Annotated in this window: 50 protein-coding genes; 22 read left to right on the top strand and 28 right to left on the bottom strand. The window is 69.0% G+C overall.

The features are described 5' to 3' along the window. Positions 1–73 precede the first annotated feature (73 nt). From D9598_RS19285 to D9598_RS19250, 8 genes are all read right to left on the bottom strand, one after another. A complete protein-coding gene (locus D9598_RS19285) occupies positions 74–1849 on the bottom strand; it encodes a TniQ family protein (protein ID WP_176559963.1) in 1776 nt (591 codons plus the stop codon). Between the two features lie 31 nt (positions 1850–1880). Continuing rightward, positions 1881–2912, bottom strand: coding sequence for a TniB family NTP-binding protein (locus D9598_RS19280; RefSeq protein WP_176559964.1), 1032 nt, complete (start codon positions 2910–2912; stop codon positions 1881–1883). A 5-nt stretch (positions 2913–2917) separates the two neighbouring features. Next, positions 2918–5170 (bottom strand): hypothetical protein, encoded by a 2253-nt coding sequence (locus tag D9598_RS19275; protein ID WP_176559965.1) that lies wholly within the window; start codon positions 5168–5170, stop codon positions 2918–2920. After that, positions 5158–5922: a hypothetical protein gene (locus D9598_RS19270; RefSeq protein WP_141563269.1), complete on the bottom strand. Its 765-nt coding sequence runs from the start codon at positions 5920–5922 to the stop codon at positions 5158–5160. Before D9598_RS19270 ends, D9598_RS19275 begins: the two co-directional genes overlap by 13 nt. A gap of 373 nt (positions 5923–6295) precedes the next feature. Continuing rightward, positions 6296–8248, bottom strand: a complete 1953-nt coding sequence (locus tag D9598_RS19265; protein WP_198368133.1) for an AAA family ATPase — start codon at positions 8246–8248, stop codon at positions 6296–6298. A 268-nt stretch (positions 8249–8516) separates the two neighbouring features. Next, positions 8517–8888 (bottom strand): DUF6634 family protein, encoded by a 372-nt coding sequence (locus D9598_RS19260; protein WP_099097337.1) that lies wholly within the window; start codon positions 8886–8888, stop codon positions 8517–8519. 698 nt (positions 8889–9586) lie between these two features. Further along, positions 9587–11371 carry a hypothetical protein gene (locus D9598_RS19255; RefSeq protein ID WP_109517857.1) on the bottom strand — a complete coding sequence of 595 codons (1785 nt, stop codon included), beginning with the start codon at positions 11369–11371 and terminating at the stop codon, positions 9587–9589. Continuing rightward, positions 11355–13331 (bottom strand): SIR2 family protein, encoded by a 1977-nt coding sequence (locus D9598_RS19250; RefSeq protein WP_198368132.1) that lies wholly within the window; start codon positions 13329–13331, stop codon positions 11355–11357. Before D9598_RS19250 ends, D9598_RS19255 begins: the two co-directional genes overlap by 17 nt. A gap of 270 nt (positions 13332–13601) precedes the next feature. On the opposite strand from D9598_RS19250, the gene D9598_RS19245 reads away from it, so the two are divergent. Beyond that, positions 13602–15278, top strand: a complete 1677-nt coding sequence (locus tag D9598_RS19245) for a hypothetical protein (protein ID WP_099095870.1) — start codon at positions 13602–13604, stop codon at positions 15276–15278. A gap of 40 nt (positions 15279–15318) precedes the next feature. Here D9598_RS19245 and D9598_RS19240 read toward each other — a convergent pair whose 3' ends face one another. Next, the gene (locus tag D9598_RS19240) at positions 15319–15612 is read right to left on the bottom strand and encodes a hypothetical protein (RefSeq protein WP_099095871.1); all 294 of its coding nucleotides are present in this window, start codon (positions 15610–15612) and stop codon (positions 15319–15321) included. Between the two features lie 249 nt (positions 15613–15861). Between D9598_RS19240 and D9598_RS19235 the strand changes: the two genes are divergently transcribed. After that, positions 15862–17790, top strand: a complete 1929-nt coding sequence (locus tag D9598_RS19235; protein WP_099095872.1) for a competence protein CoiA family protein — start codon at positions 15862–15864, stop codon at positions 17788–17790. A gap of 221 nt (positions 17791–18011) precedes the next feature. On the opposite strand, the gene D9598_RS19230 is transcribed toward D9598_RS19235, so the two are convergent. From D9598_RS19230 to D9598_RS19215, 4 genes are all read right to left on the bottom strand, one after another. Next, a complete protein-coding gene (locus D9598_RS19230) occupies positions 18012–18500 on the bottom strand; it encodes a hypothetical protein (protein WP_099095873.1) in 489 nt (162 codons plus the stop codon). Positions 18501–18627: 127 nt separating this feature from the next. Continuing rightward, complete coding sequence (locus D9598_RS19225) at positions 18628–18921, bottom strand: hypothetical protein (RefSeq protein ID WP_141563145.1); 294 nt, start codon at positions 18919–18921, stop codon at positions 18628–18630. A gap of 168 nt (positions 18922–19089) precedes the next feature. Beyond that, positions 19090–19599: a hypothetical protein gene (locus D9598_RS19220; RefSeq protein ID WP_141563146.1), complete on the bottom strand. Its 510-nt coding sequence runs from the start codon at positions 19597–19599 to the stop codon at positions 19090–19092. Between the two features lie 86 nt (positions 19600–19685). Continuing rightward, the gene (locus D9598_RS19215) at positions 19686–20219 is read right to left on the bottom strand and encodes a hypothetical protein (RefSeq protein ID WP_099095876.1); all 534 of its coding nucleotides are present in this window, start codon (positions 20217–20219) and stop codon (positions 19686–19688) included. A gap of 619 nt (positions 20220–20838) precedes the next feature. Here D9598_RS19215 and D9598_RS19210 point away from each other — a divergent pair. From D9598_RS19210 to D9598_RS19180, 7 genes are all read left to right on the top strand, one after another. After that, the gene (locus D9598_RS19210) at positions 20839–21963 is read left to right on the top strand and encodes a substrate-binding domain-containing protein (protein ID WP_109517859.1); all 1125 of its coding nucleotides are present in this window, start codon (positions 20839–20841) and stop codon (positions 21961–21963) included. 137 nt (positions 21964–22100) lie between these two features. Beyond that, on the top strand, positions 22101–22961 hold the full coding sequence (locus D9598_RS19205; RefSeq protein ID WP_099095878.1) for a metalloregulator ArsR/SmtB family transcription factor: 861 nt from the start codon (positions 22101–22103) through the stop codon (positions 22959–22961). Between the two features lies 1 nt (position 22962). Then, positions 22963–24012 (top strand): ArsJ-associated glyceraldehyde-3-phosphate dehydrogenase, encoded by a 1050-nt coding sequence (locus tag D9598_RS19200; protein ID WP_099095879.1) that lies wholly within the window; start codon positions 22963–22965, stop codon positions 24010–24012. Continuing rightward, complete coding sequence (gene arsJ, locus D9598_RS19195; protein WP_099095880.1) at positions 24012–25238, top strand: organoarsenical effux MFS transporter ArsJ; 1227 nt, start codon at positions 24012–24014, stop codon at positions 25236–25238. The genes D9598_RS19200 and arsJ overlap by 1 nt, the downstream gene beginning before the upstream one ends. Positions 25239–25380: 142 nt before the next feature. Then, positions 25381–26199 carry a PhnD/SsuA/transferrin family substrate-binding protein gene (locus D9598_RS19190; protein ID WP_245906461.1) on the top strand — a complete coding sequence of 273 codons (819 nt, stop codon included), beginning with the start codon at positions 25381–25383 and terminating at the stop codon, positions 26197–26199. Beyond that, positions 26196–27677, top strand: a complete 1482-nt coding sequence (locus tag D9598_RS19185) for an ATP-binding protein (RefSeq protein ID WP_198368130.1) — start codon at positions 26196–26198, stop codon at positions 27675–27677. Before D9598_RS19190 ends, D9598_RS19185 begins: the two co-directional genes overlap by 4 nt. Then, positions 27667–28983, top strand: a complete 1317-nt coding sequence (locus tag D9598_RS19180) for a sigma-54 dependent transcriptional regulator (protein WP_099095883.1) — start codon at positions 27667–27669, stop codon at positions 28981–28983. The genes D9598_RS19185 and D9598_RS19180 overlap by 11 nt, the downstream gene beginning before the upstream one ends. Before the next feature lie 84 nt (positions 28984–29067). On the opposite strand, the gene D9598_RS19175 is transcribed toward D9598_RS19180, so the two are convergent. Further along, positions 29068–29979, bottom strand: coding sequence for a DUF4365 domain-containing protein (locus tag D9598_RS19175; RefSeq protein WP_176559831.1), 912 nt, complete (start codon positions 29977–29979; stop codon positions 29068–29070). A gap of 319 nt (positions 29980–30298) precedes the next feature. On the opposite strand from D9598_RS19175, the gene D9598_RS19170 reads away from it, so the two are divergent. The 4 genes from D9598_RS19170 to D9598_RS19155 all read left to right on the top strand — a co-directional run bounded on the left by D9598_RS19170 (position 30299) and on the right by D9598_RS19155 (position 35068). Continuing rightward, positions 30299–30826, top strand: a complete 528-nt coding sequence (locus tag D9598_RS19170) for an arsenate reductase (azurin) small subunit (protein WP_099095885.1) — start codon at positions 30299–30301, stop codon at positions 30824–30826. 13 nt (positions 30827–30839) lie between these two features. Next, positions 30840–33464: an arsenate reductase (azurin) large subunit gene (locus D9598_RS19165; RefSeq protein ID WP_099095886.1), complete on the top strand. Its 2625-nt coding sequence runs from the start codon at positions 30840–30842 to the stop codon at positions 33462–33464. A 66-nt stretch (positions 33465–33530) separates the two neighbouring features. Next, positions 33531–33908: a cytochrome c family protein gene (locus tag D9598_RS19160; RefSeq protein WP_099095887.1), complete on the top strand. Its 378-nt coding sequence runs from the start codon at positions 33531–33533 to the stop codon at positions 33906–33908. After that, positions 33905–35068: a molybdopterin molybdotransferase MoeA gene (locus tag D9598_RS19155; protein ID WP_198368129.1), complete on the top strand. Its 1164-nt coding sequence runs from the start codon at positions 33905–33907 to the stop codon at positions 35066–35068. The genes D9598_RS19160 and D9598_RS19155 overlap by 4 nt, the downstream gene beginning before the upstream one ends. A gap of 309 nt (positions 35069–35377) precedes the next feature. On the opposite strand, the gene D9598_RS19150 is transcribed toward D9598_RS19155, so the two are convergent. From D9598_RS19150 to D9598_RS19140, 3 genes are all read right to left on the bottom strand, one after another. Then, entirely contained in the window at positions 35378–35863 is a 486-nt protein-coding gene (locus D9598_RS19150; protein ID WP_099095892.1) for a DUF305 domain-containing protein, read from the bottom strand. Between the two features lie 137 nt (positions 35864–36000). Beyond that, complete coding sequence (locus tag D9598_RS19145) at positions 36001–37500, bottom strand: calcium-binding protein (protein ID WP_232477450.1); 1500 nt, start codon at positions 37498–37500, stop codon at positions 36001–36003. Between the two features lie 98 nt (positions 37501–37598). Further along, entirely contained in the window at positions 37599–37931 is a 333-nt protein-coding gene (locus D9598_RS19140; protein ID WP_099095893.1) for a four-helix bundle copper-binding protein, read from the bottom strand. 202 nt (positions 37932–38133) lie between these two features. On the opposite strand from D9598_RS19140, the gene D9598_RS21245 reads away from it, so the two are divergent. After that, positions 38134–38367, top strand: a complete 234-nt coding sequence (locus tag D9598_RS21245) for a hypothetical protein (protein WP_099095894.1) — start codon at positions 38134–38136, stop codon at positions 38365–38367. Between the two features lie 408 nt (positions 38368–38775). Here the strand turns inward: D9598_RS21245 and D9598_RS19135 are convergent, their stop codons facing one another. Further along, positions 38776–41142 (bottom strand): heavy metal translocating P-type ATPase, encoded by a 2367-nt coding sequence (locus tag D9598_RS19135; RefSeq protein WP_099095895.1) that lies wholly within the window; start codon positions 41140–41142, stop codon positions 38776–38778. Between the two features lie 164 nt (positions 41143–41306). On the opposite strand from D9598_RS19135, the gene D9598_RS19130 reads away from it, so the two are divergent. Next, a complete protein-coding gene (locus tag D9598_RS19130; protein ID WP_099095896.1) occupies positions 41307–41510 on the top strand; it encodes a heavy-metal-associated domain-containing protein in 204 nt (67 codons plus the stop codon). Positions 41511–41600: 90 nt separating this feature from the next. Here the strand turns inward: D9598_RS19130 and D9598_RS19125 are convergent, their stop codons facing one another. The 9 genes from D9598_RS19125 to D9598_RS19085 form a co-directional block, all read right to left on the bottom strand. Next, positions 41601–41963 carry a hypothetical protein gene (locus D9598_RS19125; RefSeq protein WP_099095897.1) on the bottom strand — a complete coding sequence of 121 codons (363 nt, stop codon included), beginning with the start codon at positions 41961–41963 and terminating at the stop codon, positions 41601–41603. 166 nt (positions 41964–42129) lie between these two features. After that, complete coding sequence (locus D9598_RS19120; RefSeq protein WP_099095898.1) at positions 42130–42456, bottom strand: hypothetical protein; 327 nt, start codon at positions 42454–42456, stop codon at positions 42130–42132. Between the two features lie 178 nt (positions 42457–42634). Beyond that, on the bottom strand, positions 42635–43108 hold the full coding sequence (locus tag D9598_RS19115) for a DUF411 domain-containing protein (protein ID WP_099095899.1): 474 nt from the start codon (positions 43106–43108) through the stop codon (positions 42635–42637). Positions 43109–43118: 10 nt separating this feature from the next. Further along, positions 43119–44354 (bottom strand): ATP-binding protein, encoded by a 1236-nt coding sequence (locus D9598_RS19110; protein WP_099095900.1) that lies wholly within the window; start codon positions 44352–44354, stop codon positions 43119–43121. Next, on the bottom strand, positions 44351–45118 hold the full coding sequence (locus D9598_RS19105) for a response regulator (protein ID WP_099095901.1): 768 nt from the start codon (positions 45116–45118) through the stop codon (positions 44351–44353). The genes D9598_RS19110 and D9598_RS19105 overlap by 4 nt, the downstream gene beginning before the upstream one ends. Continuing rightward, positions 45099–45554 carry a plastocyanin/azurin family copper-binding protein gene (locus D9598_RS19100; RefSeq protein ID WP_099095902.1) on the bottom strand — a complete coding sequence of 152 codons (456 nt, stop codon included), beginning with the start codon at positions 45552–45554 and terminating at the stop codon, positions 45099–45101. Before D9598_RS19100 ends, D9598_RS19105 begins: the two co-directional genes overlap by 20 nt. 8 nt (positions 45555–45562) lie before the next feature. Beyond that, positions 45563–46318, bottom strand: a complete 756-nt coding sequence (locus tag D9598_RS19095; RefSeq protein ID WP_099095959.1) for a copper resistance protein B — start codon at positions 46316–46318, stop codon at positions 45563–45565. A gap of 5 nt (positions 46319–46323) precedes the next feature. Beyond that, the gene (locus D9598_RS19090) at positions 46324–48279 is read right to left on the bottom strand and encodes a copper resistance system multicopper oxidase (protein ID WP_099095903.1); all 1956 of its coding nucleotides are present in this window, start codon (positions 48277–48279) and stop codon (positions 46324–46326) included. A 45-nt stretch (positions 48280–48324) separates the two neighbouring features. After that, positions 48325–48894: a cupredoxin domain-containing protein gene (locus D9598_RS19085; RefSeq protein WP_099095904.1), complete on the bottom strand. Its 570-nt coding sequence runs from the start codon at positions 48892–48894 to the stop codon at positions 48325–48327. A gap of 1716 nt (positions 48895–50610) precedes the next feature. Here D9598_RS19085 and D9598_RS19080 point away from each other — a divergent pair. The 5 genes from D9598_RS19080 to D9598_RS19060 all read left to right on the top strand — a co-directional run bounded on the left by D9598_RS19080 (position 50611) and on the right by D9598_RS19060 (position 54884). Continuing rightward, on the top strand, positions 50611–50964 hold the full coding sequence (locus tag D9598_RS19080; RefSeq protein WP_099095906.1) for a helix-turn-helix transcriptional regulator: 354 nt from the start codon (positions 50611–50613) through the stop codon (positions 50962–50964). Further along, positions 50961–51386, top strand: a complete 426-nt coding sequence (gene arsC, locus D9598_RS19075; RefSeq protein WP_109517869.1) for an arsenate reductase (glutaredoxin) — start codon at positions 50961–50963, stop codon at positions 51384–51386. Before D9598_RS19080 ends, arsC begins: the two co-directional genes overlap by 4 nt. Before the next feature lie 108 nt (positions 51387–51494). Next, positions 51495–52808, top strand: coding sequence for an arsenic transporter (locus D9598_RS19070; protein ID WP_099095908.1), 1314 nt, complete (start codon positions 51495–51497; stop codon positions 52806–52808). Between the two features lie 52 nt (positions 52809–52860). Further along, positions 52861–53598, top strand: a complete 738-nt coding sequence (gene arsH / locus D9598_RS19065) for an arsenical resistance protein ArsH (protein ID WP_099095909.1) — start codon at positions 52861–52863, stop codon at positions 53596–53598. 188 nt (positions 53599–53786) lie between these two features. Next, complete coding sequence (locus D9598_RS19060; protein WP_007002456.1) at positions 53787–54884, top strand: YncE family protein; 1098 nt, start codon at positions 53787–53789, stop codon at positions 54882–54884. 74 nt (positions 54885–54958) lie between these two features. Here the strand turns inward: D9598_RS19060 and D9598_RS19055 are convergent, their stop codons facing one another. Further along, on the bottom strand, positions 54959–55375 hold the full coding sequence (locus D9598_RS19055; protein WP_007002455.1) for a helix-turn-helix domain-containing protein: 417 nt from the start codon (positions 55373–55375) through the stop codon (positions 54959–54961). A 90-nt stretch (positions 55376–55465) separates the two neighbouring features. On the opposite strand from D9598_RS19055, the gene D9598_RS19050 reads away from it, so the two are divergent. Next, entirely contained in the window at positions 55466–55711 is a 246-nt protein-coding gene (locus tag D9598_RS19050; RefSeq protein ID WP_007002454.1) for a heavy-metal-associated domain-containing protein, read from the top strand. 23 nt (positions 55712–55734) lie between these two features. Continuing rightward, on the top strand, positions 55735–56541 hold an 807-nt coding region (locus D9598_RS19045), incomplete at its 3' end, for a cation transporter (protein ID WP_232477447.1).

The raw sequence follows: 56541 nt of genomic DNA, 5'->3' as shown, positions 1-56541 counted from the left end.
GCCAGGATGCGCAGTCAGGAAGGGCAGCTGCCCCAATTCCTGTCGGGCAGAGCCTGCCTTTCCGGCGACCAAGTCAACGCCTCCTGAAGAACGCCTGCCGCCCGCCGTCCACGCCCGGTCCCGTCACCGGCAGCACGCCCACCGCCCGCAGGTCTGCCGCCAGCTTCCGGGGCGACGTGCCGCGCTCGCGCGCCAGCTCCGCGCCGGACACGTACGCCGTCCGGAAGCGGTCGAGCTCGGTGGCCGTGACGGCGCCGCCCTCGGTCCGGAGCAGGCCGCGCCGGATGAGGTGCGCCACCACCTCACGCTTGACGCCGAGCAACGCGGCGGTGGCGTAGGCGCTGAACGGACCCCGCTCGAGTGGGGACGCCACCCTGCGCACGTCGGCCCGGTCGAACCGCAGGCGTTTGAACCCTATGGCGGCCTGGTCGTAGGCGGCCACCGGAAGGTGCCCCGCGAGCACCATGCCCACGAACTCGGGCAGCTCGACGCCGCGCCGCTTCAACGCACCAGCCGCCTCCTCGAAGCCGAGGAGTCCTGGCTCGAGGCCGGTGTCAGCCGGGGCGCCCTCCGCCATCCTTCCCGGCAGCCCCTCGATGCTGGCGCGCCGGAACGCCCAGCGGCCCCAGCCATCGGCCGCTGCCCGGTGAACCGCCTCAAGAACGTCTGCCTGCGCCAGCCGCCGCACCCGTGCCCTGGACACCCCTAGGGCGGCGGAGGCTTCGTCCAGTGTCAGCGCGTCGCGCAGGTCGGCCGCCAATCCTTCCACCTTCGCTCGGTCAATCACCGCCGGGATGCCGCGCCCCGTGCCGTCAGGCGTCGGCAGCAGGCCAGCCTCCGCGAGCCGCTTGGTCGTGGGCAAGGATCTGCCCACCATGCGCGCGACCTCCTTCAAGGCGACGCCGTCACCCTGGACGCCCAGCAGCAGCGAGCGGTGCATCCGGCGGCCCAGCACTGGGTCGGCGGCAAGGAATTGGCGGGTCGCCTCGGCCAGGGCGTCGCGGAACGGCCCGGCCTCCAGCATCGACAGCCAGCCGTAGTAGGCGCCCATGGTTTTGGTGGCGCCGAAGCATCCGGCACGGGCGGCCTCCACGGCCCGCGTCGCCGCAAGGAATCCGTGAAGGGGAACAGGCCATTCCTCGACCGCGGCAAGGCCAGCGCCGACGACGCGGGCCACGGCGTCCGGCCCGGACGCGACGAGGGTCTCGATGCGTCTTTCCTTGCGCCAAGCGGTCAGGAACATGCCGGTGACCATGACCAGGCGCACGAGGTCGGCCGGTCCGACGGCCAACAGGGCATGGGGCAACCACGGGATCGTCTCGCCCGTGGCCAGCGCCAGCACGCGGGCGCTTGCCTCTGCCTCGTCGGAGGGGACCGGCATTCCGGCGAGCGCCCGAAGGTCGGTTCCGCAGGCGCAGCGGGTGACGTCGGCCACATTCCACCCCAGCCCCCGACAGCGAGGTCTGTGGCACCTGTCCACGAAGCGCAGGGCGTGGTGGGAGCAGGCGGTCACCAGGGCGCAGTCCCAGGCGGCACGCTGGATGGGCGCCGCGACGAGACAGGCTGGGCAGGCGCGCCGCCGTGAGATGTCGATGAACTCGCGGTGGAGCTCACCGCCAAGGAAACGGTGGTGGGCGAGGCGACCTGTGGGGCGGTAGGTGGCGGCTTCGAGAGCGGCGGGATCGGCGCCGGACAGGGTCGCGAGGCCGCGTATGTCATCCCCAGAGGTGGCGGAGCCAGGCTGGCGCAGGCCGACATGGATGGCGAGGCGGTCGGCGCCGGGGAAGCGGGCGCGGCCCGCGAAGCGCATCATGAAACCAGGGATGCTCTCGCCCGGCACGATGCCCATGCCGAGCGAGAGTGGCTGTATGCCCATGTGCTCAGGGCCGGAAGTTATGGTGGCGGTCGCTGCGGCGGGTACGGCCGCGCAGGCGGGTCTTTTCGGGTCCCGTGTCGATGGTAGGCCCGACTGCCTCGGGGAAGGCGGGGCGCTCCGCCGTCCACACTGCCGACTTGCCGTATGCTTTCACCAGGTGGGCGTAGGTCAGCCTGTCCGCCTTCCCGGCCGCGACGTCGTAGACGGCCTCCGCAGCGGCGGTCTCGATGAGGGTCGCCATGTCGCCAAGATATCCCGATGCGGCACGGCACAGCGGATAGGCCATCTTGGCTCCTGCGAGGCCGGACAGCACGCCGAAGACGTTGTCCCGGAGGAACTCATCCCATTCCATCAACACGTCCTGCAGGAATTCGCGGCTTTCGGCGATGTCCCAGTCCAGCGGCAGGAGTTCGTGCCGGATGCTCGCCCGCCTTCGGAATTCCGCGTCGGCCTCCCTGAGCAGTAGGACGGATGCCGTACCGGCGATGATGAGGGACGGTCCGCCCTTGGCGTTCACGATGTACCGGCAGAGACTCGCGATGCGCTTGATGGCAGCGGTGTCCTTGCCTTCGAGGCACTGGCTGAACTCGTCAGCGACGACGAGCCTGTTCCCCACGTCCCGGCCCACCGCAACGATGTCCTCCTGGATGACGAGGCGCTTCCGGCCCCGACCTACGACGTGATCGATGCTCTGGCCGGTCAGCGCGGCGAACCAGACCTCGGCGACGTCCTTCTCGCTTCCGTTCGGCGCTTTGAAGTACAACACGTCTTTGCGGTCAGCGAATGCGCCATCCGGGCCAGCGATGGCTCGGGGTTGGTCGGGGAACTGGCTGGTGTAGTCCAGGACGAGCTTTGACTTACCGCTGCCTGACCCCCCGACAAGGAGAAGGATGCCAGCCTCGCCAGACGACCCATGGTCGCGGTGGTGGAGGCGACGAATATCTCGCTGGATTTCGTCCGACTTGTCAGTCGGCAGGTAGAGCTCGCGGAACCTGCCCGAGAGCCTGACGAGACGGTCGATTTCGTTCTGGTCCATGGTGCTCATTGCCCTTCGTCGCCGCGCATGCGCTTCGCCTGCCGCCGCGGACGTGCCGCGCGGCCCTCGTCGCTTGTGTTCTCCGACTTCTCGGGCGCCGCCTGCGGCTCACTGGCGTCCGGTTGCGGCTGCACGTCGCCGGTGTCGTCGCCGGACGGCTGGTTGCTGTTCATCATCAGGAAGCGGACCAGGGCATTCCGCTTGAGCTTGGACAGCGATTTGCCGCTGGCCAGCAGCCGCGTGGCGTCCTCGAGCAGGGCGGCCTTGAGGGCCCGCAATTCGTCGGTGTCGTAGGTCCGCTCCAGGCGCCTATTGAATTTGAGAGTGATGTCGTGCTGGTGGAGGGTGAGACCGACCATCAGGCGACGATTGAAGGGTTCGACCTTTGCGATCGCACCCGTGAACGGGTTGACGACCCAGGCTTGCGACACATCGTGCTCGTCGAAGAGGACCTGGATTTTCGTGCCTTTGCGGTAGTTCGGGTTGGCGACGATCTGCCGGATGGCCTCGCCGTGCCACGTGAGACCTTGGGTGGTGACCCTTCCGCGCAGCGGCAGGCACATGTGCCGGTGGGTGAGCAGCACAGTCAGGTCGTGCTCGCTGCGGAGTGCCCGGGGCGGGTGCCTGTCCGTGTGCTCCTGCCAGCGGCGAAGGGGCACGTCGTCGATCCCGGTGTGCCACGACTTGGCGTAGACCATGGCGACCCAGGTCCAGAGGCGACGCACGAGGTCGGAGTACCGGATGATGGCATCCGGCTTCTCGGGGTCGTTATCCTCGCGGTGGCTGGGCGGGTTGGGTCCCGCAAGCGGCCGCTCCGCCTGTTCGCGGAAGTTCCGGATGAAGCGCTCGATGCACGCCTTGAGCTGCGGGTTCTCGCCCTCGGCGTAGTCCATGATCATGTCCAGGACCAGGGACGCGTTGCGCACGTGGTCATTATTCGTCGCCGCGGCCTGGTCGAAGAAGAACGACATCGGAACGCCGGTCGGGAACTCGTAGTCGAGGTTCGGTACGAGCTTCTTGAGGAAGCCCTTGGGCGTCATCGTCATCCGCAGGACGCTGAACCCGATGCCGAGGGTCTCGCCCGCGAAATGGACGATCAGCGCGAGCGGCATGCGGGTGAAGTGGTCGTAGGCGATGGAGACCCAGGCGCCGCCCATGTCCAGGCCGCTCCGGTCGTCCAGCACCCTGATCCGCCGCAGGCGGAAGTGATCGACCTCGACACGCTCCAGCGGGAAGGTCGTGACCACACCGTTGCCGATGGTGCGGACCTTGTCGAACTCCTTCTTGCCCTTGCGACGGCGGACGGCGACGTGCTGGTCAACTTCCTCGCGGATATAGCGGGCCACCTGGCTTTCGCTCGGACACCAGAGCTGGTTGTCCGGGTTCGCCGTGTTCCAGTTCGTCACCCGGTCGTTGAGCGCGCTCCAGACCTTCGACTTGCGGTTTTCCTGCCGCGTGAGCCAGACTAGTGTGATGGTCTCGATCAGCCACTGCTCGACCATAGCGGGCATCTTGCGCCCCCGCGGTCCCTGCCTGTCGAAGCGGGGCGCGAGGGCGCGGATGTCCCCGCCTGCCTGCTTCAACGTGTTGAGCCAGCCGTAGAACGTGCTGACGCCCGGGGCTTTCTGCCCGGTCGCCTTCGCGACCTGTTTCAGGAAGGCGAGGAGGGTCGCCTTGGAGACGCGGCCGCTGAGGTCGATGCGCTCGGCGACGGGGAGGTCCGGCATCCTCTCGCGGTAGAAGCGCTCCGGGTCACGGTACGCCTCCACGAAAACGGCGCTCCACTGCACCTTGGCTTTCATCGAGCTCGGCAAGCCGTCGAGCGGGACGCGGAGCACTTCCCGGATGCGCTCCGGCAGGTCCGCGTCAGGTGAATCGACGACCCAGCTCTCGCCGCGCCAGCACTCCTCCTGCCAGGCGATGTTGTTGACGACGGCGGTCTCGTCGGTCTTGACGTTCTCCAGGTGGATCAGGCCGCTCTTGAACAGCTTCACGCGCCAGACGCTGCCCTGGCGGTGGATGTAGGTGCCGCGGACGAGGCGCCGCCGGTCCAGCGGCTCCGGGACGGTCGGCTGGCGCAGGCTGCCGTTCTGCCAGTGCAGGATCCAGGAGGCGAGGCCCCAGGTCAGGACCTCGCCGGTCATCCGGTTGCGCAGGTCGAGGCCGTCGTTGTCGAGGCGCTCCACCATCCACGGGTGGCCGTCCCAACGGACGATCTGGCCCAGTCGGGGCAGGTATCGGTTGCTCATGTGCGCCACCCCTTAGTCCGCCAGGCCAACACGGGGGTGTCCGGTCCGAGCCCGGCCGAGATGTCGGCAACCACGAACCCGTTCGCGACCATGGACAGCAGCTGATGCCAGGTGGCGAGGCCATCCAGCAGCCGGTGCAACTCCCCAAGGGTGGCAGGGGCGTGACGCTCGGCCACGGTCGACACCGAGAAGGGCAGGGAGTCCGGCCACTGCCAGTAGCGGTAATAGAATAGGTCCTTGGCACCGGGCAGCGCGACGTCCTCGGTGACCTCGTCGCGGTTCGAGTGAACGAAGCCAAGACCCTGGCGCTCGCAGGCCGCGCGCATGGCGGCGAGGCGCTTCTTGCGGCGCGTGTCCGGCTTGGCCAGCGGGTGCAGGATTGTCAGCGCGTAGGAGCGCGTCTCCTCATGCACGATGAAGTCGGGGACGAATTTGAAGTCCTTGCCTTCCCAGTGGACTTCGATGGCCTCGGCTGTGGAGGTCCAGCCCAGCACCTCGTGCCGGGCGTCCAAGAGGAACGCGGCGTCGCGATGGTGATAACTCCGCAGGTGCTCGTAACGCCGCTTGCCCTTGGCTGGCGGGTAGTAAGTCGGGACCTGTGTCCGAGCCTTCGGTTGGTCCTGCTCTTCTTCCTCGGGTTCCTCGCCCCCGGCTTCTTTGCTGACAATCTTGCCTTTGGCCTTCCCCTTGGGGGGCTTGGCCGGGAATTTGGGGTTCCAGTTGCCGCGCGTCGGCACTGCCCCCAATGCGAATCGGCGCATCGTGGCTTCCAATCGTTTGAGCGTTCGGGATGCCGCCGGTGGGCGGCGTCAGACGGCGCGAGAACGACGTATCAGGGTGGGGAGCCGGAACTTGGCCCGGAAGCCTGGAAGGAAACCGCGCGCGCCACGCGGCGGCGTGCGCCGCGCCGTCGTCGGCGCAAAGGATTTGTGGTGGTGCATGATGTCCTCAGCGGTGAGGCCAGGAAAGCTGCAGGCGGGCACAGCGACGTGGGTGCCGTGCCGCAAATCCTCAGTCCGTGGCTATTCGCTTCGTGGAGATCATGGCTGCAGAGACGGCTGGCGCCTGGATTGGTTTCGCGCCCCCCTGCCATTTTCATGGACAGCTCTGGCGAGGCGTCCGGGTCGGGGCCGGTCATGGCCGCACCCTCCGGGGGCGGCGACCGGCGCATGGCGGTCGGCAATCCTTCGCGGCCGCCCCGGACGCCGCGACCAGGGCCTCGATCTCGGCGCCCGGCACCGTCTCCTTGGCGACCAGCATGTCCGCCAGACGGCAGATGGCCAGGCCGTGGTGCCGGACCACCGACCGCGTCTCGGCGTAGGCCGCGTCCAGCATCTCGCCGACCCGGCGCGCGACGTCGGGCCGCGCCGCCAGCAGCGCGGGGACACCGGCCGCCTCCGGCAAGCCGCGCCAGACCAGGGCGCCACCGCCCTTGTCGAGGCCGAGCGCGGTCACCGCCGCCGTCGCGAGGCGCGTCGCCGTGGCGAGGTCGCTCTCGGCGCCGCCGCCGCTCCCGGCCGATGCCTCGCCGAGCAGCTCCTCCTCAGCCGCCCGGCCCGCCAGCGCCTCGCGCAGCAATGTTGACAGGGCCGCACGGGTGACCGTGGCCTGGCCATCCGCAGGCTCCGTCCATAGCACCCGGCCCGCGCGGTCGCCCTGCGCCAGCACGGTGGCCGAGATCAGGGCACCGGGCCGCCCAAGCGCCGCCACCACCGCGTGCCCGGCCTCGTGGATGGCCACGCGGCGCAGCACCTCCGGAGCCGGGCGCGACCCCTTGCCGCGCAGCTCCGCCTCCAGGTCGGCCAGGGTCGGCTCGCGCCGGTCGTGCCGCGCCCGCCGTCGCATGCCGCGCACCCAGCGCTCGGCCTCGGCGCCGGTGGACCCGAGGCCCAGCAGCGCGAGACGCGACAGGTCGGCGCCGGGCAGGTCGCCGCCGAGGTGGTGGCGCAGGATGGCGGCCAGTGCCGCCTGGTCCGGCAGCGGCACCCCAATCAGGCGCTCCAGGCGGCCCGGCCGCAGGATGGCCGGGTCGATGCGGCTGGCGTCGTTGCAGCAGCCCAGCACGACCACGCCCTCGCGCCCGGCGGCGCCGTCCAGTTCCTCGAGGAAGGCGTTGACCATCTGGACCGAGTAGTCGCGGTCGTGGTGGCGGAAGGTGGTGCGGTTGCCGAAGCTGTCGATCTCGTCCACGAGCAGGATGCAAGGCGCCGCCTTGCGCGCGGCCTCGAAGGTCCCGCGCATGGCGCCGAGGGTCGTGCCGAGGTGGCCGTCCTTGGCGCCCTGCCACTGGCCCAGCGAGCCGGTCACCAGCGGCACCCCGCATTGCGCCGCCAGCGCCCTGGCGAAGGTCGTCTTGCCGGTGCCGGTGGGACCGACCAGCACGGCGCCGCGGTCCACGTCGCGCCACGGCAACGCGCCGCGGGCGTAGTCGGTGAGATCCCGCGCGACGTCCTTGCCCCACCGCGCGGCCTCGTCCATCCCGTGCAGGCCGTCGAGCGTCAGCGGGCGGACGGAGAGCCGCTGCGACGCCAGCTCCGCCAGCCGCCGGAGGTAGTCGTCGGCATCCTGGTGGGGCAGCCGGGCCAGCCACAGGTCACCGACGGTGACCAGCCGCGCCACCTCCGGCGGTACGGACGCGGTGACCGGCGCGGCGCCCGTCAACATGGTCGCCGCCTCGGCCAGCGCGGCCGGATCCAGCGGGCCGACGGTCACCGTCGCCGTGGCGGCCCGCAGCAGATCGGATGGCAGGCAGCGGGCGGGCGCCGGGCTGAAGCCGTAGACCGGGCGCCCGCTGGCGACCATGGTGCGGACGGCGCCGTTGCCGTCCTCGGGGCGGTGCCAGCGGTCGGAGCCGTCGCGGCGGAACTCGGCCCAGCTCGGCTCAATCTTGCTGATCCGCCGGTATGGCCGGTCCTGGGCGTCGTCGCCGTCGAACGGTACCTCGTCCGTGCCCTGGATCAGCATGCGCCAGGTCTCGGCGACGGGGACGACCCACTCGGCGTCCGGCACCTCGACCACGAGGACCGCGCCCGGCTCCCGCGCCCTGCCGTGCAGGGTCGGATCGGCCTCGAGCAGGCGCCGGAGCATGGCGTGGGCTGCGGCCTCGGCAGGGTCTTCCAGGCGCACGCGCGATGGCTGGTGGACGGGCGGGGGCGTTGGCTTCCGCGCCTGCGGCGGAACGGGACCGAGGTGGAACGGCTCGTGGCCGATCTCCTCCTCGACGGCTTCGGCCAGCCCTTCGATAGCGAGGTCCAGCGCGTCGCCGGTCAGGGCGGCGGCGCCCGCTATGCCGCCGGGCGCCAGTGCTGGTGAGGGGGCGGATGCGGAGGTGTTGGGGATGGGGTTTGGCATGGTGTCACCGCAGGCCCAGGGAGCAGGTCCGGTCGGCGGGCGGCGGCACGACCGGCATGGGCGCGCGCGGGGCGCCGAGGCGATAGAGGCGGTTCAACGTTCGCGCCCAGCCCACGGTCGGCGCGAAGGCCCAAAGGTCTGAGGTCCGGCAGTAGGGGCCGTCCAGCAGCGGATGGCCGGTGACGGCGCCGACAAGGCACATGACCGGGCGCGAGGTCACGGCCCATCCCTCCAGCAGCGGCGCCTCCGACAGCTCCGCCGCCGACGGCATCCCGGCCGCCGCGAGCCGCCGCAGGTCCGCCGCCAGTGCCTCCAGCCTGCTGGCTTCCGCCTCGACGTCGCCGCGCACGGTTCCTCGTTCACCGATGATGAGCATGGTGCCTCCTGTCTCTGATGGGTGGTTGTCGGTGTGTTGATGGCGGCCCGCGGGAGGGGCCGCCGGGCGCCCTATGCGGGCGCGGGGATGACGACCCAGTGCCCGTTTTCGCGCCCGCCGACGTACCCCGCCGGGCCAGGGGGACCCGGTTCAGTCGCCTCAGGGAAGGGAAGGGCGGTCGTCATGCCCAGAACAGAAGCGGAACATCTCGCCCGGCGCAATAGGCATGCGTCGGTGTGATTTGCCAGCAAAGGAGGCATCACCAGCTGCCTTGAGACCGGGTGACAATCCCTCCCGCAAGCCGATCTATCGCCCTGAATCCTTGTGGTTTTCCTTGCAACATTCATGGCGTCGCGGGCCGACACGACGCGTTCGGTGTCGCTGGCTACCGACGGCCATGCCCGAAATCTCGTAGGATCAGATGCCTAGCAGTGGGCGCCGAGTACGCCATTCCAGAGACCGTGCGCCGACCACCGGCCGGGGCGCAGACTCTCAAAACGGCCCCAAAAGGCATGTACCTGGGCGCCCATCGTCATTCGGATGCGGCATGTCGCTCCGCGGATCGTGAACAGCGGCTCATCCAGCGAAAACCGCGGTGCGGCAAAACTCCGATCCGGTGGCGCCCCGCGCCTGTGGGCAGCAAGGTTGCACATGGGCTGCCACATGGCCTTCTCATGGCGTCGCCGCAGGGTGCCGCCTCAACCACCCTGTCGGCGCAGGTTCGCGTCCAGCTGAGTGTACCGGGGATCCGTGCTCAGATCCGGATTGGCGTCCAAGACGCGTCTCAGCAGGCGGCGTAGCCCCAGCCCATCCCAGGAGTTCCCCAAGCCATCTGTAATCGCGTCGAGTAGCTTCAGAACGTCATTTGGGAACCGCTCGGGGAGGTCGTTCTCGGCCAAGTTGTGGACAAGGCGGAAGTGCTGGTTGCACCGGACCACCGTGCCCGCGATCAGGTCCACGGCCAGCGGGAAAGCCTCCCCGCTAGCGGCTGCCGCCAGTGCGAGGTTTTCGGAACTGCCCGCGTCGCGCAGGCCGACATCCTTGGGCCAGGCTTCGTCGATCCAGGGGCCAAGTCGGGCTTCCCAGAAAGCCGCCGCCTTCGCCGCGTCATCCGGCATCATGCGGTACAACTGGAACGCGGCGTGGCGGCGTGCCTCCGGATCTGCCGACCGGAGCAGGGATTGGGCTTCCTTTGCCTCGATGAGACCGGGAACCTCGATGCACGCCATCACCAAAAGCGACCAGAGCTGCTCCTTCGAGCGGTGCACCTCGCTGTCGTGATGGCGCAGCGTATCCAGGAGATCGTCCTTGAGCGCCGACAAGACCTTGGGGTGAATGGAACCCCCGGCGATGAAGCCCTTCCACAGGGCCGCGGCCTCGCGGGGTACCGTCCAGCTGAACTTCGGGACCAAGTGCTGCTGCGCCCAGTCCTGCTGTGTCATGAACAGGGCGGTCAGGTGGCGCGCCAGGATCACGCGTCCAAGCAGAAAGCCGTCCCCGCCGCCGGACGTCACCTGACGCAGGCGTAGTTCCGCCTCCGCCGGAATGCCCTGGCCCACTTTCGGTTGGTAGGCAAAGAAGCGGTGCAGGAGCGCCTCGGTCAGGCGCCCCGGCGGCTCGTTGATCGCGGCGTCCAGGGGGCTGGTATCCGGGCCGAGAGAGACAGGTAGCGCGAAGAAGATCGGAGCCAGCCGGTCCCAGAGCTGCCAGAAAAGGTCGGCCGGATCCGCTGCGGTTACTCGCGTGGCTCCCGGAAGCCAGTACCCGATGGCCCAGGCGACTTCCCGGTTCTGGAGGAACGAGTCCGGCGCCTGGAGCAGGAGGGGAGCCATTCGGCGGAACAGGGCGGCCTTGGCACAACCCCGCTTCATCCCGCTGAAGGCAACCAGCGTGGCCTGCCAGGTGTCACCCGGCCAAATCCCCCGGGCCGCGAGCTGCTCGAGCACCCTCGCAGCCGCCTTTGGCCGTGACGGAACCACCTCGCCCCAGAGCGCCATCAGGGATTCTCGCGTGTCGTCGAAGGCGCGGTGCTGGCGGACGGCGGGCTCTTGCAGGAGCGAGACGAGCTCCTCCAGCTTCAGCGCGCGCATCTCCCTCTCCGACACGCCCGCGCGATCAGGCACGCCCAGGCGTTCGAACTCGAACCCGAGCCTCACCGACGACGGCGCTTCCACGGGGCCGTGCGCCGCCTCGTAGGCCGCAAGGAGAGCGGATGCTTCGGGCGGCAGCGGTCTGTCGCCCGCGTCGCGCATCTCGGCCAGCCTCGAGGCGAGCTGCCACGCCCGCCGGTCGGCATCCTCGACATCTGGTGGACCGGCGACAGCCCTCCCGGCCAGCCGGGCGGCGCTTTCCTCGGGCAGTTCCCGCCAGAGCCGCCCCAGGAGGCGCATGCTTTCCGGTTCGTGACGCCTTGACCACAGGATGTCGCCGGACAGCAGGTAGTCGAGACCTGCCGCCAAGCGCGCTTCAGACTGCGTAGGCATCGAGAGCCATCCTCTGAAACAGGACGTAAGGGAGCGCCCGCCAGCGGAGCAGAAGGGCATCCGCCGCCTGGGCGTTCGTTTCCCTCAACGCCTCCATCGAATCCCGCGTCACGTCGATCAACCGCGTCCAGTCCTCGTAACCACGGGCCTCGGGGCCGGGTCGGACCGGGCGGTACATGACAGGGAGCGGATCGCTGGTTTCGCCCGCCTGCCCCACCAGGGCAAACAGGTCGAGCGCGCGCTTCAGCTGGCTGGTCAGGTCATCCGCCACCGCCGCGAGAAAGGCCGTCCGGCCCCGGACTGCCTCGAGCAGGGATTCGAGCATGTCGCCGCAGGCCAGCTCGATGTCGATGGCGACGTGGTCTCCAGCCGTTGGCAGACGGAAGGAGGCGGTTCCTCCAGGAGGCGACACACTCGGCTCGAAAAACGGATGGGTGCGCTTGATCCGTGGGATAGGGGCCATCATCCGCGTGAAGTCCTGCCGGGTGACATGGTCGTCCGCCCCGCCCTTGAGGCGCGTCCAGCACGCATGAACGTCCGCGAGGTCCGCCATGGGCGCGCGGGCCATAGGATGCGCGACCAGGCGCCAGGCCGCCTCCAACCCGGTGTCGAGATGCGGTTTCTCGTTCGGCTTCGCGACGGCACCCGGCGCGGCGGCGGGTTCATCCAAGCGGTCCAAGATCGCCGTCTGCAGGGCGGGGTGAGGGCTGCCACCTTTCAGCACCCAGTCGAGCAGCTCCGGCTTGTCCAGGTGCCGCGTCAGCCAGACCATCAGCTGGAAGTGGGTTGGCGAGACCCAGCGTGCCGCCACGTCCTGGGGGGTCTGGGACACCGACGCACCCGTCGCGGGGAGGCTTGCGCGCACGCCGAGGAGTTGCCACTCCTCGAGCACCGGCAGCCATTGGATCGGGGCAGGCACCTCGGCCTTGGCGAAGCTGAGAACGGCAGCCGGTTCCTCCAGCGCCCAGCGCACCGCCTCCACCTCGTGATCGACGGAGTAGGGGGGGACCGGGATGATGTCGGAGGCCCGCTCGGCCGCACGGATGCGTGCCGTGAGCCCGAACTTCTTCCGCTGCCCCCACTCGGCGAGGGTGTCGTAGAGCAGCGAGTGGTCGTGATTGGGCGCCGCGTACGGGATGGGCTCGACGCCCTTCGCGCGCCACGCCTCCTCCTCCTGGGCCATGGCCGTCGGATCCTGGTAGGGCGCGAATGCCCAGGCTCGTGGCGACGGTTTGGCTGATGACCCAGCAAGCTGACGCTCGGCGGCGAAGGCGTCCATCAGGTAGCGCATCACCGGGTCGTCGACGCTGTATCCCACGAACAGCACCGGGTACTTGGTGAACAGGTCGGTGACGAACCGACTGGCCCAGCGCTCGGTGAGGTATGCCAGCCCGAAGTCGCCGGTGGTGTAGACCAGTGACTGCACCGACGTGTGCTCGCCCGTGGCGCCGGGTGCGATCTTGCCGTGAAGGTAGGCGACGCTGCGCCAACGGTGCTGCTTCGGCACGGGCAGCATGGGCGCGACGTCGTTGGTGACCTCGTAGCCCAGGGCCTTGGCAGCATGGTCGAACTGCGGGTCGAAGTTGGTGGTCACCATGCGGAAGCCGCCGTCCCGCAGCCGGGCCAACTCGAGCACCGCCTTGTGGCGTTCGAACGGCGCCGTGACCGTCAGCACGTCGACAACCGCCTGCCGCACCCGGTTTCGGCCCAGGCGCTGCTCCAGCAGGTGTAGGGCGCGATCGTACTGGTACCCCGTGAGGGCAGCCTGCTCCTGGTCATTTAGGACCTGCCGCAGCGCCCCCGTGACGCTGTTCACCAGTTGGCTGAAGGAAGGCATTCCGGCGACGCCGGGCCCGGTGGACATGGACACACCTGCTCCGCAGAACAGGACCAGTTCCTCGTCCTCCAGGGCGCGCCGGACGGCGTCGGGGATGTCAGGGCCGTCGGCCACGAAGCGCATGGTTACATCCGGTCCCGCCGCGCGCGGGCCTGCCCACCGGCGGGCAGCGGCGCCCGGCGGCGTGCTCCGTCAACAATACAACAAGGATTCAAACCCGGGAGCCCCCACCATCACGACGTGCGTCGTGGCGGGCGTGGCGCCTTGCTGATCCCGCTGACGAGCCTTCTGAAACGTGAAACACCGGCTGGATCGCAGCCGAGAAACGAGGCAGATTCCATGGCAGCGCAGTTGCGGCTTCCAGTCGCCGGACGCTGCCGCCGGAGCTCGCCCATGATCGTCTTCCCCGACACCAACTTCTTCCTGCACCACCAAGATCCGGCAGCTATCCCGTGGGCGCAGATCACTGGGGACGACCACATCAGATTGGTGATCTGCCGCAACACCGCTCGGGAACTTGACAAGAAGAAGTTCGAGCTACAGGGGCGCCCGCAGAAGAGGGCGCGCAAGTACGCGGCTGTCATCGCCGAGGTGGTGGAGACGAAGCAGCCGGTGGAGCTGCGGGCCGCCGATCCAAGGGTGACCCTTGAGATGGCGCCACCGCGCCCTGGGGCTTGGGCAGTGCCGCCTGACCTGGAGGCTCCCTTCATCCTTGGGGATGATGCCTTCGTCGCCGATGTCTTGCACTTCCGCGACGTGATCGGCGAGGACTGCACCGTCCTCACCGCCGACAGCGGGCCTCTCGAAAAGGCGGCGGGCCACGGTCTGCCGGTGGTGCGTACCACGCGACCGGGCTGGCAACTGCCCGACGAGCCGGACACGCGCGACAAGCGGATCAAGGAGCTGGAAAGGCGCCTGGAGGAGATGGAGGGCGATGGTCCAGCCATCGCGGTCGAGGTGCGCCTGCAAGATGCCCCAGCTAGGGTCGTTCCGCTTGATGTGGTGCGATACCCGGTCCTGGCCGAGGAACGGGTAGAGGCTCTGCTGGCGGAACTCCAGGCTCGACACCCGCGGGTGGTCGAGTTCCCCAGGCCAACCGAGGCGGACGAAAAGGATCCGTTCACACCTGCCGCAGGCCAGCCCTTCGACCTCGCGGAACTCGAGGGACCGTTCGACTGGGTTGGGCCGACGGAGAAGCAGCTCGCCACCTACAACACCGCGTACGACACCTGGCTTGAAGAGGCACGCGCCCTCATCGACAACCTGCCGAAGCAGCGGCAGCGGCCGGAGTTCGACGCATCATTCAAATTCTGCCTGGAGAACGTCGGTGTCGCTGCCGCAGAAGGTGTTCGGGTATCCCTGGAGGCAACAGCCGGACTGCTTCTCAAGGATCTCGATGATGGTCCCAAGAAGAAGGCGGCGGGGAAGGCAAATGCTGTTGCGCAGCCTGTTCCGACGTCGCTCCGGCCGCCGCCCAAAGCCCCCGGCTGGCGTAAAATCTACCGAGAGGTGGCCCAGCCGACCCCGGACACTGTGAAGCCGAACAGGACGATGTCAGTTCTCGAGGCCATGCGCATTGCCGAGGCGGGCGGCGCATACGGATCCGCTTTGGCGGAGCACGAACGCATGCAGAAGATCATGCGGGATGCCGGTCTTGGGCCCCTGCCGGGAATGCCTGGCTTGCACGGTAGCGAGATGCTCAGCGGCTTGGGCTACCGCAGTCCAATGGAGGAGTTGCGAGTTCCCGTGGATTCCTTGTTCCCGCGCCAACCCAAACCGCGGGATCCGGAGGATTTCTACTGGCGAGGTGGAGCGCCTGTACGCCTGCAGGCGCGATGGGATCTCGAATGCGAGCTTCTCCGCCATCACGTCCAACCGAGGGTATGGACGCAGGCCGTGGTGGCGCGGCTCGACCGCCTCCCCGGAAACGGCGGCTCGATCCGGGTTGAGGTGCATGCACGGAACCTGAAGCGGCCATTTACGAGGGACGTGCCGGTGCGCATCTCAGTGCGCGATGAGGACACCGAGGCTCTGGTACGCGCAGCGCTTTTCGGCCCTTCAACTGGGTGAAGGGGCGGCTTCCCTAGAGGTGCCGCTTCCTAGCCTCCAATCACCAACCGCGTTCGTAGCGCGGGCCATAACCTTGCTGGTGCCGCCACGCCCGGCGTTGCTCGCGTTCCTGCTCGATGCGCCAGGCTTCGCGCCGCGCGGCCTCGGCGATGAGGGCCTCGTCCCGCTCCCGGCGCCACTCCCGCCACTGCTGGCGCCGCTCCCAGTTGCCGTCGTACGGCCGCTGGTCCCAGTACTGCACGGTCTGGGCAGCGGCTGGCGGGGCAGCCAGGATGCTGGCGGCAGGGGCCGCGGACGCGTTGTGCGCCGCCAGCGTGAGCAGACTCGCTGTCATTGCGGCTGCTGCCGCCACTACGATCCGACGCATCTGAACCTCCACGGTGGGATGCCGAGGCTGGCAAAGTCGCAGGACAGCTTGTCGGCTGTTGGGCTGAACGATGGCCTCCGCGGGGCAGCCAAAGCCATCGCGGGGGCCGACCTGCTCGTCCGGCGGGGCTCCGAACCAGCGAGTTGATGCTATGCTGCCGCCTCCCCGAAGCTCACCGGCGCCATGGACGGACCAACCAGCTGCCAGCCTCCCGCGATGCATGACTTGGACAGGGACGGCACCCGGCTCCCCTACGGCTTGGCCGAGGATGGCCGCCTGGCCCACGTGTCGGAGGTGGCCTCGGGGCTGGCGTGCCGGTGCCGCTGCCCAGGCTGCGGCGAGCGGCTGGTGGCCCGCAAGGGTGCCATCAAGGTCCACCACTTCGCCCACCACGTGGACCGCGCTTGCGTCGGCGCATGGGAAACCACCCTGCACCGGCTGGCCAAGGAGATCGTGCTGGAAGCCCGCGACATCCTCCTGCCGGACGCGGTGGCCGAGGTCGACGGCCTGCGCCAGGACGTCGCCTTCGCCACCGTCTTCCCCTACGAGGCGGCGGAGGCCGAGGTCGACATGGGTGGCCTGCGGCCCGATGCCGTCATCCGCGGCCGGGGCAGGGAGCTGCTCCTCGAGTTCCACGTCCGCCATCCCTGCGGCCCCGAGAAGCTGGCCCTCCTGCGGGAGCGGAACCTGCCCGCGGTCGAGATAGACCTCTCCCGTGTTCCCCGGCACGCCTCCCGTGCCGAGCACGCCGAGCATGTCCTGCGCGCGGCGCCCCGCCACTGGCTGCACAACGCCAAGGTCGCCGTTGAGGAGGAGCGCCTGCGGCGCATCGCGGCGGAGCGGGCGGCAGTCGAGAAGCGGCGCTTGCAGCGGCTCCATGGCCGGATCGCCGACGAGATCGCGGGCGCCTGGGTTGAGCCGGTGAGCCCTGGCCACTCCAGCTGGCGCATCAGGGCCGTGGACGCTGGCTTCGGCGGGTTCGTCGGCCGGGCCGTCCCCGGTGACGGATGCTTCGCGGTAGTCGCCGAGACGTGGCAGGCGGCGTTCCTGGACCATGTCGCCATTGGCGCCGCTGGCCACTGGGTGACGGGCGACGCCGCGCTCAGGACCCTCCAGAAGCGGCAGATGCTCAAGGCGCCGTTCCAGATCCGGCGGAACTGGGAGCCGGAGCTGGTCGCGCACATCCAGGAGCGCGTGCCGGGCTTCCGCCCGCCCCACGAGGTCATCGCCGACTACGCCGACTGGCTGGCGGAGCGCGGCCTGCTGATGCGCGTCCGCCAGGGCTGGGTGGCCGCCCAGACCGTCGGGTGGGAAGCCAGGCAGCGGATGGAGGCGGCGAGTGAGGCGAGGCGCCGCCAAGGTGAACTCCAGGACAAGCTGGGCACCATGCTGAAGGCGGCTGGGCTGCCCTGGGCGGACACGGCAGGCTGGCTGGAGAGGGCTGTCCCCGAGTTCGGTGCGGTGCCTCGTGTGCTGGCCGAGGAGGGCGGCGAGGGCTTCGGGCGCCTCATGCGAAGGCTCGATGAGCTCGAGAGGATGGTCCAGCCGCAAGCCAGTCCGTACGAGGGCGGCTTGCTGGGCCTGCCGCTGGATGCGGTGCGGCTGAGGCGCCGGGACGAGGCGCGTGCCCGGCAGGAGGCCGCACGCCTCGAGCGCGAGGAGTTCGCGCGGCAGGCTGCGGAACGCCGCCGCCAAGAGTCAGGGGACTTCGTGGGCACCCTGATGACACGAGCCGTCGCCTTGATGGGTCAACATGCGGGCACGACCTGGGTCTGTGATGCGGTCAGCGCCGCAACCGGGCTGCCCCTCGACGAGGGGCAGTTCGCCCTGGACTGGCAGGCGAGGAACCGCATCAGCGAGGCGATGGCGGGCGAGCGGGACCGCATCATGGCGACCCGGGAAGCCGAGAGGCGCCGCCTCGACAAGGAGGCGGAGGCTGCCGCCGTTGTGGCAGGCTGCCGGAGCAGGCTGGAGGCGGAGGTGATGGCCCGCTTCCCCGGTCAGCCGGACTGGGCGCACATGTGGCTACGCGGCAAGCACCCCGCATTGGGCCGGTCGCCCTGGGAACAGTGCGTCGACGAACGGACGCTCGAACGCTGCAGGAGCCTGCTCGATGCGGCGCGGCCTAAGGGCAGGCGGCGGTAAGGTGATCGGCACGGGCCGATAGCTTGGAGGGCTCCATTTCCAGCCCCCATGACCGAACATGGGGCACGCTGCTCCGTTGTGGCAGGTCAGGAGGACAACCGATGATCGATCCCACATCCGAGATGGCTCGCCTCGTGGAGAGGGCGAGGCCGTACGTTCCGCAGAGGATTACGCTGGGAACTATCGTGCTTGAGGGTGCCGCACCTCGCCTCGCTTGCGTCTCAGTCGAGCAGCATCCCGATCAGGACGGGGACCACGTGCGGCGGCAAGATGATGTCGAAGGTGCCGCCTTCATGAAGCCGTCCAGAGACGAGGACGAGATCGTTTGAAGTCGGCGAGGCGCTCACCTCGGCGACCATCGACCGGGTCGCGTAGTCATTGATGTTCCCGGCATTGGCGGCCGATCCCATGCCGCTGGACGCCTGCTGGAATGCAGCCATCCCCGCATCGAAAGCGGCCATGTCCGAGCCCGCCACCCGGGTCACCAGGTGCCCGACAGGTGCGGAGCCGAGCGCATCGATGAGCTGATCGCGTCCCCTCGATGTGAACGCGAGCGTCCTGTCCGAGAGGGGAGGATGCCGGAAGGTGATGGCGTAGCAGGGCTCTCGAGCAGTCTCCGTGATGTGCGCGAGGGCGACCCTTGCGCCGATCACGACGCCGGGCCGGTAGGTTCCAGGCTTTGCCGGGGTTTCAATGCTGTCGTCGGCCATGGATGCCATCCGCGAATTCCCGGCAGCCTATAGTCGCTTGGCTCGGGCGGCGACAGGCGAATGTCACAGAGGGTTATGCCGATTTGGCTGTGGCCCGCCGCGTCTCGACGCGACCGCCTATCGGCTCTCATGATCCGATGATGCCAAGGATTCCTGCGCCCAGCTTCCCGGCGTCCTCCTCGCGCAGAACGACGGTGACCGGCTGGAGCACATGACCGGCCGGATGCCGCAGCACCGCTTGGCCGGTCACGCGGACGATGCCGCCGACCCGCTCGTAGGCGAAAGCGAACGCGCCCTCGGGGCCCCGCGACAGCTCCAGCATCCAGGACCCGTCGGCGCCCTGCACCACCGGCGGCTGTCCCTCCGGGCGTGCCAGCGGGGCAGGGGTGTGGCCGATGAACGTCGTGTCCTTGCCGGGCATGCGCATTCCTTCTGCTTCCGCGCACGCCGTCCTTGGTGACCAACGACCAAGCCTTGCTGGCGTGCGGCGGCGAAGGTGGCGCCGACGCGATCGCCGGTCCAATCACAGGAACGGCGCCGCGCGGCGGGACGGAGGCGACGGCCGCGCGACGGCCCGCATGACCGGGCGTCAATCCTTCGCGGACGCCTTGCCGCCGGACGCCTCCATGACGACACGGACCATCATCTCGACGGCCGCCGACCGGCTGCCCAGCCCGTTGTAACTGGCCAGCGTGTCCAGCCATCCGGCAGTCTCGGCGTCTATTCGGATGGTGCGGAAATCCTCTGCCCGGCGCACCTCGTCACGCAGCTTCGCCAGCAGCCGCGCCCGCGTGGCCACGGCGAACTTCTCGGTCACCAGCAAGTCGGGCGAGTGCGGATTCAGCACGTGCCGGGTCAGCCAATCCGCCTGCGCGGCGCCACGTGCTGCGCGCCACGCCGTGCGGCGCACCGGGAATGAATCTGCGAGCGCGTTGTGCTCTTCGTCGGTCGCCTCGGGCGGGAAGGCCAGGATGGGTTCCGGCCCCCCAGCCTCCCGGTACTGCCCGACGCGCCTCAGCACGCCCGGGTGCCGCATCGCCACGCCAGCTTTGGCCAGCCACGCGAAGCAATCGTCGCCGACCTCCTGCTGGAGCAGCATGGCGGCCATCCTCTCACGCCTCGGCGTCGTGCGGCGGCCCATGGTGGTTGTCCTTTCCCCGACGGCGTGGCGGCGGGCAGCCCCGGTTACCCGGCGCCCGACCCATCCCGTTTTCCTTCTGATGACCTCAGGTGCGTGGTCGCGACCCGGGCCATCGCCTTCACCGTCTCCGAGCGGCTCGTGCACCCGAACAGCCTGCGGCCGATCTCGTCCAGCCCGAGGGCCGTCTCCTCGGAAACGCGGACCGTCAGGACAGGGCCACGGGCGATCCGCGCCCGGTCGCGGAGCTTGGCCAGCAGCCGGGCGCGCAGCGCTTTCGCCCGGTCCGGAGGAAGCAGGCAGTCAGGGGAAACCGGGTCCAGCACGTGGCGCAGCAGCCAATCGTCCTCGTGGCGCTGGCGCGACCGGAGAAATCTTTGCCTGGCGGCCTCGCCTATCGGCTCCGACCCGCCGCTGGCCGCGACGGGGCCGCGCGAGTACGCGTGCAGGACGCTCCTGAGAGCGTCCGAGTACAGCTTGGCGCCGTGCGCCCGCAGCCAGCCTTCGAGGTCGAACCCGAACTCGGACCGCAGCAGCCGCAGCAGTTCCTTGTCGCGTTCTGCTATCGGTGGCGTGCCCATGCAGCGCCCAATCCTTGTTTCTCGGCGGACCTCGACGGTGCCAAGGGGCAACGCGAATACCGTGGAACTCCACGGCCAGCAAGCGCCGCCCCACAGGGCGTGGAGCTCCACGGTAAATGCGCAGGGTCAATCGGCCACCGGCGCCGCCGCGTCGGCGTCACTGCGTCCAGGGAAGCCATTCCGGCGCGATCCGTAGTGAAGTTCCGCGCGATCCGTAGGGGAAGAGCCCCGTAACCGACTGATTCCGCGAGCGGAATCGGCTCCGAATCTTGAATAGATTCCAGGGGGACCGCGCGCCGCCGGTTCGGCATGCCTTAGTCGGCCAGCGACGAGGTGCGGCGGCAGGCCGAGAAACAGGGTTGACCGCTCTGGGTTCCGCGCACGTCGTTGGCTGCGCGGAGGCTCCCATCCGGCTTCCGCCAGGCGCGGGCAGGACGGCTGGCAGCCCGCCAGGGCTTCGCTGATGCGCCGTACGCCCGCCATCAACTGGCATCAAATGCCCCTCCCCCGACGGGGAGAGTTCACGGAACTGAAACAGACAGCTTCTTGGCGAGATGATACGACGTTTCCACAAATATCGAACCGACGTTCGATATGCGCGAAGCAGGAGTTCACGGCGATGTCGTCGAAGCCGACGTCCGGCGCCACAGCGGCCGGGACCACGAAGCCAAACCGGGCAGGGGCCTTGGTGCCGCGGGCGGGTAGGCTGCTCGCGCTGGCGGGGACCGCGGCGGCTTTCCTCGGGGTGGCCGCGCCCGCGCAGGCCGAGACCCGAGAGGTCACCCAGGTCACCGGCAGCTCCACGGTGGCCCCGTTCAGCCGGGCCGTCGCCGAGGCGGTCGGTAAGGCAGCGGGCGGGGAGCGGGTCCGGGTGGCCAGCACCGGCACGGTGCACGGCTTCGCCCAGTTCTGCCGCAGCAACGGCCTCGGCAACCCGGACGTGCAGGACGCCTCGCGCCGCATCAACGCGGGCGAGTTCGCCCTGTGCGTGCGGAACGGCGTCAACGAGATCATGGAGATCCCCATCGGCTACGACGGCATCGTCGTCGCCCACCGGAAGGGCCTCGCCTCGCCGAACTTCACGCTGGCTCAGCTCTGGCTCGGCGTTGCCAAGCAGGTGCCGCGGGACGGGCGGCTCGTGCCGAACCCCTACACCTCGTGGCGCCAGATCTCGCCGGAGCTGCCGGACTGGCCGATCCGCGTCATCGGCCCGCCGCCGACCTCGGGCACGCGCGACAGCTTCACCGAACTGGCGATGATCCCCGCGTGCCGCACGGCACCGGAGGTCCAGGCCATCGAGGAAGCCGCCGAGCGGACCCGGGTCTGCTCCACGGTGCGCGAGGACGGCCGCTGGACCGACGCCGGTGAGGACGATCATGCCATCGTGGCCAAAATCGCGAACGGCGCCGACGGCACCCTGGGCATCTTCGGGTTCAGCTTCCTGGAGGCCGCCCGCGACCGCATCGAGGGTTCGATGGTCGGCGGGGTCGACGACACGGTGGAGACCATCGCCTCTGGCCAGTACCCGCTCTCCCGCCCGCTGTTCCTGTACGTGAAGCGGCCGAACATCGACCGCGTGCCCGGCCTCAAGGAATTCCTCGCCGAGTACGCCTCTGATCACGCCCTGGGCCGGGAAGGCTACCTGGCCCGCATCGGGCTCGTGCCGTTACCGGCGGAGCGGCTCCGCGCCATCCAGGACGCGGTGCGCAACCGCGTCATCATGGACCGGCGCCCGGCGGGCTAAGGGCGATGCGCGGCCGTGACCCCCGAGACCTCGACCCGCCTGCCGCTGGTCGGCGCCCGTCGGCCGCCGGTGGCGGTGGCTGCGCCGGGCCGCGGCCCGCGGGGGACACGGCCGCGCCGTTCGACTATGGCGACAGCATGGAAGCCACCGAAGCCGCGTCCGTGTTCTCCGCCCTCGGCCAGGGTTCCCGCCTCGACCTGCTCCGCACCCTGCTGGACGCCGGGCCGGACGGGTTGCCAGCGGGCGTCCTGGCGGAGCGGCTCGGCATCGTCCCGTCCACGCTGTCCTTCCACCTCAGGGGCCTGGAGCAGGTCGGGCTGATCCGCTCCACGCGGCAGGGGCGCAGCCTCATCTACGCCGCCCAGATCGACCGGCTGCGGCACGTCGTCACCTTCCTGACCGAGACCTGCTGCGGTGGCCGCCCGGAACTGTGCGGCAGCCTGACTCCGGCACCGGCGGCAGCACCCCTGCGGGACGGCCCCATGGTCGCCGCCTTCAACGTGCTGTTCCTGTGCACCCGGAACTCGGCCCGCTCGGTCATGGCCGAGGCCATCCTGAACAAGCTCGGCGGCGGCCGCTTCCGCGCCTACTCGGCGGGCTCCGATCCGGCGGCGCGGCCAATGGCGGAAGTCCTGCGCAAGCTGGAGAGCCTCGGCCACGACGTCTCCGCGGTGCGCAGCAAGTCCTACCGCGAGTTCCAGGGGCCGGACGCGCCGAGGATGGATTTCGTCATCACCCTCTGCGACGAGCTCCAGGGCCAGCACTGCCCCGACTTCGGCGGGCAGGCCATCACGGCGTCATGGCCGCTGCCCGGCCCCGGCCGCTACGAGGCCGGGTCTCCGGACCGCCAGCTGATGGTCAACGAGCTCTACGCCAGCCTGCACCGTCGCCTCGGCATCCTCACCAATCTCAAGGTGGACGCGCTCGACCGGCTGTCCCTGCGCCACCGCGTGGACGACCTCGGCGAATCCCCTCTCACCGTCGCAAGGGAGCGCTGACATGCGCGTCGGAATCAACGGCATGGGCCGCATCGGCCGCCTGGCCCTGCGCGCCGCCATGGGTGGCGTCCTCCGCGAGGTGGACGACCCGCGCGCGGGCAACCGTTTGGACGTGGTCCACGTCAACGAGCTCAAGGGTGGCGTCGAGGCCACGGCGCACCTGCTGGAGTTCGACACCATCCACGGGCGGTGGCGCGAGCGGATCGCGGCGGACGGCGGCGACGCGCTGCGCCTTGGCGACCGGCGCGTCGGCTTCAGCGCCGCCACGGCACCGGGCGGCGTCGCCTGGGGCGACCTTGGCTGCGATGTCGTCCTGGAATGCACGGGCAAGTTCCTCAAGCAGGAGCAGCTCCAGGCGTACTTCGACCGCGGTGTGAAGCGCGTCATCGTGGCGGCGCCGGTGAAGGATCCGGCGGCGGCCGCCCTGAACATCGTGGTGGGCGTCAACGACCACGAGTACGACCCGGCGCGGCACCGCCTGCTGACGGCGGCCTCCTGCACGACGAACTGCCTGGCGCCGGTGGTGAAGGTGGTCCACGAGGCCATCGGCATCCGGCACGGCCAGATCACCACCATCCACGACCCGACTAACACCAACGTCGTGGTGGACGCCCCGCACAAGGACCTGCGGCGCGCCCGGTCGGCCATGCTGTCCCTGCAGCCGACCACCACCGGCAGCGCCACGGCGATCGCGCTCATCTACCCGGAACTCAAGGGGCGGCTGAACGGCCACGCCGTCCGGGCGCCGGTGCTGAACGCCTCGCTGACGGACGCCGTCTTCGAGCTGCGGCGGGAGACCACGGCGGAGGAGGTGAACGCCCTGTTCCGCGACGCCGCCGCCGGGCCGCTGGCGGGCATCCTCGGCTACGAGGAGCGCCCGCTGGTCTCCGCCGACTACGCCAACGACACCCGCAGCGCCATCGTCGACGCGCCCAGCACGCTGGTGACCGACGGCACCATGCTCAAGGTCTACGCCTGGTACGACAACGAGATGGGCTACGCCTGCCGGATGGTCGACCTCGCCTGCATCGTCGGGGAGCGCGGCGTCTGATGTCGGCCGTCCGCAACTACATCATCGTGACCGGCGCCTACTGGGGCTTCACGCTCACCGATGGGGCGTTGCGGATGCTGGTGCTGCTGCACTTCTACCAGCTCGGCTACACCCCCTTCACACTGGCCTTCCTGTTCCTGCTCTACGAGGCGGCGGGCATCTTCGCCAACCTCGGGGGCGGGTGGCTGGCCGCGAAGTTCGGCATCCCGCGGATGCTGGCCATTGGCCTGACGCTGCAGATCGGCGGCCTGCTGATGCTGTCGGCGCTCGACCCGGCCTGGAGCGCCGCGGCATCTGTGGCTTGGGTCGTTTGCGCCCAGGGCATCTCCGGCGTGGCCAAGGACCTGACCAAGACGGCCTCGAAGTCGGCCATCAAGGCGTCCTCGCAGCAGGGCGCCGGTCAGTTGTTCCGCTGGGTCGCCTGGTTCACCGGCTCCAAGAACGCCATGAAGGGCTTCGGCTTCTTCCTTGGGGGCTTCCTGCTCCAGGCCGCGGGCTTCCGTCCGGCGCTCTGGGCGCTGGTGGCGTTGCTGGTGGTGGCCCTGGTGGGCGTGCTGCTGTCGCTCCCCCGGGAGCTGGGCAGGGCCAAGGCGTCCAGGAGCTTCAGGGAACTCTTCGCCAAGAACCGCGGCGTCAACCTGCTCGCGGCTGCCCGCGTCTTCATGTTCGGCTCCCGCGACGTCTGGTTCGTCGTGGGCCTGCCGGTGTTCCTGTATGGCCAGGGCTGGAACTACGTCGGCGTCTCGACCTTCCTGGCCGCCTGGACGATCGGCTACGGCGGCGTGCAGGGCCTGGCGCCGCAGGTGGTCCGCCGCAGCCCGGACGGGCTATCCCGCGAGGTGCCGGAGGCGCGGCTCTGGGGGACGGCGCTCGCGGCCATCCCCGTCGTGCTCGGCATCGTGCTGGCGACGGGCGCGGTCGGGCGCCCCGACCTCGTGGTGGTCGCCGGATTGGCCATCTTCGGCTTCGCCTTCGCTGTGAATTCCTCACTGCACTCCTACCTGATCCTGGCTTACGCCGGGTCCGAGAAGGCCGCCGAGGACGTCGGCTTCTACTACGCTGCCAACGCGGCCGGACGGCTGGGCGGGATCCTGCTGTCGGGCGTGCTGACGCAGTACGCCGGTCTGGAAGGATGCCTCTGGGGGTCGGCCGCGATGCTCGCCGCCTGCGCCCTCCTGACCTTCCTGCTCCCCAAGAGCCTCGTGGCACGTCACGCCCCCGTCTGACGCCCCGCTCGCAAAGCACGTGACAATCCGGCGAAAGGAGCGCCGAATGCAGGGCTGCAGGTAGAACCCGTAAGTGGGTCGCCTGGGGGTGGAACGAATGGCTCCAGCGTGCCCCGCAGGCCGAAGGGCCGTCCTGGCCGCCGTGGCCCTGGCCGGGCCGCGCAGGGCCCGTGCGACCTCTCTGGCCCCGGTCCGCTTCGGCCTCACCCCAGTCTTCCTCGAATCCGACCTTGCCCTGCTGCGGGCGCTGTCCAGCCAGATGGCGGCGGCGCTCGGTACCCCTGTTGAGCTCGTGAAGCGCCGGACCTACCAGGAGGTTGTCGCGCTCCTTCTCACGGGGCAGCTCGACGCCGCCTGGATCTGCGGCTTCCCCTACGTGCGGCACGCCGACAGGCTGTCGGTTCTCGCCGTGCCGGTGCACCGCGGGCGCCCACTCTACCAGTCCTACCTCATCGCGGACCCCAGCCTGCGGGCGAGGTCGCTCGCGGACCTCCGGGGCCGCAGCCACGCCTTCTCCGACCCGGACAGCAACTCCGGGTGCCTGACAACCCGTTGGCTCCTCGCGGGCGAGCACCAGTCCCCGGCGACGTTTTTTGGCGCCACCTTCTTCGCCTACGGCCACCGGAACGTGGTCCGGGCCGTGAGCAGCGGCCTGGCGGAAAGCGGGTCCGTCGACGGCTACGTCTGGGAGACCATGGCCGAGACGGAGCCTGGGCTCACCTCGACGACTGACGTTGTCGCCCGCTCCGCATGGCAGGGCTTCCCGCCGGTCTGCTGCCTCACCGTGTCGCGGCAGGGCGCCGCGGCTCGCGGCATCGAGGCGGCCCTGCTGGCGATGGCGGGTTCCCCGGCGGGCACCGAGATCCTCCGCGCGCTCCGCCTGGACGGCTTCATGCCCGGGAGCCCCGGCCTCTACGACGGCATCCGCGCGATGTCCCAAGACCTGGAGAGCCGGGCATGAGGCGTGCGGGACCGCGGCGGCTCCGGGCTCAGCTGGACCCACGACGTTGGCCGCTGCTGCTCACCGTTCCCTTGACGGTGGCGGCATTGGTGGCTGGCGTGGCCACCGTCACCGGGCAGGCGGTGCTGGCGCGTATGGAGGCGGACCAGGGGCGCCACCTGGCGGCCCTGGGGGCGGCCTTCCTCGACGGGCTGGCGACAGCTGTCCAGCCAGCCGCCGTGCGGGCCGACGTCTGGGAGGCGTTCGACGCCCTGGACCGTGCCAGCGGGCAGTACGAAGCCCTCCGGCCCACCCTGTCGGTTGTGGTCCTGCCAGACGGCTCGGTCCTGGCATCCTCGAGCCCGCGGGTGCTGCGTACCGGCGCCGCGCTGCCGCGGTCTCTGTCTGGCCCGGCTGACCAGGCCATCGCCTCGGGGTCGCCCGCCATCGACGAGCGGGCCGGGCGGGCTGTCGTGGCGCGGGTCCTGCTGGAAGGTGGCGTGCCGGTCGGTCGGCTGGTGGCCAAGGCCGACATCGGTGCGCTGCTGGCGGAGCGGGACGCGGTGGTCAGGACGCTGGTCCTGGCGAACATCGGCATCGCGGCGCTTTTCGCCGCCGCGGGCGCGCTGCTGGTCCGGCGCATCCTGCTGCCGACCGAGCGGCTCCGCCAACGGCTCCTCGAGGCCACCCAGGGGCGGCTCCCCGAGCCCTTGGATGCGCAGGCGGGATCCGGCCCTGAGCATCTGGCCCTGGTGAACGCCTGGAACGGCGCCGTGGCCGCCATAGCGGAGCGGGACCTCATGGCCGGGCGGCTGGCCCGGGAGGAGGGCCGCGCCCAGCTTGGGCGCCTGACGGCGGCCATGGCCCACGAGGTGAACAACCCGCTCGGCGGCCTGATGACGGCGGTGGACACCCTCTCCGAGTACGGCGACAGGCGCGACATCCGCGAGGAGGCCGTCGGCCTGCTCAGGCGGGGCCTGGACGACATACGCAAGGTGGTCCGCGCAGGGCTGTCATCCTGGAAGACGGGGCCGGGCGAGGCACCACTCGCGGCTCAGGACTTCGAGGACCTGCGGCTGCTCATCCGCCACGAGGTGTCACGCCGTGGCCTGACCCTCGACTGGCGCAACGACCTGCCGGACGGCGTGCGCGTCGACCGGACGCTGGCCCGGCAGATCGCGCTGAACCTGCTCCTCAACGCGGCCGCCGCCTCGCCGCCGCAAGGCGTCCTCGGCTTCCGCGCGCAGGGACTCAGCCAGGGCGGCGCGGTCATCGAGGTGAGCGATGTCGGCACCGGCCTACCCGCCGAAGCCGAAAGCCTCCTCGCGGACCCGGACGGCCCACCACCTTCTGGTGGCGGGCTCGGCCTCTGGACCGCCGCCCGGCTGGCGCGCAGCCAGGGGGGACGGATCACGCGCGAGCCGACACCGCGGGGAACGCGGCTGGTCGCCGAGCTGCCGGTCCCCTCCCACGCCAAGGAGGTCGCCCATGCCAGCTGAACGAGGCCAGATCCTCCTCGTCGAGGACGACCCGACGACGGCGGGCACCATGGCCCAGCGCCTGCGCATCGAGGGGTACGGCGTCGAGGTCGCGACCGGCGCCGTCGAGGCCGCTGCCTCGCTGGAGCGGCGGGTGCCCGACCTGCTGCTGTCCGACCTGCACCTGCCGGACGGCTCCGGGGAGGAGCTCTTCCTGTCCCAACGCAGCCGTCTCGCCGGGACGCCCGTGCTGGTGATGACGGCCTACGCTGGCGTCGACCAGGCCATCCGGCTCATGAAGGCGGGCGCCGACGACTTCCTGGTGAAGCCCGTCGAGATCCAGGACCTCCTCGGCCGCGTTGGTGCCCTGATGGCCCGGCGCGTGGTGCCCGCGGCAGACGCTACCCTGGGCGTCTCGGCCGCCATCCGCCGGATCGAGGCGACGGTGCGCCGGGCGGCGCCCAGCGACTGCCCGGTCCTGCTGCTCGGCGAGACCGGCACCGGCAAGGAGGTGGCGGCCAAGCTCCTGCACCGCCTGTCCCCACGTGCGGCGGCGCCCTTCGTCGCGGTGAACTGCGCGGCCATCCCGGCCGAGCTGGCGGAGAGCGAAGTCTTTGGCCACGAGCGCGGTGCCTTCACCGGCGCCGCCATGCGACGGATCGGCTGCGCCGAAAGGGCAGGGGCAGGCACGCTGTTCCTGGACGAGGTCGCCGAGCTGGCGCCCGGGCTGCAGGCCAAGCTCCTGCGGTTGCTCGAAGGGCGCGAGTACACCCGCGTGGGCGGCTCCGGCACGCTGGCGTTCCACGCGCGCGTCGTCGCGGCGACCAACGCCGACCTGGACCAGCTTGTGCGCGACGGCCGCTTCCGCGAGGATTTGCTCTACCGGCTCGACGTGATCCGCATCGAGATCCCGCCGCTCCGCATGCGCCGCGACGACATCGTGCCGCTGGCGCGCCAATTCCTTGCCAACGCATCCCTGGCTTCGGCCCGCGGCATCCGGGGCTTGGACAGCCGGGCGGAGCGCGCCTTGGAGGAAGCGGACTGGCGCGGCAACGCCCGCGAGCTCCGCAACAGGGTTGAGCGGGCCGCCGCCTTGGCGGACGGGCCCTGGGTCGGTGTCGACGACCTCCTGGGGGGCACCGCGTCCAACGGCGCCAGCCCCGTGGCGGCGGTCGGGACGCTGGCCGAGGCGGTCACGGACGCCGAGCGGCGGGCGGTCTCCGCCGCGCTCGCCGCCGCGTCCGGCGAGGTGGAGGTCGCGGCGGGCATCCTCGGCGTCGGCCGCTCGACGCTGTTCGAGAAGATCCGGAAGCTGGGTTTGCGGTGATCGGATGAAGCCTGAGCGGACGGTGGTTCGCCCAAACTGACAGGCAGCAGCGCTTACACCAGGCTCCGAAACAAGCGCTCAGGGCTAATCACGTTCCATGGCTCGTCTGAACGCCCATTCATTGTAGTCTTCTTCGTCGCACTCGTCTTCGTCATCCCTCTCCGGTTCCTCTGGCGGCTCAGGATCATCTGGATCCTCGAAGAAGGCTTCCACGGCGAGGAACTGCTTCGCCGCCTCGTTCAGTTCCACCTGCACGATGTGGGTCTCGATCTCGTTGGACTGTTCTTCCGCAGGGATGAGCTTGGCGTACTGGTAGGTGAGCCACGGGAAGAAGTGGTTCATGACTCCGTGAGGTGTGTGAGTTGTACCCCAGACACCAATTTGGGAATCCGGTTGGCTCTTTTCATAACTCCCGTAGTAAACGTCTATCTTGCGAAGACCCAGGGTCTTGTTGACCCAGAAGTCGAAACTGAAGAAGACTTCCTTGTCTCGGTATTCCTCCATGTCTGCTTTGTCGGCCGCGAAGCGATAACGCTTGATCGACGCACGGTCCGTGCCGATCCCGCTGGCGAGGGCGGGCTTCGCCTTCTCATCCAGCACGTTCCGAGAAGGGATGTGGATGGCCCAGCCCTTCTTTGTCTGCCTTGTCAGATGGCGTTCAACACGTTGCCAGAGGGTGAGGCCGGTTTCTGGATTGTGGAGGATCAGAAACACTGGGAGGGAGTGCCGCAGCCAGTACTCGAGGTGGCGAGGCTCACCGTAGAACGTGTACCCCTCTGCATCCTTGTGCTGGAAGAAAGAGGTGCCCGACTTAACCTGAAGCGCAATCAGCTGTCCCGTTGGCTCTCCCTCTTCGTCAACAATCTCGACTTCCGCATCGACACCAAAGTCGCTGATCGTCTGCTCGCGGAAGAACCACTTCAGGCGCTTGGTGAAGATGAGGTTCACTTCCTGAACGCCGACGCGCTCTGTCAGTGCCGTTGATGTTCTGGCCATGGGATGCATCACTGATAGCAGAAGGGGCGCAATACTACACACGACGTGCGGCGTCGGGCGAGGCCCCGACCACGATGTCACGTAGGCGCCGCAACGGTCCAGGATGCCTTTCGTTCTTGCCTTGCGAGCGGGGGCGCAAAGTCCAGCCTTCTGGACCCGGACGGCGCCAAGTCCAGCTTCCTGGACTCCGGTGACGGTCCGGTGACAGCAATCCTCCGTCAACATCCTGATTTCCAAGGCACCGTAAGCCACCGCCGTCACGGGCGCCGTTGGCACGCCCGCTGCAATGCTGTCGTCGCCTGAGAGCGGGGAGACGGAAATGTCGGGTTGCAACAAGCTTACGGAGAGCGGCCGCCGCTTCTTCCTGGGACGGGGGGCGCTGGCGGTGGCTGGCGCGGCGGCGGCCTCCACGGTGCCGCAGGCGCCCGCCAAGGCGACACCGGCCCTGGCGCGCGTGGCGTACCCGGTCAGCAGGCTGGGCAACATGCGCGACCTGAAGGTCAACGAGCCCATGGACATCAGCTACCCGGACGCCGACAGCACGGGCGTGCTCATCAAGCTCGGCACGCGGGTCGAAGGTGGCGTCGGCCCGGACGGCGACGTCGTCGCCTTCTCGAACCTCTGCCCACACAAGGGCTACCCCATGTTCTACCAGGCCGACGACCGCACCCTGAACTGCCCCGGCCACTACAGCCGCTTCGACTGCGAGAAGGGCGGCCTGCAGGTCTGGGGCCACGCGACCCAGAACCTGGCCCAGTTCCGCCTGCGCGTGGACGCGGGTGGCGACATCCACGCCGAGGGCGTGGACGAGCTGCTGTACGGCCGCCACTCCAACGTGCTGGCCTGAGGAGGGCGGGAACATGGCTTACAAGCGCAACATCGACCGCCTGCCGATCCCGCCGCGGGACGCCAAGGTCAACAACGTCGTCTGCCACTACTGCATCGTGGGCTGCGGCTACAAAGCCTACTCCTGGCCCGTGAACCGCCAGGGCGGCCCGGCGCCGGACGACAACGCCTACGGCGAGGACATGCGGGGCCAGCTCGGCGCCGACAGCGCCGCCTGGGCGGCGCCGTCCATGTACAACGTCGTCCGGCACAACGGGCAGGACGTCCACATCGTCATCAAGCCCGACCACGACTGCGTGGTGAACTCCGGCCTCGGTTCCATCCGCGGCGCCCGCATGGCCGAGATGTCCTACTCCACCGTCACCGGGACGCAGCAGGCGCGCCTGACCGACCCGCTGGTCTGGCGCTACGGCACCATGTCGCCCGCCTCCTGGGACGACAGCGTCGCGCTGGTCGCCGAGGTCACGCGCCGGGTCATCGAGGAGCAGGGCGAGGACGGCCTGCTGGTCTCCGCCTACGACCACGGCGGAGCGGGCGGCGGCTACGAGAACACCTGGGCGACCGGAAAGCTCTACTTCCAGAGCATGAAGGTGAAGAACATCCGGATCCACAACCGTCCGGCCTACAACTCCGAGGTGCACGGCTCCCGCGACATGGGCGTGGGTGAGCTGAACAACTGCTACGAGGACGCCGAGCTCGCGGACACCCTGTTCATCGCGGGCGCCAATTCCCTCGAGACCCAGACCAACTACTTCCTGAACCACTGGGTGCCGAACCTGCGCGGCTCGACGCTGGACAAGAAGCAGAGCCAGCTGCCGAACGAGCCGCACGCCGCCGCCCGCATCATCGTGGTGGACCCCCGCCGGACGGTGACCATCGCGGCCTGCGAGGCCGAGGCGGGAAAGGAGAACGTGCTCCACCTGCGCATCAACAGCGGCACCGACCTCGTGCTGTTCAACGCGCTGTTCACCGAGATCGCGACCAAGGGCTGGGCCGATAAGGCGTTCATCGCCACCAGCACCAGCAACTACGACGCCGCGATCGGCGCCAACCGCACCACGGTGGAGGAGGCGGCCCGGCTCACCGGTGTGTCGGCGGAGGACATCCGCAAGGCGGCGGCCTGGATCGCGGAGCCCAAGCAGGGTGGCGCCCGGCGCCGCACGATGCTCGCATACGAGAAGGGCATCATCTGGGGCAACGACAACTACCGCACCAACCAGTCTCTGGTGAACATCGCCCTGGCGACGGGCAACATCGGTCGCCCCGGCGGCGGCTGCGTCCGCCTCGGCGGTCACCAGGAAGGCTATGCCCGCCCCTCCGACGCCCATGTCGGCAAGCCCGCCCAGAACGTCGACGAGCTCCTCATCGGCGGCAAGGGCGGCATCCACCACGTCTGGGGCTGCGACCACTTCAAGACGACCCTGAACGCCTCCGAGTTCAAGCGCGCCTACCAGCGCCGGACCAACATGGTGAAGGAGGCGATGGACTCCGTCCCCGCCGGTGACCGCGCCGCCCAGGTGGAGGCCATCATGAAGGCCATCCGCGCGGGCGGCCTGTTCAGCGTGGACGTGGACATCGTGCCGACCCAGATCGGCTCCTGCGCGCACGTGGTCCTCCCGGCGGCGACCTCGGGGGAGATGAACCTGACCTCCATGAACGGCGAGCGCCGCATGCGCCTGACCGAGCGCTACATGGACCCGCCGGGCAACGCGATGCCGGACTGCCTCATCGTCGCGCGCCTGGCGCAGGCCCTGGAGCGCTCCTTCCGCACGGCCGGGAACGCCGCCGTGGCCGACCGCTTCCGGGGTTACGACTGGAAGACGGAGGAGGACGCGTTCATGGATGGCTACCACCAGCACGAGAAGGGCGGCGAGTTCGTCACCTACGCCCGGCTTCGCGCCATGGGCACCAACGGGTTCCAAGAGCCCGCAGTCGGGCTGGAGACCACCGGCGCGGTGGCTGGTGGCACGACCACCGGCGCCTCGCCCGGCATGGTGGTGCAGGGGCCCGGCATAGAGGGCGCCCGCGGCCGCGAACCCGTCCAGCAGGCGGCGCCGGGCGCCGGTGCGACCGGCACACCGGCGGCGACCACCGGCGGCAGCGAGCGAATCCTTGGGACCAAGCGCCTCTACGCCGACGGCAAGTTCAACCGCCCGGACGGCAAGGCGGTATTCGCCGCCACCCCATGGCGGGGGCTGCAGGCCCAGGGCAAGCAGGCAGAGAAGGACTCGCAACGCTTCCTGGTGAACAACGGCCGCGCGAACCACGTCTGGCAGTCGGCCTACCTCGACCAGCACAACGACTTTGTTCGCGACCGCTTCCCGTACCCCTACATCGGCATGAACCCGGATGACATGGGCGAGCTGGCGCTAAAGCCGGGCGACCTCGTCGAGGTCTTCAACGGCAACGGCGCCACCCAGGCGGTCGCATGGCCGGAGGGGGGCCTCGGCCGCAACCAGACCTTCATGCTGTTCGGCTACCCGACGGGCGTGCAGGGCAACGTGGTCAGCAAGGCGACCAACGAGTTGGTCATACCAAACTACAAGCAGACCTGGGCGAACATCCGGAAGCTCAGCGACGCCCCCGAAGCCGTCCGCCACCTGTCTTGGAAGACCCAGGAGTACCGGGCCCAGACTTGAGATCGGGCACCCTGCGACGCGGCCGCCCGGCTGCGTCGTCACGCTCCCCCTGCCATTGGAGACCCCATGCGAGTCCTTGCCTCGGCCCTGCTCTGCGTGCCGCTCCTCGCCTTCCCGGCTCTCGCCCAGACCGTCCCGTCGGGCGAGCAACTGTTCCGCAGCCAGTGCGGCGCCTGCCACGGCGTGGACAGCCGCAACCGCGTCGGCCCCGGCCTCGCCGGAGTGCTGGGCCGCCGCGCGGCAGCCGTCGAGAGCTTCCGCTACTCGAACGCCATGCGCACAAGGGCGGCGGAAGGACTGACCTGGGACGAGGCGACGCTGCACGCCTACTTGCAGGCCCCCAAGCAGGTCGTGCCCGGAGGCAGCATGTCCTATGTTGGCATGAAGGACGAGGCACGCCTGAACGCTTTGCTGGCCTATCTCAAGGAGAATGCGGGGTCGTGACCACCAGCCTCGCGCCCCGCCCCGCATGCTCCGATTGCGACCTGCAAGCGGGCCTTGTGGACGTCGAGATCGCGCGCGCACGGCTTCTCGCCGACGTCCATCCGGTGCGGGGCGTCGAGCTCGTTTCATTGTCGGCGGCGGCCCGGCGGGTGCTGGCGAATCCTGTACTGGCGACATCGGACATGCCGCCGTTCGACCGCGCCGCCGTGGACGGCTATGGCGTCGGCGGGCCGGGGCCCGGCCCCTTCCAGGTCGTCGGCTACCTTCCGGCGGGCGCGGGTGGCCTGCCGCGTGTGGGCGCCGGTGAGGCGGTGCGCCTGCTGACCGGCGCCGCCGTCCCCGAGGGCGTCTGGGCGGTCGCGATGCAGGAGGGCTGCCGGGTGGACCCGCACTCCGGTGTCGCGTCGCCGACGCTCCTGCAGGATGCCAACATCCGCCGCCGGGGTGAGGATTTCCAAGCGGGCGAGGCGGTGCTGGAGGCGGGCACCCGGCTCGACCCGCGCCACCTCGCGTTGCTGGCTGCGGTTGGGGTGGGCGACGTCGCGGTCCGGCGCAGGCCGCGGGTCGCCGTGCCCTCCGCCGGTGACAAGCTGCTCGAGCCGGGCATGCCGCACGCGCCGGGCGCCATCCACGACAGCAACCGCCCCATGCTGGCCGCCTTGCTGCGGGGCATGGGCGTCGAAATCCTTGGCCTGGGCCTGCTGCCTGACCGGCGATCCGACATCGCGGCCGCCCTGGAGCGGGCGTCCGGGTGCGACGCCATCGTCGCCTCGGGCGGCGTGTTCGGCAGCGAGGCCGACCACTTGCTGGGCGCCCTGCATGACGCCGGTGGCCACGGCTCCTGGTGCGCCGTGGCGCTGAAGCCGGGCAAGCCACTGGTGTTCGGCGGCATCGGCACGGCGCGCTGCCTGTTCCTGCCCGGCAACCTGGTGGCCGCGCTGGTTAGCGGCATCCTGTTCGGGCGCCCGCTGGTAGCTCGGCTTACCGGGGCTGTGGACGGCGGCCTGAAATCCTTGCCAGCGCGCCTGGCGTCCGGCTGGGACCGGAAGCCGGGGAGGGAAGAGTTCGCCCCCGCGATGGTCGGGCCGGACCTCGTGGTCGAGCACATCAGCAAGCCAGGGTCGGCGCGACTCATGCCGCTGGTAGCGGCCGATGGCTAGGTCAGGGTAGGTCGAGACGTCGGGATGCTGCGGGCCGGGGACGCGGTCGCGTTTCTATCCCTAGCGGGAATCCTAAACGGGTAGGATGGCGCCCGTGCTCCTTCGTTGCCGCGGCGGTTTCGCCAGGTTTCGGAGGGCAGGGACTCCGGTGTTGCGTTCGGGTGTTTGGCAGCCTCTGGTCGATAGCCGCCTATCCGCTTCGGAAGGTGAGGCAGGGCAAAGCGGACCCTCCCTGCTGAAGGTCTCGCGATGGATGCCCTGCCGATGGCATGCGCCCCCAGTAAGTCCGCGGGCGCCGCACAAACACCATCAGCGCGCGGGCTGCAGCACCGGCGCAGAGGGTGCCGGAGGGTTGGCCTCCAGTTCGGCAATCAACTGCTTCATCTCGCCGATCTCCCGCACCTGGGCCGCGATGATGCTGTCGGCCAGTTGCCGGACGTGCGGGTCCCGGATCCGCGCCCTCTCGCTGGTCATGATGGCGATGGAGTGGTGCGGGATCATCGCCTTCATGTAGGCCACGTCGCCCACCGTCTGCTGGCTCCTGACCAGCCACAGCGACCCTGCGAACACCAGGACGCTGGCGCCGAGGATGGCCATGTTGGCGGTCCGGTTCCGGTACATGCCGAGCATAAACAGCAGCATGATGACGGCCATGGTCGCCCCCATCACGAGGGCCATCCAGGTCCGGGTCTGGCTGTAGAAGACGTGCTCCAGGGCATAGGTGTTCAGGTACATCAGGCCGAACATGACCACGGTCGACACCAGGATCATCAAACCGAAACGTGCGTAGCTCATGGCGAAGCCCTTTCTGGCCGCTGGCCGGGATGGCCCGGCTTCAGCGACAGGTCTCGATTGGCAGGAGCGCGACCGGTGCCCGCAGGCACCGGTCGCATTGGAGGCGGTGAGCCTGGCTAGACAGCCCCCGCTTGAACTCAGGCGATCGGGCCGCCGCTCTCCGGGAAGACGTACCAGGAGCCGAAGTCGCCAATGCCCTCCACGAAGCCCGGCGCCTCGGCGAACATGAAGTCGCTCTGCCGCAGGTCGTCCTTGGCGATGCCCTCGAGGAGGATGGACCCCGCGAAGGTGTCGTCCTCGCCCATGCCCCAGCCGACCAGGGCGCCCCCGGCTGTGTCCTGAATGACGACATCCGCAGGCTGGATGCCGTCCATGAAGGCGATGTGGTCGAAGGCGCCTTGGGCCTCGCCGGTCGCCTCGAAGTCCAGGACCACGTCGTGGCCGCTGTCCATCGACACCATGAAGGCGTCGGCGCCGGTGCCGCCGACCAGGGTGTCGTCGCCCATGCCGCCGTTCAGCATCCCGTGCGCGGCGCCCTCGTCGAGGTAGTCGTTCCCGTCGCCGCCCATGAGCTCGTCGGACTCCGCCCCGCCGAAGAGCCTGTCGTCGCCAGCCTCCCCCGTCAGGCGGTCCATGCCGTCGCCGCCCGCCATGGTGTCACGGTCGTCGCCACCCTGGAGATGGTCGTCCCCGGCCAGGCCTGAGATGGTGTCGTCTCCCGCCAGTCCGAAGATGGTGTCCGATTCCGAAGACCCCGTCAGGGTATCGGCACCAGCGGTGCCGCGGAGGACGGCGTTCCCCTCGATGTCGAAACTCAAGGTGCGGTTATCGAAGACGTGGTCGGCCAGAAGGTCGAAGATGGCACCGGCCTGTGGCTCACCGGATACCTCGGGGCCCGCAACGCTGGGCGTCGGTGCCTCGTCGGCTGGGCCGTCAGGCACCCGCAGGCCGGGAGGCAGGTCGGCCGCGTCGCCGAACATGAAGTCGTCCTGCGCCAGGTCCGCCTTGAAGACGCCTTCCAGCAGGACTGAACCCCCGTCCCAACTGACCTGGACCCCATCTGCGGTGTCCGCAAAGGCAAGGTCTGTCCACTGGAGGCCGTCCATGACCGCCAGGTGGTCGAACATGCCGGGACCGGCGGTGAAGTCCTTGATGACGTCGTGGCCGCTCATCCGGCCGATCATGAAGGCGTCCGGGCCGCCTCCGCCAACCAGGGTGTCGTCGCCCATGCCGCCGTCGACGGTGCTGTGCCCCTCACCCTCGTCCAGGTGGTCGTTCCCGGGGCCGCCGCGCAGCGTGTCGGCGCCAGGGCCGCCGTAGAGGGTGTCATTGCCCTCGCCACCTTCGACCTCGTCGTCGCCCATGTTGCCGGAGACCACGTCGGCGCCCGCACCGCCGTGGAGGACATCGTCCATGCCGCCCCCGCCAATGCGGTCGTCGCCTTCGAGGCCCCAGGTGAACTCGGCGCCGTCGGTGCCGCCCAAGGTGTCGGCGCTCTCATCGCCGAAGGTGACGTTGTGGACGTGGCCACCGGCCTCGAAATCGAAGTGAAGCCCGCCCAGCGTGCCGTGCAGGGTGTCAGCCAGCCGGTCCGTGAGGTTCGTGAGCAGGCTGCTGAGATGTTGATTCTGGCTCATGCCGACGCTCCGTCAGAACGTTTTGATCTGCACGGGAAGCGTTTGCTTCCGGTGGAGGTGACAAGGACCGGACCCGCTGTCCGGTCCTTGTCCCGGCGTCAGGCGCTCATCTCGCGGCAGGACGCGGCGCACTTGCGGCACTGCGCGACGCAGTCCTCCATGCCACCCACGGCCTCGCAGCTTTTGGCGCACTCCTCGCAGATCTCGGCGCACTCGGCACAGGTGTGCTTATGGTGGGGCGTGCCGATCAGCATCATGTCGGCAGAGGTCTGGCAGATGGTGGCGCAGGCCATCATCAGCCTGAAGTGATGCGGCTCCACGTGCTTGCCGCCCGCTTCCAGGCAGTGGTTCATGGCCGTGCCCAGGCAGGTGGAGTGGCAGCGCAGGCATTCCTCGATGCAAGCCTGCATGGCGGGGGTCATCTGATGCATCTTTCTTCTCCGTTAGGATGTCCGTGAGGCGGGGTTCGCCAGCCTGCTCGGCAGGTCGGCTGCCCAATTGAGGTGACGAGCGTGGGTGCGGGCGCCCGTTGGACGGAGGGCTCGGCCATGCTCCGCCTTCCGCAGGCCCTGGGGCTCTGCGGAGACGCTCAGGACGCCTTATCGGGGTGGTGGAGAAGGAAGGTCGGAGAAGATGCCCGCGATCGAAGGTGGCGGCATGGCAAAGAAATCGCTGCCGCTGACCAGGAGCGTGACCTGCGGGCTGACCGGCGGCAGGAGGGCAGCGCCGCTCCCGCAGTGCCCGATGACGCAGCAGCCTGGCCGGACGGCATCGCCGTCGCAGTTCGGGCAGCACTTCTTGCCTGCCGTCCTTGCCTTCGCAGCCGGACCAGACATCCGGGCATGGTGGGGAGCGGGCGTGGCGTGACCAGCGTACGCGGACGCCTGGGTGAGGGCCGCAGGGGGGGACGTCGGGGACATGGCGTTATGTGCCACCGCAGGCACAGCAAGGATGGACACGCATATGGCGAGCACCAAAGCAGTCACAGCCTGGATCGCGCTTTCCGTCCAGCGCATCGGTTCATCCGCCCTACGAGCCTTCGCCAGTAAGCGTCCGTCTGCCGGATGGTTTCCTATTCGGCTTGCGAAGAACGCGGCACATCGGAGATTTCCGCACCTGCGCTGCCTCGCTTAACCTCGCTTCGAATGCGACCACGACGCCTGGAGCTGCGGGGCATCGCAGGCCGGATGTCATTGCTGTCGCCTTGCAGCACCGGCGTGCTCGCCCTGGCGGCCGGGGGCGAGCACGCCGATGCCTTCACAGGACCAGGCGGGCCTAATCCTGCAAGCGGACGGCCCGCAGGCGCAGCGCGTTGCCGATGACCGAGACAGAGCTCAGCGCCATGGCCAGGGCCGCCACGATCGGGCTGAGCAGCAGGCCCAGGACCGGGTACAGCACGCCCGCCGCCAGGGGCACCCCGGCCGCGTTGTAGACGAAGGCGAAGAACAGGTTCTGCCGGATGTTGCGCATCACCGCGCGCGACAGGAGCCGCGCCCGCGCGATGCCCGCGAGGTCGCCCTTCACCAGGGTCACGCCCGCGCTCTGCATGGCGACGTCCGTCCCGGTGCCCATGGCGATGCCGACGTCGGCCTCCGCCAGCGCCGGGGCGTCGTTCACGCCGTCGCCCGCCATGGCGACGACCTTCCCCTTGGCGCGGAGCTCCCGGACGATGCGGTGCTTGTCCTCGGGCAGGACGTCGCCCTGGAAGTCCTCGATGCCGAGCCTGCGGGCCACCGCCTCCGCCGTCGTGCGGTTGTCGCCCGTCAGCATGACGATGTGGATGCCGCTGGCGCGCAGGCTCTCCAGCGCGGCGGGCGTGCTCTGCTTGACAGGGTCGGCCACCGCGATGACGCCGCCCGGCCTGCCGTCCACGGCCAGGAAGAGCGCCGTGCCGCCCTCACGCCGGAGCTCGTCGGCCCGGGTGGCGAGACCACCCAGGTCGACACCAAGCTCCTGCATCAGCCGCGCGTTGCCCAGCGCGACTTGGCGCCCCCCCACCGTGCCGGTCACGCCCTTGCCCGTGACGGACGCGAAGTCGGCAGGCTCGCGGAAGGCCATGCCGCGTTCCTTGGCGGCGGCCACGACCGCGGCCGCCAGCGGGTGCTCGCTGGACCGCTCCAGGCTGGCGGCCAGCGGCAGCACCTCGGCCTCGGTCAGGCCGGGTGCCGGGACCACGGCCACGACCTTGGGCTTGCCCTCCGTCAGCGTGCCGGTCTTGTCCACGACCAGGGTGTCGACCTTCTCCATGTGCTCGAGCGCCTCGGCGCTCTTGATGAGCACGCCCGCGGACGCGCCCTTGCCGACGCCGACCATTATGCTCATGGGCGTTGCCAGGCCGAGCGCACAGGGGCAGGCGATGATGAGCACCGAGACGGCCGCGATCAGCCCGTAGGAGAGCGCGGGACTCGGGCCCCAGAATGCCCAGGCGACGAAGGCCAGCGCCGCCACGGCGATGACCGCCGGGACGAAGTAACCGGAGACCGTGTCGGCCATGCGCTGGATGGGCGCCCGGCTGCGCTGCGCCTCGGCGACCATGGCGACGATGCGGGAGAGCATGGTGTCGGAGCCGACCTTGTCCGCACGCATGACCAGCGCGCCGGTGCCGTTCACGGTGCCACCGATGACCTTGGACCCCGGCGCCTTCTCGACCGGCAGGGATTCGCCGGTGACCAGGGACTCGTCCACGGCGCCGCTCCCTTCCAGCACCGCGCCGTCCACCGGCACGCTCTCGCCCGGGCGCACCCGCAGCCGGTCACCGACGCTCACCTCGGCCAGCGGGATCTCCTCGTCCTCGCCGTTTTCCTTGAGGCGCCGCGCCGTCTTGGGCGCCATGTTCAGCAGGGCGCGGATGGCGCCGCCAGTCTGCTCGCGGGCGCGCAACTCCAGCACCTGGCCGAGCAGGACGAGCACCGTGATAACGGCGGCCGCCTCGAAGTAGACGGCGACGGTGCCGTCCATGCCGCGGAAGCCCTCGGGGAAGACGCCGGGCGCGAAGGTCGCGACCAGGCTGTAGAGGTAGGCGGCGCCGGTCCCGAGGGCGATCAGGCTGAACATGTTCAGGCTGCGGTTCCTGAACGACTGCCAGCCGCGCACGAAGAAGGGCCAGCCCGCCCAGAGCACGACAGGCGTCCCGAGCAGGAACTGGACCCAAACGGAGACCCTGGGCGGCACCAGGTGGTGCAAGTCGAGGCCAGGAATGTGCGAGCCCATCTCCAGGACGAGGACGGGCAGGGTCAGCACCAGGCCGATCCAGAACCGCCGCGTCATGTCGGCGAGTTCCTCGTTGGGCGCGGCCTCGGCAGTAATCTCCAGCGGCTCCAGGGCCATGCCGCAGATGGGGCAGTTGCCCGGGCCCTGCTGCCGGATCTCCGGGTGCATGGGGCAGGTGTAGATGGCGGCCTTCTGCGCAGCCGTCGGCGCGACAGCCTTCTCCGGCTTCAGGTACCTGTCCGGGTCAGCCTCGAACTTCGATTTGCAGCCTGCCGAGCAGAAGTGGAAGGCAGTGCCGTGATGTTGGGCGTGGTGCGGCGTCTTGGCAGGGTCAACCGTCATCCCGCAGACCGGGTCGCGCACCAGAGTCTGGTCGTCGTTAGCTGGCGTATGAGCGCCGTGACCATGGTGATGGTGGTGATGCTCTCCCATCTGCGGGACTCCTCCAAGACTGCTGTGCTCGACGTTCGGTGCTCTAGGAGGTGGGGTTTCCCATTGTGGGAAGGTCAAGGGCGCCGATCGGACACCCTGCTGGCCTTGACCTTCCCATAGTGGAAAGCCCCACCTGTTGGACGGTCATTGAGGAGGAGAGCACGATGTACCGCTTCGACGTTCCCGGCATGAAGTGCAGTGGCTGCGCCAAGAAGGTAGAGGGCGCCATCAAGGCCAAGGACACCGCTGCCGAGTTCAGCGCTGACGTGGAGAACAGGCGGGTGACCGTGATCTCCTCGGTATCCCAGACGGAGCTCGCCGCGGCCATCCAGGAAGCGGGCTACGCCAACCAGCCCGTGCCCGCCTGAGCTTCCCGGCAACGAGCTGCGCCGGACACCGTAGCCGGAGCAGGCTGCTCCGGCGACTGTGATGCCGTCCTGCGCCAGCGTCGGCCGGTGCTACATGTGATGCCGGACGTGCGGGTTGCTCATCACCTCGGCCGTCTTCGCACCGTAGTGGTGGTCGGGCTGGATGTAGGCGACGCCGCTCGACTCTCCGCCAGTCGGAACCGGAACGCCGGGGACCGGGTGCGCGGCGCCGGGATCGAGGTAGCGAATCCTCAGGTTTTCCCCGCCCCCGGCAACGGCGACACGCCCGCCACCCACGACGTTCTCGTCATGGCCGGGCGGGTAGACCACGGCAAAGTTCTCGCCCTGCCCAACAACCTCGATGGGCCCGTTGGCGTGCGCTACCGCGGCGGAAGTGCCGATCGCCGCAAACAGGGAGAGGGCGAAAAGCGCGGATTGGAAGCGGGGTGTCATAGCGAGATCCTCAATCAGGTTTGCCGTTTCTCGTCCGGCACCTGGAGAGGATGGGCCGCCACTGTGTCAGCCCGCTTACGCCATCTTATCAATTGGTGTCAGCGGAACTGCACCCCGGCTTCCGTGCGGGGCGGGGCACCCCCGGGGACGCCCCGCCTCCATCTCGTCAGTGGTTCATCATCTGACAGTGCTGCATCATCTGCTGCATCTGCGGCGACAGCGAGCCCTGCTGGGCCTGCGCCCGCATCTGCTGACAGTGCTGCATCATCTGCTGCATGTTCATGCCCCCCATGTTGTGACCCTGCATGGAGCCCATGCTGCCCTGGGCGGCGGACGAGCCCGGCGGCGTCGTGGATGTCGGAGGCAAGGACATCTGAGACGAAGTCGGGGTCGCCGCAGGCGGGCCGCCGGGCTGCGCGCAGGCGGCCACGCCGAGCAGCAGCGTTGCAGCCAATGCGACCTTCCCGATCGCCTTTGAAGTCATTTGGACCATGTGTCCTCCTTGAGATGGCAGGGGTTCGGCAGGCGCCCCGGTCCGCCGCGGCGGGCTGGAGCGACGACGTTGCACGGCGAGCAGGCGTTCACAGGGGGTGACCGGCGCGCCTTGCATGACGTGGAACGGCAGCATGCTTCGAGGCAGCATGTTGCAGTGGAGATGGCGGAAGGTGTGCTCATACGACCTCCAGTCCTCGGAAGCGCATCCAGGGCCGCCAGGCGCCGTCACGTGTGAAGGCGACGACGTCGTAGGTGGATGGCTGCTCTCCCGGTACTTCCATACCCGGAACACCGATCGGCATGGCGGGCACGGAAAGCCCAGCAACGGCTTCGGGCCTTTCCTTGAGCAGGCGCCGAATTGCCGCGGCGGGGACATGCCCTTCCATGGCGTAACGACCAATCTTCCCGGCATGGCAGGAGAGCAGATCCGAGGGTGTGCCGAGCGCCTGCCGGTATGGCCCGACCGCATCCACGACCTTGTCGTCGACCTCGAAGCCCTCGGCCCGCAGGTGCTCGACCCAGCCGCCACAGCAGCCGCATGTGCGGTCCCGCCAGGCTTCCACCTTGGGCGGGCCGCCGCAGGCCGCTGGCAGCAGGGCTGCCGACATCGAGACGAGCATCAGTCCGCGACGGGTGGTGAGAGTGTGCATGCTCGCGCTCCTAGGCTGGCCTGGGCAGGCGGATGCTGGCCCGCAGGCCTCCGCCCGCGAGGTTCTCGAGGGTCACCGACCCGCCATGGCGGCTGACCGCCTGCCGGGCGATGGCCAAGCCGAGGCCCGAGCCGCCGGTCCCACGGTTGCGGGACTGCTCCAGCCGGTAGAACGGCTGGAAGACGCTCTCCAACTGCTCCTCGGGTACCCCGGGCCCCGCATCGTCGACGTGGACCACGAGTTCCCGTCCCAGGTCGGTGAGTGCCACCCGGACTGAGGTGCCGTACTTGACGGCGTTGTCGATGATGTTGGCGAATGCGCGCTTGAGCGCGATAGCCCGGCAGGGCAGGCGCGCCTGGGACGGCCCCTCGTAGCTCGCCGTCTTGCCCATGTCCTCGGCGTCGCCGCAAAGCGTCTGGAGCATCGCCGCGATATCGGCGGAACGGACCTCCTCCTGCTCCTCGTCGCCCCGCAGGTAGGCCAGCGTGGAGGCAATCATGGCATCCATCTCGTCGAGGTCGGCGTCGATCTGCCGTTGCGCCTCGGCGTCGTCCAGGAAGCCCGCGCGCAGGCGCAGCCGTGCCAATGGGGTCCGGAGGTCATGACTGACGGCCGCGAGCGCCTGTGTCCGGTCGGCAATGAGGCGGTCGATGCGCGCCTGCATGCGGTTGAAGGCCTGCGCCGCCTGCCGGACCTCGCGAGGTCCCTCCTCGGGCACGGTGACCGTCTGCCCGGGCCTGCCGATGCGGTCGGCCGCATTTGAAAGTTCCCGCAACGGCCGCGCGATGAGGCGCACCACCAGCAGCCCCAACACCAGGATGCCCAGGGCCATGGCAGTGGTGGAGAGCAGCGTCGCATGCTCCGGCTGCGCTTGCAGCGGGTCGGCGTGGTACCAGAGATGGCTGCCGTCCGGCAGGCTGACCGCGCCTTCAGCCTCCAGATGGCCCGTATGGGGGAGGTCCTGGATGCCAATGGCCCCTGTGGCGGGGCCTGCCTGCCAGCGCACCTGGAACCCCGGTGAAGACAAGGCCTGCGCCACGGCACCGCGGGCATGCGGCGGCACCATGCCGACAGCGCGGGCGGCGGCGCCGACCCGCTCGCTGGTCACCTTCTGCTGCGTGCTGCCAAGGAGGATGTCGCTGCCAGTCTGGTGCAGCCACAAGCTGCCGACATGGAAGGCCATCAGGCCGACCAGCAGCACCAGGATGATGCGGCCAGCCAAAGTGCTGGGCAGCAGCCGCCTCATTGGCGCGTCACCGCTGGCACGAACATGTACCCGGCGCCCCGGACCGTCTTGATGATGGCGGGGCTGTCCGGCAGCGGTTCCAGCTTGCGGCGGAGGCGGCTGACCATCACGTCCACCGAACGGTCGATGCTGTCCGAGATGCGGTTGCGGGCGAGGTCCAGCAACTGGTCCCGCGACAGGACGCGCTGCGGGTGCTCACAGAAGGCCAGCAGCAGGTCGTACTCGCCGCTGGACAGGTCGACCGCCGAGCCGTCGGGCGCCGCCAGTTCGCGCCTTCGCGTATCCAGCACCCAGTCGGAGAACACCATGCGGTCGCCGGTGACCATTCCCGTGCGGGCTGGACCGCCCTGGGCACGTCGCAGGACGGCCCGGATGCGGGCCAGGAGTTCCGGACGGCTGAATGGCTTGGGGAGGTAGTCATCGGCGCCGAGCTCGAGGCCCACGACCCGGTCGGTTTCCTCGCCGCGGGCGGTCACCATGATGATCGGGACCTCCGATTTGGCGCGGAGCATCCGGCACAGGTCGAGTCCCGATTGACCCGGCAGCATCACGTCCAGCAGCACGAGGTCCACTGGGGACAGCGACATGGTGTCCCACATCTCCGCGCCGTTCCGCGCGCCCGTCACCCGGAAGCCGTTCTGGCGCAGGAGCTTGGCGATGAGCGTGCGCATCTCCCCGTCATCCTCGACGACGAGGATGTGGGCCTCGAGGGGGAGCGTACTGCCCCGGCCCTCCCGCTCGCTGTCAGGACTGACCGGCGGCACCGGCGAGGACACCCAGCTTCGCCCGCGCCCTCGGCGCCAGGCCAGGGGCCGATGCAGCTTTCGCTGCGAACTCGGTCATGTCAGCGTCTCCCACCACAATCAGGGCCACCATGCCCAACCCAGTGTGGGGTGTGCATTGCACGGGGTAAACGCCGGGCCGCTCGAAGGTCACCGTTGCCTCGCTGTTGAACGGCACGGTGAGCGGCGGCGCGCCCGCAGGCCAAAGCGACTGAATGGCGGCGACGTTGTGACCCTTGTCGGTGGGCTCGAAGCGGACGGAGCCGCCCACCGGGACCCGCACCAGGGCGGGGTCGTAGGCGAAGGTGTCGCCTGCCGCGGGTCCCCGGTTCAGCTCCCGGACTGTCACGGCGGGATCCGCGGCGGCGGCCGTCCCGGTCATCATCAGCAGCGCGGCGAGGGTCGTGCGGATCATCATGGTTGGCCTCAGAAGAACAGACGGATGCCGGTCATGAAGGTCCAGCCGCCGACATCCTCGCCTTCGTTGCGCGCGTACCGAGCCGTGTCGCCGAGCTTCCGCTCGTAGCCGACGCCGATATACGGTGAGATCTCACGGGTGACCTCGTAGCGCAGGCGCAGCCCGGCCTCGACGTCGTTGATGCCGCTGCCGACGTGAAGTTCGGGCACCTTCTGGAGCGCGAAATTGGCCTCGATGTTGGGCTGGAGCACCAGGCGCTGCGTGATGTAGGCGTCGTAGGACACCTCCGCGCGTGCCGACAGGTCGCCGCGCTCGCTGACAAAACCCTGGAGGTCGACCTCGAACATGCCGGGCGCCAGCCCTTGCAGGCCGATGACGCCGTAGAAGCGGTCCGGCTGGGGACGTATGTCGTAGCGGACACCGGCCTGGAAGTCCCAGTAGTAGCCGACCAGGCGCGAGTAGAGCAGTTGGATCTCGGCACTCTCGACCCGGCCGTTCCGCGCCATCTCGCCCTCGGTCTTCAGCCAAACCCGGTTGACGTCGCCGCCATACCAAGCCTGCCCGTCCCAGCGGCCGATGTTGGGGCCGTCCAGCCCCCAGCCGTACTCCAGCTTCTCGAACAGCACGGCGCCGGTGAACACCTCGTGGCTGAACGGGGGCTCCGTGCTGTGCTGCATCGCCTGCGCGTACGCCGGTGCGGCCTGGAGGGCGGCCAAGCTCAGGACGGCCAGGGCGGCGGCGGTCTGGATGCTCTTGGTCTTCATGGCCATCACCGCGCCGAGACCGACTGCCGCGCCGCGACGACCGACACCTTGCGCATCATCCCGGTCTCCATGTGGTAGAGCATGTGGCAGTGGAAGGCCCAGCCGCCGGGCGCATCCGCTTCGATGTCGACATCGACCGTCGAGCCGGGCTTGATGTTGACCGTGTGCAGCAAGGGGTTCTCGGCCCCGTTGCCGACCTGCGGGATCATCCACATGCCGTGCAGGTGCATCGGGTGGTTCATCATGGTCTCGTTGACGAAGCGGAAGCGGGCCCGCTCGCCGAGATGGAGTTGGATGGGCTGCGCCTGGCTGAAGCTGTTGCCGTTGATGGACCAGAAGTACCGTTCCATGTTGCCGGTCAGCCGGATCTCGATGACGCGGGTGGGCTCGCGCACCGGGTAGAGCGGCTTGGCGGCCCGCAGGTCGCGGTAGGACAGCACGCGGGCGCCCGGCAGGGCGCCGACGTCGTTCACCAGGGGGTCCGGCATCGCCATGCCGCCATGGCCCATGGCACCGTGGTCCATGCCGCCCGTCGCACCGGCGCCCGTCGAACCATGGTTCCTGCCGGGCATGCTGCTGTGGTCCATGCCCGGCATGCCGCCCATGGCGCCATGGTTCATGCCAGCCATCCCGGCATGGTTCATCCCGGCCATGCTCGAGTGTTCCATCCCCGCCATGCTTCCATGGTTCATGCCGCCCATGGAACCTTGCTGCATGCCCGCGGAGCCCCCGGCGGGCACCTGCATGGAGGAGTGGTCCATGCCACCCATGTCCATCGGCGCGACATGGCCAGGCGCGTCCACCTCCGGCAGCGGCGTGCCGCGGTCGAGGCCGCTGGGCCCGTAGTTCACGCCCATGTCGGCCATGGTCAGGACAGGGCGCGGGCGGTGCGGCGGCAGCGGCAGGGCGGGCAGGCCTTCCCGCGTGGCCAGGCTGAACTGCGCGAAGCCCTGGCGGCCCATGGATTCCGCCAGCACCTGGTACTGGCGCCCGTCGCGGGGACGCACCAGCACGTCGAAGGTCTCGGCCGGGGCGATGCGGAACTCGTCCACAGCGACGGGGCGGACGTTGTTGCCGTGCGCCTGGACCACGGTCATCTCGAGCCCGGGGATGCGCACGTCGAAATGCGTCATGGCGCCGCTGTTGATGAAGCGCAGGCGGACCGTCTCGCCCGGCCGGAACAGTGAGGTGAAGTTCTGTGCCGGGGTGTGGCCGTTGACCAGATAGGTGTAGCCGCCGACATCCTCGATGTCGGTCGGGTCCATCCGCATGTCGCCCCACATGATGCGGTCGGAGACGATGGCCGAGCGCGCGGCGCCGTCCGGCGCGCGGCGGAGCTCGCCGACCAGGCTGGCCAGGGTGCGCTTGTTGTAGTTGTAGTAGCCGGGATCGCGCTTGAGGTTGGCGATGACGTGGCTCGGCGTCTCGTCCGTCCAGTCCGACAACTGGACGATGTAGTCGCGGTCGTAGCCGAAGGGTTCCGGCGTCGCGGGGTCGATGACGATGGAGCCGTAGATGCCGGACTGCTCCTGCACGCCCGAATGGCTGTGGTACCAGTAGGTGCCAGCCTGGACGAGCGGGAAGCGGTACTGGTGCGTCCCGCCCGCGTCGATGCCCTGGAAGCCGTCGCTGATGCCCGGCACGCCGTCCTGGCCGCTCGGCAGGATCAGGCCGTGCCAGTGGATCGAGGTGTGCTCGCGCAGCCGGTTGGTGACGTTGATCACCACCTCCTCGCCCTCGCGGAAGCGCAGGACGGGACCCGGGATCTGCCCGTTGATGGACATTGCCGGGCGGCGGCGCCCGGTGATGTTGGCCGTCACGTGCGACAGGGTCAGGTTGAACTCGCGCGGCATCGCCCGGCCGACGGCGGGCTGCGCCAAGGCGCCGGGCGCGGCCGGGAACGCCAGGGCGGCGACCCCGAGGCCCAGGGCCCGCCGCCTGCTCAGCTTGTCATTGGTCATCGTTCGGTCCCCTTGGCCACGTCCACTGCGGGCTGGTCTTGCCGGTCAGCGCGAGAAGGTGACGTTGCCCACCATTCCGGACTCGTAGTGGCCCGGGATGTTGCAGGCGAACTCCAGGCTGGTGGCCCTGGTGAACTTGAAGACCATCTCCCCCGTCTTGCCGGGGTCGACCAGAACGGCGTTCGGGTCATCGTGGCGCATCGCGCCGTGATCCATGCCGCCGTGTCCCATGGCGCCATGGTTCATGCCCGGCATCCTGGAGTGGTCCATGCCAGCCATGGCATCCTTGCTGGTCGCCGACATCATGCCGCTGTCGAACATGGCCCGCATCTCGCGCTGGTGCTGCTGGTGCATGACGGCGGTGCCGATGTTGAACTCGTGCAGGAGCTCGCCAGCGTTGCGCACCCGGAAGCGGACGGTCTCCCCGGCCCGGACCTGGATGCGCTGCGGCTGGTAGCTGTTGTCCCGCATGACGATGTCGATCGTCCGCCTGACGTCCTGGGCACGGCCACGGGTGCCGAATGCCTGGTAGGCCGAGTCCGCAGAGGCAGGCTGAATCTGGGCCGCAGCGATGGCGGCCAGGATGGCGGCCGCGATGGAGGTGGCAAGGCGCATCGGTGAGCTTCCCCGGTCTGTGCAAGCAGGGGCAGGTCGGTGGCCTGCCGCGTGAACTCGATGCGGCCAAGATGGCCTCCGAGTGCGAGCCCGAGATTGCCCAAGTGTGACAAGATATTTCAGGTGAGGGAGCGCAGCGCGGTTCGTGACATGGGCCTGCCCACAGCGGCACGGTGTCCAGCCTGCCACTCAAACCTTCACCGTGAGGGGGACAGATCGCGCTACAGGTGACCGGGCTAAGGCGGGGTTGATCCAGGAAGCGACCTGCCCACCCAATCCCTGAACCTCGACAATCTGGGTGCAGCCAGCCTGGCGGTAGGCTCTGTTCAGGCACCCCCCCTGAAAGTGGAGGAGGCTCAGATATCAACTTGTAGTGACGATTCCGTCGTGTATTTTCCGCGGCCAAGTTCGTCTTCCGACCAAGGTGCAAGGCCGCTGGCTTTGCTGATAACGGCTGAGTCCCTGCTGTCAGGCGCCGTTTGCCCGAGGGTTTAGGGAAACGTCGTCGACGGAGCGCACCTTGTCGCAGCCTATGCCTTATTGGCAGAGCCAGCCGAGATACGATGGAGGGGTCTACGACCTGACCCATCTCCAGCCATGGAACACCACCATCTTGGCGCCCGGCTCACCCGGCCCTGAAGGTTCGGCGGGCAGTGAGAAGGTTCGGATGCCCATTTGCTTCAAGTTCAGCTATCACTGCTGCACGGACAAGGATTCGACAAGGCTTGGCTTGGGAGACCTTGTGGTTGAAAGCGAGCGGCCGGAAGAGAGGCGGCGCCTGTGTCCAGTTCGCTGGTTTGCCAGCCGGAACCTGAAGGAAACGTTGAGAAGCGCCATGAGCGGGCGCTTGGCGCCCATCAACAACTATCAGTGGGTACTCCACACAAAGCTGCCTGGCATTTCGCACACTTGGATCGTTTTCCTGAAGTTCATGCCTGGCCCGCCCAACGGCTGCGCTATCGCTAGCGTGGAAACGTCTTACCTCACCGGCGACCCGATAAAGGGCGGGAGAGAGGAGAACTTCGCGTACATTGCTCATAGGACGCGTCAGACGGGACAGCTCTACGGCGTCAGATAGCCCGAAAAAGCTTTGGGGCCAGACCCGTCGGCCTGACCCCTCCGCAACACTTCCGTGTAAATAGATACCCAATTTGATCCGCGATAGTGCCGCAGATACCTGCTTCCACAGGCTGGGGCACCCGTTAGGATTGAACCAAGTGGCTCAAACCAGCGTTCCAAGTGCAGTCTGAAGGTATGTTCAGTTAGCCTCAGCGTCAAGAGGTGAGGCCCCCAAGCGCAAGTAATCCCCCTTAAACCCGTATGAACGCGGGTACCTGTGGTCCTTGCTTGAACTGCGTCTGCCTCCCCAGGAGAACCACGCGAGCACCATGGCTCCGTTGGGCCTGGGGCGTGGCGCTCGGTGGCTCCGGCGTGGCGACATGCTTGAGTGGCGGCACTTCCCGCTCATCGTCCTGGAGCGCCGTCCCTCCGCCCCGAAGGCGTTCGTGCCGGTCAGGGTGAGCCATGTCGGTTTCTGGGAAGTGGCTTGCACTGAAGGTCCGGCTGCTGTGGGCGCACAGCCGTCATGGCCGGGTCTGGCCGGGCACGGACAGGCCGCTTCCGGGGTAGGCTCGCCTGGGAAGCAGACACCTGCTTCATGCGGCGAAGCACTCCGCATGAGCTTGACTGCGCCAACATATCGGCGATACTCGATATATGGAATCGGAAGACGCCCTCGCGTGCCTTGGCGCCCTGTCACAGTCGACCCGGCTGGAGACCTTCCGGTTGCTGGTGCGCCATGAGCCCGAGGGCCTGCCTGCGGGCGAGGTCGCCCGACAGCTCGAGGTTCCCCAAAACACGATGTCCACGCACCTGGCGGTGCTGACGCGCGCTGGCCTGCTTCGTTCCGAGCGCCACAGCCGGTCCATCGTCTACCGGGCCGATGCCGAGCGCCTGCGGGAGATGATGCTGTTCCTCGTCAAGGACTGCTGCGGCGGACGCGCCGACCTGTGCCAGCCCCTGGTCGCCGACCTGCTTCCCTGCTGCCCGCCCGAGAAGGCCACCCCATGAGCGACGTCACCATCTACCACAACCCGGCTTGCGGGACGTCCCGCAATACGCTGGCCCTCATCCGCAACAGCGGCGAGGAGCCGAAGGTTATCGAGTACCTGAAGACGCCGCCGACGCGGGAGGTGCTGGCCGACCTCATCCGGCGCATGGGCGTCCCGGTGCGCGACGTCCTGCGCCAGAAGGGCACACCCTACGAAGAGCTTGGCCTTGGCGATCCGTCCTTTACGGACGACCAGTTGCTCGACGCCATGGTGGCGCACCCCATCCTCATCAACCGTCCCATCGTGGTGACACCGCTCGGCGCGAAGCTGTGCAGGCCGTCCGAGGCGGTGCTCGACATCCTGCCGAACCCGCAGCAGGGCGCCTTCACCAAGGAGGACGGCGAGAAGGTCGTCGGTGAACCGGGCCACCGCCTGATCTGAGTCGGGCGCCCGCGCCCTCCCATTCCGGGGACCGACGAGCCAAGCCGCTGACCATCGCTGACAGCGGATGGTCCGGCGCGCCCTGACGCCCGAGAGAACACGCCCTTCATGCTGGCCCTGGCCATCTTCGTCCTCACTCTCGTCCTGGTCATCTGGCAGCCACGCGGTATCGGCATCGGCTGGAGCGCCATGGGCGGCGCCGTGCTGGCGCTCCTGACGGGCGTCATCGGCTGGGCCGATGTCCCTGTGGTCTGGGACATCGTCTGGGACGCCACCTTCACCTTCGTGGCGCTGATCATCATCTCGCTTCTGCTGGACGAGGCCGGGTTCTTCCAGTGGGCCGCGCTGCACGTGGCGCGCTGGGGCGGCGGAAACGGGCGGCGGCTGTTTCCGCTTGTCGTGGTGCTGGGCGCGCTCATCGCTGCCTTCTTCGCCAATGACGGCGCCGCCCTGCTGCTGACGCCCATCGTCATGGCCATCCTGCTGCGGCTGAACTTCTCCGCAGGCGCCACGCTCGCCTTTATCGTCGCCTGCGGCTTCGTGGCCGACACCACCAGCCTGCCGCTGGTGATCTCCAACCTCGTCAACATCGTCTCGGCCAACTATTTCGGCATCGGCTTCGACCGCTATGCGGCGGTGATGGTGCCGGTGAACCTGGTGGCGCTGGTGGCAACACTCGGCGTGCTCTGGGCCTACTATGGCCGCCAGGTGCCCGCGAGCTATGCGTTGGACCGACTGGAGCGGCCCGGCGCCGCCATCCGCGACCACCTCGTCTTCCGGGCGGCCTTTCCGCTGCTTGCGGTGCTGCTGCTGGCCTATTTCGTCCTGGCACCGCTCGGCGTGCCGGTGGCGGCCGTGACCGGCGCCGCAGCGCTCCTCCTGCTGGTGCTGGCCGGGCGCTGGCACCGGGGAGGGCAGGGCGCCCTTGTCTCCATCCGCAAGGTACTAGGCGAGGCTCCCTGGCAGATCGTCGTGTTTTCGCTCGGCATGTACCTGGTGGTCTATGGCCTGCGGAACGCCGGGCTGACGGACCATCTGGCTGGCGCACTGGAATGGCTGGCCGGGCATGGCCTCTGGGCCGCCACCATCGGCACGGGCGTCGGCGCCGCGCTGATCTCCTCCGTGATGAACAACATGCCGAGCGTGCTGGTGGGCGCCCTGGCTATCGAGCAGGCGCGGGGCATCCCGCTCGCCATCCGCGAGGCGATGGTCTACGCCAACGTCATCGGCTGCGACCTGGGGCCCAAATTCACCCCCATCGGCAGCCTGGCGACGTTGCTCTGGCTGCATGTGCTGTCGCGCAAGGGCACTACCATCACCTGGGGGCAATACATGAAGGTCGGCCTCGTCATCACGCCTCCGGTGCTTCTGGCCGTGCTGGCCGCCCTGGCGCTTTGGCTGCCCGTGGTGGGTACGCCGTGAGCAACACGACCAAGCGCGCCATCCGTCCGTTCCTGACGACGGGGAGACCCTAATGCCATCCGACCTCGACCTCACGCTGCCCAACGTTGCCGACGACCATCTGCAGATGCCGAATCTCACCCGGCTCGGCATTCCCGGCGCCAGCACGCACCCACCGCGCATCCTGCTGCTCTACGGCTCGCTGCGGGAGCGGTCCTACAGCCGGTTCCTGACGCTGGAGGCCGTGCGCATCCTCCGCCGCCTCGGCGCCGAGACGCGGGTCTTCGACCCCCGCGACCTGCCGGTGGTCGACAGCGTACCCGCCGACCACCCCAAGGTGGCGGAACTCCGAGAGTTGTCCCTGTGGTCCGAGGGCCAGGTTTGGTGCAGCCCGGAGCGGCACGGCGCCGTCACCGGCATCCTGAAGAACCAGATCGACTGGCTGCCGCTGGAGAGCCGCGGCGTCCGTCCGACCCAGGGGCGCATGCTGGCGGTGATGCAGGTCTCCGGCGGCAGCCAGAGCTTCAACAGCGTCAACACCCTGCGCCTGCTCGGGCGCTGGATGCGGATGATCACCATCCCCAACCAATCCTCCGTGCCCAAAGCGCATGAGCAGTTCGACGAGGCGGGACGCATGCTGCCGGGGCCGCTCTATGACCGCGTCGTCGACGTCATGGAGGAACTGGTGAAGTTCACCCTGCTGACTCGTGACATTTCGAGCCACCTGACCGACCGCTACAGCGAGCGCAAGGAGCGGGCGGAGAAGCAGGCCAAGGCGGACTTGGCTAAGCTCTCGGGCGCCGTCGGATAGGCGCTGGAGCTCTCGTGCGGACAGTAGGCAAGAGAGGACAACCTCTGCTCGTGAACGGATAAAGACGTTTCCACTGACACCAAGCCCACGAGAAGGCCGGGCTCAGGTAGCTGACAGGATTGTTGGTGCGGCGCGTTATTGTTAACGAGAGTTAATCTCAGCTACCCGTCCACCGGGAAAGGCCCGCCATGACAAACACGAACTCCGTCACCTATCCCGCCATGCCCACGCTTCGCCGCCGCCACGCGCTCGCGCTGCTCGGCGCGGCTGGCTTTGCCCTGCGGACTGCACCGGCGCGTGCCGCCGCGGTGGAGAAGAGCGTGAAGCTGGCGCCCGGCCTCTGCGAACTGGTTGTCAGCACCACCACAGGCCTTGTGCATGTGGCGAGCACCGGCCCGCGCGGCGCCGACGACGCCAAGATCCTTGGCCTGGATCCGCGTACCCTGGAGGTCCGCTCCACCATCGAGCTCGGCGCGAACACAGCTTTCGGCCTCGGCGTGAACGACAGCACCGGCATGCTGTTCGGCACCGGCACGCGCAAAGGCAGGGTGCTCGCCATTGACCTCCGCACCGGCAAGGTCAAGACGGAGATCGGCGAGGGCGAGAACAACCATCCGCGGCAGGTCGTCGTGGACGAGGCGCGCAACCGCGCCTTCGTCTCCAACTTCGGCTTCCGGGAGAAGCCGAGCGCCGTGTGGGTGGTGGACACGGCTGCCAACACCCTCGCCAGCGTCATCACGGAAGGGCTGGAAGGGGGTATCTCGGGCCTTACCCATGACCCTGCGGGAGACCGGGTCTTCGTGGCCGCCTTGCAGACGAACGAGGTGGTGGAAGTGAGCCTTGCCCGCCGCGCCGGGGTGCGCCGCTTCGCCTCCGGCGGGGACGGGCCAATCAACTTGGCCTTCCACGCCGCCAGCGGGCGCCTGTTCTGCACCAACCAGAAGAGCGGCCAACTGGCCGTGCTGGATGCCGCGTCCGGCCAGCCGGTCAAGGTGCTGGAGACAGGTGCGGGCGCGCTGGCCGTCACCTTCTCGACCGACGGTGCGCTGGCCTATGTCACCAACCGTGGGGCTGGCACGGTCAGCCTGGTGGACACGCGCGCGCTGACCGTGCTGGCGAGCCTGCAGACCGGCACGCACCCGAACACCGTGGCCGTGGATCGGCGCACGGGGCTCGCCTATGTCAGCAACAAAGCCCGCTCGGCGCCGCGTCCTGCCCAGGGCCAGCCTCCGGCCCCGGCGCCCGAGGACCCGAACGGTGACACGGTGAGCCTGATCCGCGCCTAAGATCATGGCCGTTCCGGCGGGCAACCGCTGAAACGGCCCGGAGTGGACACGGCTGGGAAGAGCCGTGTGAACGGTCAGGCGCCAGTGCTGGGACCGAGGGCTTCGATGATGCGGCACTCCGCCACCTTGCCGTGGCGGCACTGTCCGATGAGGGAATCCAGTTCGCGGCGCAGTGCCTGGAGGTCGGCAATCTTCCGGTCCACATCCTCCAGGTGCTCGCTGGCGATGACGTCCACCGCGTCGCAGGAGCGCTCGCGGTCCTCGGCCAAGTCGAGCAGTGTGCGGATCTGATCCAGCGAGAAGCCGAGGTCCCGCGCACGCCGGATGAAGCTCAGGCGGCCAAGGTGGGCCTCGCCGTAGGTCCGGTAGTTCCCGGCGCTGCGGGCCGGGGCCGGGAGCAGCCCCACACGCTCATACCAGCGAATGGTTTCCACCTTCGTCCCGGTCGCCCTGGCGAGAGCGCCGATGTTCAGCAAGTTCTCCAAAGACATCACCTTGACCCTGTAGCGACTACAGGGTCTATATAAGACGTCATCAGTTCCCCGCAACCAGCGGGGACCCACCTGCGAAGGAGGCAAGCGATGGCGAATGGTGACACGGCAGCAGGAACATCGGTCGACCTGCGTTACCGGGTGGAGGGCATGGATTGCTCCGGCTGCGCCCTGAAGATCGAGGGTGCGGTCGAGCAGATCGGCGGCGCCGAGGACATCCAGGTCAACTACAAGACGCAGACCCTGGAGTTCCGCCTGAATGAGGCGACCACGCCACGCTCGGCCGTCGAGGAGAAGATCCGCGGTCTGGGCTACGGTGTCGCGGCCCTGGCGTAACCAACAGGAACAGGATGACAGCCATGGCTGACGGCGGAACGGCTCAACTAGCCCCCAAGTCCAGGGCGGCCCTGCGATACCACGTGGAGGGCATGGACTGCCCGTCCTGCGCCTCGAAGATCGAAACTGCCGTTGGCCGCTTCGGCGGGGCCGAGGACATCCGGGTCAACTACCACAGCCAGGTCCTGGCCTTCCGGCTGGACGAGGCGGCGACCCCGCGTTCGTCCGTCGAGGAGGGGATCCGCAAGCTCGGCTACGGCGTCGCCCCGGTCGAGGCGCCGCGGGTGGTCGCGGGCGAGCCTGGCGCGGTCGCCGCCGACGTACCGCTCGTTCGCCCACGCCAGCCCTGGTGGAAGGGGAAGAAGGCGCGGCTTGCCGCGGCGATCGGCGCCCTCATGGTGGCCGGGTTCGCCGCTTCGCTCGCCGTCCCGTCGCTGGACCACTGGGCCTACGTACCCGCCGCCCTGATCGGGCTCGTCTTTTTCGGCAGGAAGGCCATCGCCGCGGCGCGCGCCGGTTCGCCCTTCAGCATCGAGATGCTGATGTCGATCGCCACTGTCGGCGCCATCGCCATCGGAGCAACCTCCGAGGCGGCCGTGGTGGTGTTCCTGTTCACTGTCGGCGAACTCCTGGAGGGCATCGCGGCCGGGCGCGCCCGCGCGGGGATCGAGGCGCTCGGCGCCCTGGTGCCGAGGACCGCGCTGCGCATCGAAGACGGCACGGCACGGGAGGTGCCCGCCGCCAGCCTCAAGGTCGGCGACCTCGTCCTGGTCCGCCCGGGTGACCGCGTCTCCGCCGACGGCGATGTGGCCGAGGGCGAATCCGAGGTC

Source organism: Roseomonas sp. KE0001 (assembly GCF_016107285.1).
In the GTDB taxonomy this organism is placed as follows: domain Bacteria; phylum Pseudomonadota; class Alphaproteobacteria; order Acetobacterales; family Acetobacteraceae; genus Pseudoroseomonas.
Note: the sequence above shows the minus strand (reverse complement) of the source record. Positions and strands in the feature narration are given on the sequence as shown.

Excerpts from the sequence above, each read along its gene's own strand:
- D9598_RS19285 (WP_176559963.1), bottom strand. The coding sequence starts at position 1,849 with ATGGGCATCGTGCCGGGCGAGAGCATCCCTGGTTTCATGATGCGCTTC.
- D9598_RS19280 (WP_176559964.1), bottom strand. The coding sequence starts at position 2,912 with ATGGACCAGAACGAAATCGACCGTCTCGTCAGGCTCTCGGGCAGGTTC.
- D9598_RS19270 (WP_141563269.1), bottom strand. The coding sequence starts at position 5,922 with ATGCGCCGATTCGCATTGGGGGCAGTGCCGACGCGCGGCAACTGGAAC.
- D9598_RS19265 (WP_198368133.1), bottom strand. The coding sequence starts at position 8,248 with ATGCTCCGGCGCCTGCTCGAGGCCGATCCGACCCTGCACGGCAGGGCG.
- D9598_RS19260 (WP_099097337.1), bottom strand. The coding sequence starts at position 8,888 with ATGCTCATCATCGGTGAACGAGGAACCGTGCGCGGCGACGTCGAGGCG.
- D9598_RS19255 (WP_109517857.1), bottom strand. The coding sequence starts at position 11,371 with ATGCCTACGCAGTCTGAAGCGCGCTTGGCGGCAGGTCTCGACTACCTG.
- D9598_RS19250 (WP_198368132.1), bottom strand. The coding sequence starts at position 13,331 with ATGCGCTTCGTGGCCGACGGCCCTGACATCCCCGACGCCGTCCGGCGC.
- D9598_RS19245 (WP_099095870.1), top strand. The coding sequence starts at position 13,602 with ATGATCGTCTTCCCCGACACCAACTTCTTCCTGCACCACCAAGATCCG.
- D9598_RS19240 (WP_099095871.1), bottom strand. The coding sequence starts at position 15,612 with ATGACAGCGAGTCTGCTCACGCTGGCGGCGCACAACGCGTCCGCGGCC.
- D9598_RS19235 (WP_099095872.1), top strand. The coding sequence starts at position 15,862 with ATGCATGACTTGGACAGGGACGGCACCCGGCTCCCCTACGGCTTGGCC.
- D9598_RS19230 (WP_099095873.1), bottom strand. The coding sequence starts at position 18,500 with ATGGCCGACGACAGCATTGAAACCCCGGCAAAGCCTGGAACCTACCGG.
- D9598_RS19225 (WP_141563145.1), bottom strand. The coding sequence starts at position 18,921 with ATGCCCGGCAAGGACACGACGTTCATCGGCCACACCCCTGCCCCGCTG.
- D9598_RS19220 (WP_141563146.1), bottom strand. The coding sequence starts at position 19,599 with ATGCTGCTCCAGCAGGAGGTCGGCGACGATTGCTTCGCGTGGCTGGCC.
- D9598_RS19215 (WP_099095876.1), bottom strand. The coding sequence starts at position 20,219 with ATGGGCACGCCACCGATAGCAGAACGCGACAAGGAACTGCTGCGGCTG.
- D9598_RS19210 (WP_109517859.1), top strand. The coding sequence starts at position 20,839 with ATGTCGTCGAAGCCGACGTCCGGCGCCACAGCGGCCGGGACCACGAAG.
- D9598_RS19205 (WP_099095878.1), top strand. The coding sequence starts at position 22,101 with ATGGAAGCCACCGAAGCCGCGTCCGTGTTCTCCGCCCTCGGCCAGGGT.
- D9598_RS19200 (WP_099095879.1), top strand. The coding sequence starts at position 22,963 with ATGCGCGTCGGAATCAACGGCATGGGCCGCATCGGCCGCCTGGCCCTG.
- arsJ (WP_099095880.1), top strand. The coding sequence starts at position 24,012 with ATGTCGGCCGTCCGCAACTACATCATCGTGACCGGCGCCTACTGGGGC.
- D9598_RS19185 (WP_198368130.1), top strand. The coding sequence starts at position 26,196 with ATGAGGCGTGCGGGACCGCGGCGGCTCCGGGCTCAGCTGGACCCACGA.
- D9598_RS19180 (WP_099095883.1), top strand. The coding sequence starts at position 27,667 with ATGCCAGCTGAACGAGGCCAGATCCTCCTCGTCGAGGACGACCCGACG.
- D9598_RS19175 (WP_176559831.1), bottom strand. The coding sequence starts at position 29,979 with ATGGCCAGAACATCAACGGCACTGACAGAGCGCGTCGGCGTTCAGGAA.
- D9598_RS19170 (WP_099095885.1), top strand. The coding sequence starts at position 30,299 with ATGTCGGGTTGCAACAAGCTTACGGAGAGCGGCCGCCGCTTCTTCCTG.
- D9598_RS19165 (WP_099095886.1), top strand. The coding sequence starts at position 30,840 with ATGGCTTACAAGCGCAACATCGACCGCCTGCCGATCCCGCCGCGGGAC.
- D9598_RS19160 (WP_099095887.1), top strand. The coding sequence starts at position 33,531 with ATGCGAGTCCTTGCCTCGGCCCTGCTCTGCGTGCCGCTCCTCGCCTTC.
- D9598_RS19150 (WP_099095892.1), bottom strand. The coding sequence starts at position 35,863 with ATGAGCTACGCACGTTTCGGTTTGATGATCCTGGTGTCGACCGTGGTC.
- D9598_RS19145 (WP_232477450.1), bottom strand. The coding sequence starts at position 37,500 with ATGAGCCAGAATCAACATCTCAGCAGCCTGCTCACGAACCTCACGGAC.
- D9598_RS19140 (WP_099095893.1), bottom strand. The coding sequence starts at position 37,931 with ATGCATCAGATGACCCCCGCCATGCAGGCTTGCATCGAGGAATGCCTG.
- D9598_RS21245 (WP_099095894.1), top strand. The coding sequence starts at position 38,134 with ATGCCCGCGATCGAAGGTGGCGGCATGGCAAAGAAATCGCTGCCGCTG.
- D9598_RS19135 (WP_099095895.1), bottom strand. The coding sequence starts at position 41,142 with ATGGGAGAGCATCACCACCATCACCATGGTCACGGCGCTCATACGCCA.
- D9598_RS19130 (WP_099095896.1), top strand. The coding sequence starts at position 41,307 with ATGTACCGCTTCGACGTTCCCGGCATGAAGTGCAGTGGCTGCGCCAAG.
- D9598_RS19125 (WP_099095897.1), bottom strand. The coding sequence starts at position 41,963 with ATGACACCCCGCTTCCAATCCGCGCTTTTCGCCCTCTCCCTGTTTGCG.
- D9598_RS19120 (WP_099095898.1), bottom strand. The coding sequence starts at position 42,456 with ATGGTCCAAATGACTTCAAAGGCGATCGGGAAGGTCGCATTGGCTGCA.
- D9598_RS19115 (WP_099095899.1), bottom strand. The coding sequence starts at position 43,108 with ATGCACACTCTCACCACCCGTCGCGGACTGATGCTCGTCTCGATGTCG.
- D9598_RS19110 (WP_099095900.1), bottom strand. The coding sequence starts at position 44,354 with ATGAGGCGGCTGCTGCCCAGCACTTTGGCTGGCCGCATCATCCTGGTG.
- D9598_RS19100 (WP_099095902.1), bottom strand. The coding sequence starts at position 45,554 with ATGATGATCCGCACGACCCTCGCCGCGCTGCTGATGATGACCGGGACG.
- D9598_RS19095 (WP_099095959.1), bottom strand. The coding sequence starts at position 46,318 with ATGAAGACCAAGAGCATCCAGACCGCCGCCGCCCTGGCCGTCCTGAGC.
- D9598_RS19090 (WP_099095903.1), bottom strand. The coding sequence starts at position 48,279 with ATGACCAATGACAAGCTGAGCAGGCGGCGGGCCCTGGGCCTCGGGGTC.
- D9598_RS19085 (WP_099095904.1), bottom strand. The coding sequence starts at position 48,894 with ATGCGCCTTGCCACCTCCATCGCGGCCGCCATCCTGGCCGCCATCGCT.
- D9598_RS19080 (WP_099095906.1), top strand. The coding sequence starts at position 50,611 with ATGGAATCGGAAGACGCCCTCGCGTGCCTTGGCGCCCTGTCACAGTCG.
- arsC (WP_109517869.1), top strand. The coding sequence starts at position 50,961 with ATGAGCGACGTCACCATCTACCACAACCCGGCTTGCGGGACGTCCCGC.
- D9598_RS19070 (WP_099095908.1), top strand. The coding sequence starts at position 51,495 with ATGCTGGCCCTGGCCATCTTCGTCCTCACTCTCGTCCTGGTCATCTGG.
- arsH (WP_099095909.1), top strand. The coding sequence starts at position 52,861 with ATGCCATCCGACCTCGACCTCACGCTGCCCAACGTTGCCGACGACCAT.
- D9598_RS19060 (WP_007002456.1), top strand. The coding sequence starts at position 53,787 with ATGACAAACACGAACTCCGTCACCTATCCCGCCATGCCCACGCTTCGC.
- D9598_RS19055 (WP_007002455.1), bottom strand. The coding sequence starts at position 55,375 with ATGTCTTTGGAGAACTTGCTGAACATCGGCGCTCTCGCCAGGGCGACC.
- D9598_RS19050 (WP_007002454.1), top strand. The coding sequence starts at position 55,466 with ATGGCGAATGGTGACACGGCAGCAGGAACATCGGTCGACCTGCGTTAC.